This is a genomic window from Oleiphilus sp. HI0086 (assembly GCF_001635225.1).
Genome location: NZ_LWFZ01000674.1, coordinates 1 through 47,700, shown reverse-complemented (window position 1 = coordinate 47,700; position 47,700 = coordinate 1). Strand labels below are relative to the sequence as shown.

General features: G+C 44.6%; 35 protein-coding genes. 19 read left to right on the top strand and 16 right to left on the bottom strand.

Features of this window, described 5'->3' with window-relative positions:
- Positions 1-72: 72 nt before the first annotated feature.
- A complete protein-coding gene (locus tag A3756_RS10130; protein WP_068515881.1) occupies positions 73-1,095 on the bottom strand; it encodes an AraC family transcriptional regulator in 1,023 nt (340 codons plus the stop codon).
- 223 nt (positions 1,096-1,318) lie between these two features.
- Between A3756_RS10130 and A3756_RS10125 the strand changes: the two genes are divergently transcribed.
- The 3 genes from A3756_RS10125 to A3756_RS10115 are packed head-to-tail and all read left to right on the top strand — an operon-like array spanning position 1,319 to position 4,560.
- Complete coding sequence (locus A3756_RS10125; protein ID WP_068515883.1) at positions 1,319-2,881, top strand: NAD(P)/FAD-dependent oxidoreductase; 1,563 nt, start codon at positions 1,319-1,321, stop codon at positions 2,879-2,881.
- Positions 2,878-3,702, top strand: a complete 825-nt coding sequence (locus tag A3756_RS10120) for an alpha/beta hydrolase (protein WP_068515885.1) — start codon at positions 2,878-2,880, stop codon at positions 3,700-3,702. The genes A3756_RS10125 and A3756_RS10120 overlap by 4 nt, the downstream gene beginning before the upstream one ends.
- A gap of 36 nt (positions 3,703-3,738) precedes the next feature.
- A complete protein-coding gene (locus A3756_RS10115; protein WP_068515889.1) occupies positions 3,739-4,560 on the top strand; it encodes an SDR family oxidoreductase in 822 nt (273 codons plus the stop codon).
- Positions 4,561-4,666: 106 nt separating this feature from the next.
- Here the strand turns inward: A3756_RS10115 and A3756_RS10110 are convergent, their stop codons facing one another.
- From A3756_RS10110 to A3756_RS10095, 4 genes are all read right to left on the bottom strand, one after another.
- Positions 4,667-4,846: a hypothetical protein gene (locus A3756_RS10110; RefSeq protein ID WP_068512752.1), complete on the bottom strand. Its 180-nt coding sequence runs from the start codon at positions 4,844-4,846 to the stop codon at positions 4,667-4,669.
- 204 nt (positions 4,847-5,050) lie between these two features.
- On the bottom strand, positions 5,051-6,130 hold the full coding sequence (locus A3756_RS10105; protein ID WP_068515892.1) for an efflux RND transporter periplasmic adaptor subunit: 1,080 nt from the start codon (positions 6,128-6,130) through the stop codon (positions 5,051-5,053).
- Positions 6,117-9,533 carry an efflux RND transporter permease subunit gene (locus A3756_RS10100; protein ID WP_068553430.1) on the bottom strand — a complete coding sequence of 1,139 codons (3,417 nt, stop codon included), beginning with the start codon at positions 9,531-9,533 and terminating at the stop codon, positions 6,117-6,119. Before A3756_RS10100 ends, A3756_RS10105 begins: the two co-directional genes overlap by 14 nt.
- A gap of 20 nt (positions 9,534-9,553) precedes the next feature.
- Entirely contained in the window at positions 9,554-9,859 is a 306-nt protein-coding gene (locus A3756_RS10095) for a helix-turn-helix transcriptional regulator (RefSeq protein WP_197470031.1), read from the bottom strand.
- A gap of 125 nt (positions 9,860-9,984) precedes the next feature.
- Here A3756_RS10095 and A3756_RS10090 point away from each other — a divergent pair, with 125 nt between their 5' ends.
- The 3 genes from A3756_RS10090 (at position 9,985) to A3756_RS10080 (ending at position 13,106) form a co-directional block, all read left to right on the top strand.
- Entirely contained in the window at positions 9,985-10,326 is a 342-nt protein-coding gene (locus A3756_RS10090) for a rhodanese-like domain-containing protein (protein ID WP_068509654.1), read from the top strand.
- Between the two features lie 399 nt (positions 10,327-10,725).
- On the top strand, positions 10,726-11,949 hold the full coding sequence (locus tag A3756_RS10085; RefSeq protein WP_068509657.1) for a YjgN family protein: 1,224 nt from the start codon (positions 10,726-10,728) through the stop codon (positions 11,947-11,949).
- Positions 11,950-11,975: 26 nt separating this feature from the next.
- Positions 11,976-13,106: a M48 family metallopeptidase gene (locus A3756_RS10080; protein ID WP_068509659.1), complete on the top strand. Its 1,131-nt coding sequence runs from the start codon at positions 11,976-11,978 to the stop codon at positions 13,104-13,106.
- Positions 13,107-13,117: 11 nt separating this feature from the next.
- Here the strand turns inward: A3756_RS10080 and A3756_RS10075 are convergent, their stop codons facing one another.
- Positions 13,118-14,443 carry an MATE family efflux transporter gene (locus A3756_RS10075; RefSeq protein ID WP_068509662.1) on the bottom strand — a complete coding sequence of 442 codons (1,326 nt, stop codon included), beginning with the start codon at positions 14,441-14,443 and terminating at the stop codon, positions 13,118-13,120.
- A 180-nt stretch (positions 14,444-14,623) separates the two neighbouring features.
- Here A3756_RS10075 and hisC point away from each other — a divergent pair, with 180 nt between their 5' ends.
- Complete coding sequence (hisC, locus tag A3756_RS10070; protein WP_068509665.1) at positions 14,624-15,691, top strand: histidinol-phosphate transaminase; 1,068 nt, start codon at positions 14,624-14,626, stop codon at positions 15,689-15,691.
- Positions 15,692-15,923: 232 nt separating this feature from the next.
- Here hisC and orn read toward each other — a convergent pair whose 3' ends face one another.
- Entirely contained in the window at positions 15,924-16,481 is a 558-nt protein-coding gene (orn, locus tag A3756_RS10065; RefSeq protein WP_068509667.1) for an oligoribonuclease, read from the bottom strand.
- Between the two features lie 135 nt (positions 16,482-16,616).
- Between orn and rsgA the strand changes: the two genes are divergently transcribed.
- From rsgA to asd, 4 genes are all read left to right on the top strand, one after another.
- A complete protein-coding gene (rsgA, locus tag A3756_RS10060; RefSeq protein ID WP_068553429.1) occupies positions 16,617-17,666 on the top strand; it encodes a small ribosomal subunit biogenesis GTPase RsgA in 1,050 nt (349 codons plus the stop codon).
- A 115-nt stretch (positions 17,667-17,781) separates the two neighbouring features.
- Positions 17,782-19,521 (top strand): HDOD domain-containing protein, encoded by a 1,740-nt coding sequence (locus A3756_RS10055; protein WP_068509670.1) that lies wholly within the window; start codon positions 17,782-17,784, stop codon positions 19,519-19,521.
- 66 nt (positions 19,522-19,587) lie between these two features.
- Positions 19,588-20,400: a sulfurtransferase gene (locus tag A3756_RS10050; protein WP_068507602.1), complete on the top strand. Its 813-nt coding sequence runs from the start codon at positions 19,588-19,590 to the stop codon at positions 20,398-20,400.
- Positions 20,401-20,425: 25 nt separating this feature from the next.
- Positions 20,426-21,286 (top strand): archaetidylserine decarboxylase, encoded by an 861-nt coding sequence (asd, locus tag A3756_RS10045; protein WP_068507599.1) that lies wholly within the window; start codon positions 20,426-20,428, stop codon positions 21,284-21,286.
- A 5-nt stretch (positions 21,287-21,291) separates the two neighbouring features.
- On the opposite strand, the gene epmA is transcribed toward asd, so the two are convergent.
- Together epmA and efp are read right to left on the bottom strand one after the other, a co-directional pair.
- Positions 21,292-22,287, bottom strand: coding sequence for an EF-P lysine aminoacylase EpmA (gene epmA / locus A3756_RS10040; protein WP_068507597.1), 996 nt, complete (start codon positions 22,285-22,287; stop codon positions 21,292-21,294).
- Between the two features lie 44 nt (positions 22,288-22,331).
- Positions 22,332-22,904 carry an elongation factor P gene (gene efp, locus A3756_RS10035; RefSeq protein ID WP_068507556.1) on the bottom strand — a complete coding sequence of 191 codons (573 nt, stop codon included), beginning with the start codon at positions 22,902-22,904 and terminating at the stop codon, positions 22,332-22,334.
- A 224-nt stretch (positions 22,905-23,128) separates the two neighbouring features.
- Here efp and epmB point away from each other — a divergent pair, with 224 nt between their 5' ends.
- From epmB to A3756_RS10020, 3 genes are all read left to right on the top strand, one after another.
- Positions 23,129-24,157, top strand: coding sequence for an EF-P beta-lysylation protein EpmB (gene epmB, locus A3756_RS10030; RefSeq protein ID WP_068507605.1), 1,029 nt, complete (start codon positions 23,129-23,131; stop codon positions 24,155-24,157).
- A gap of 208 nt (positions 24,158-24,365) precedes the next feature.
- Positions 24,366-26,177: a hypothetical protein gene (locus A3756_RS10025; RefSeq protein WP_068509967.1), complete on the top strand. Its 1,812-nt coding sequence runs from the start codon at positions 24,366-24,368 to the stop codon at positions 26,175-26,177.
- 110 nt (positions 26,178-26,287) lie between these two features.
- Positions 26,288-28,384, top strand: coding sequence for an EAL domain-containing protein (locus tag A3756_RS10020; RefSeq protein ID WP_068509966.1), 2,097 nt, complete (start codon positions 26,288-26,290; stop codon positions 28,382-28,384).
- A 9-nt stretch (positions 28,385-28,393) separates the two neighbouring features.
- On the opposite strand, the gene A3756_RS10015 is transcribed toward A3756_RS10020, so the two are convergent.
- The 4 genes from A3756_RS10015 to cysM are packed head-to-tail and all read right to left on the bottom strand — an operon-like array spanning position 28,394 to position 33,547.
- Positions 28,394-28,858: a MazG nucleotide pyrophosphohydrolase domain-containing protein gene (locus tag A3756_RS10015; RefSeq protein WP_068509964.1), complete on the bottom strand. Its 465-nt coding sequence runs from the start codon at positions 28,856-28,858 to the stop codon at positions 28,394-28,396.
- Between the two features lie 9 nt (positions 28,859-28,867).
- Positions 28,868-31,111, bottom strand: a complete 2,244-nt coding sequence (relA, locus tag A3756_RS10010) for a GTP diphosphokinase (protein ID WP_068509962.1) — start codon at positions 31,109-31,111, stop codon at positions 28,868-28,870.
- Positions 31,112-31,137: 26 nt separating this feature from the next.
- Positions 31,138-32,619: a 23S rRNA (uracil(1939)-C(5))-methyltransferase RlmD gene (gene rlmD / locus A3756_RS10005; protein ID WP_082865187.1), complete on the bottom strand. Its 1,482-nt coding sequence runs from the start codon at positions 32,617-32,619 to the stop codon at positions 31,138-31,140.
- A 25-nt stretch (positions 32,620-32,644) separates the two neighbouring features.
- Positions 32,645-33,547 (bottom strand): cysteine synthase CysM, encoded by a 903-nt coding sequence (cysM, locus tag A3756_RS10000; RefSeq protein WP_068509959.1) that lies wholly within the window; start codon positions 33,545-33,547, stop codon positions 32,645-32,647.
- Between the two features lie 242 nt (positions 33,548-33,789).
- Between cysM and A3756_RS09995 the strand changes: the two genes are divergently transcribed.
- From A3756_RS09995 to A3756_RS09980, 4 genes are all read left to right on the top strand, one after another.
- Positions 33,790-36,732, top strand: a complete 2,943-nt coding sequence (locus A3756_RS09995) for a hybrid sensor histidine kinase/response regulator (protein WP_068509957.1) — start codon at positions 33,790-33,792, stop codon at positions 36,730-36,732.
- Positions 36,733-36,951: 219 nt separating this feature from the next.
- Entirely contained in the window at positions 36,952-39,384 is a 2,433-nt protein-coding gene (locus A3756_RS09990; RefSeq protein ID WP_156490395.1) for a hypothetical protein, read from the top strand.
- Positions 39,385-39,402: 18 nt separating this feature from the next.
- The gene (locus A3756_RS09985) at positions 39,403-39,786 is read left to right on the top strand and encodes a YkvA family protein (RefSeq protein ID WP_068507569.1); all 384 of its coding nucleotides are present in this window, start codon (positions 39,403-39,405) and stop codon (positions 39,784-39,786) included.
- A gap of 159 nt (positions 39,787-39,945) precedes the next feature.
- Positions 39,946-40,851, top strand: a complete 906-nt coding sequence (locus A3756_RS09980; RefSeq protein WP_068509953.1) for an acyltransferase — start codon at positions 39,946-39,948, stop codon at positions 40,849-40,851.
- A gap of 147 nt (positions 40,852-40,998) precedes the next feature.
- On the opposite strand, the gene nhaB is transcribed toward A3756_RS09980, so the two are convergent.
- From nhaB to A3756_RS09965, 3 genes are all read right to left on the bottom strand, one after another.
- Positions 40,999-42,501 carry a sodium/proton antiporter NhaB gene (gene nhaB, locus A3756_RS09975; RefSeq protein WP_068509951.1) on the bottom strand — a complete coding sequence of 501 codons (1,503 nt, stop codon included), beginning with the start codon at positions 42,499-42,501 and terminating at the stop codon, positions 40,999-41,001.
- A 233-nt stretch (positions 42,502-42,734) separates the two neighbouring features.
- On the bottom strand, positions 42,735-44,015 hold the full coding sequence (locus A3756_RS09970; RefSeq protein WP_068509950.1) for an Ig-like domain-containing protein: 1,281 nt from the start codon (positions 44,013-44,015) through the stop codon (positions 42,735-42,737).
- 16 nt (positions 44,016-44,031) lie between these two features.
- A complete protein-coding gene (locus tag A3756_RS09965; RefSeq protein ID WP_068509584.1) occupies positions 44,032-44,583 on the bottom strand; it encodes an outer membrane beta-barrel protein in 552 nt (183 codons plus the stop codon).
- 185 nt (positions 44,584-44,768) lie between these two features.
- On the opposite strand from A3756_RS09965, the gene A3756_RS09960 reads away from it, so the two are divergent.
- The gene (locus A3756_RS09960; RefSeq protein ID WP_068553428.1) at positions 44,769-47,486 is read left to right on the top strand and encodes a methyl-accepting chemotaxis protein; all 2,718 of its coding nucleotides are present in this window, start codon (positions 44,769-44,771) and stop codon (positions 47,484-47,486) included.
- The last annotated feature ends 214 nt before the right edge of the window (positions 47,487-47,700 follow it).

Sequence of the window (47,700 nt, the reverse complement as noted above, 5' to 3'; positions counted from 1 at the left end):
CGTTTTCACTCAGATGATATTCCAAGGCTGCAGATACGAGTAGTCTTATAGCCAGCCGGGATAAATTACTCGCTAAACTCTTCTAAGATAATCTTTAGGCGTACATCCAGTCCAACGTTTAAACGCTCTCAAAAAGCTAGCGGACTCAGCGTAACCTAACTGATCAGCCAATGCGGCCACTGACACTTTCCCTGCAGCCATCATCCCTAGACAGCGCTGTTTCTTATGCTCATCCAGGATACCTTGGTAACTCGTGTTGGCAGCGCTTAGTTTTCTGCGGAAGGTACGCTCACTCACAGAAAACATCTTTGCCACTTCAGGAACGCTTGGAAAGCGCCCTTCGTAGCCTTCAATGACTTGCTTGGTTTGTGAAACAATATCTTCATCTTGCGAATAGAACTTACGTAATAGCTCATAAGCTTGAACTCGATATAGCTGATGAGCGAGAGGGTTCCCGTGCTTCATCGCCACACTCAAAATGACGCGTGGAAGCCGAAACCAGTTATAGGGCTGATCGAAATGTAAATCAAAGTCGATATATTTCTGATACTCCGCCAAACACTTACCTTCAGGCTTAGGCCGAGCAGTACCTGCAGCAATTAGTATTTCGTTTGGTTTTTCAAGAAACTCCCTTACAAAGATATAGGTTCCCATAAGGTCTCTGTCGGCAATAAATGTCCTGAGTTTAGGTGAGGCCTCTGGTAAGGTATAACGTAGCTCTATCCAATCTTTATCAAAATGCAAAGTCATATGTGAAAAGAGCAGTGATAATGACTGAAATTGAGCGCCAACCTTCAAAGCCTGGTCAAAATTTGGTGCACTCATAAGCAACATTGCATAGGTACCGTATGAGGTAAATGTCACCTGACTGCCTACCTTGACACCAAGAATAGGGTCATTCAGTAAGTCTATTGCTTCTGACACGATATCCAGCTCCAAAGATTGCTCAATCACGGCGGCACCATTCATATTCTGCAAGGACATCCCCCTGCGCCGCAAAAGTTCTTCCGGGTCTGCCCCCAAGTCTTCAACCGCTTTAAACAGTGGAATCAAACCTAATATCGACTGCTTCTTTTTAGCACTGCCTACATACATAAACCCTACAGACCTTTCTTTGAATTAGGTGACCAAAGTAACAATTAACTAGCCTCAACTGTCATTATGGCCGTATTTATCAATTTTTGACAGGAAGCATCCTATATTATGTGACCAACAGTCACTAATCTGCATATACCCACTTTAGCTGATACGAATATTTCAGCAGAAAACTAATAAAAAAGAAGCACGATAACTTTCGCGGTAATTGCAGGAGATCATCATGAACAAAGACTATGAGCAACTCGACGTACTGATCGTTGGAGCTGGCATTTCTGGCATTGGCATGTGCTACAACCTAAAGAAAAAGCGCGCACATACCTCTTTTGCAGTGATTGAAGGTCGAAAAAACATTGGCGGCACTTGGGACTTATTCAAATACCCGGGTATTCGTTCAGACTCTGACATGTATACCTTTTCCTATTCTTTCAAACCCTGGACAGACCGTGAATATATTGGCACAGCTGACCGCATCAAGCATTATCTAGATGAACTGGTTTCTGATGAGAACCTGGACCAGTACATTCGTTTTCAACAGAAAGTCATATCAGCTGACTGGAACTCGGAACAAAACCGCTGGCTTGTCAGTATCGAGCGAGCAGATGGGTCGCAGTACCATATTGCTGCGAAATTCCTTACCTGTTGTTCAGGCTATTACAATTATGAAAAAGGTTACCTGCCAAATTTCGAAGGCTATGATGACTTCAAAGGAACCATTGCCCACCCTCAGCAATGGCCTGTTGATATGGACTACTCAGGTAAGCGCGTTATTGTCATAGGCAGTGGTGCGACGGCCGTCACCGTTGTACCCGCAATGGCAAAGAAAGCAGCTCATGTCACCATGGTTCAGCGCTCGCCAAGCTACGTCTACTCTCGCCCCGCTTCAGACATGTTATTTAGAATAATCTCTAAAATACTCCCGGCGGGCCTAACGAATAGAATCATGCGCGCCAAATACACTACCATGCAGCAAATGGTATTTATGTTATCCAAACGCTTTCCAAACTTTATTCGTAAGCTTGTCAGAGATATGAATAGGAAAGCACTGGCGGGAGCAGCTGACGTCGATACTCATTTCAAGCCCACCTACAATCCATGGGATCAGCGTATGGCCCTGGTACCTGATGCAGATTTATTCAATTCAGTTCGTTCCGGCAAAGCGAGTATCGTCACTGAGCATATAGCGCGCTTCACTGAGAAAGGAATATTGTTGAAGTCGGGCGACGAAATTGAAGCCGATATTATTGTTCCCGCCACAGGGCTCGATCTTCAGCTATGGGGAAAAATGAAACTGAGTGTCGATGGTCACGACGTCGATGCGCCTAAGCTAACCAACTATAAAGGCATGATGTTCAGCCAAATGCCAAACTTTGCTTGGGTCTTTGGATACACTAACTCTTCCTGGACGCTCAAAGCAGAGCTGACCTTTGATTATGTCTGCCGCCTATTGGAACACATGGAGCAAAATGGTTACCAAAGTGTCTACCCTTACCGTGAACCAAACGCCAAACAAAGCACCATTGTTGCACTGAAATCTGGCTACGTATTAAGAGCTCTCGACCGCTTGCCTGGCCAGGGAGAGTCCTTTCCATGGTGCAATAAGGACTTTTACTTCAAAGACATCTTTGCCATCAAACACAGCAAACTCGACGACGGTGTACTTCGTTTTGATGACAACACGCCTCTTGAAGCTTTTCATAAGGTAGAAAAAACTGAAACAAGTACGCCTTCCGTCGCCAAAGAAAAGACACAAACGACCGAAAAAGTTGAGGAGGTAGAAGTATGAAATCTCTACCTCCTGTTGTCTTGATCCACGGAATGTGGAGCACACCAGACATATTAGATGAACTGAAAGACGCCTTTGAACAACAAGGCTACCCTGTACTCGTTCCGAGACTTCCACTTCATTACCCTAAGAATAAGCTATGCGAGGACAAAAGGCGCTCTTTAGCTCGACTGGGTATCGAAGATTATGTCGCCTCTTTAAAGCAAGACATAAATAAATTCACGAGAGCCCATTCAAATCAATCACCGATATTAGTCGGCCACTCAATGGGCGGTTTACTCGCGCAGTTGCTTGCACAAGCGCTACCCTGCTCTCAGTTGATTTTAATTTCCTCAGCTGCGCCTGCGGGCATTAATGCTTCAAGTTGGTCGGTACTCAAAACCTTTGGACATAACTTGTTGAAATTTCCCTTATGGCGCTCGTATACCAATTTATTATTAAGAAATATTCAGTACGGTATCGCGAACACACAGAGCGCTGATATCCACAGGCAACTCACTCAAGCATCTACCTTTGAGTCAGGTCGAGTCACAACACAACTATCTATGTGGTTCTTATTTCGCAAGCCCCCCTCCAAGGTGGATTATCAATCTGTAAGCTGCCCGGTATTAGTGATTGGCGGCACCGAAGATAAAATCACACCGATAAAAATCCAACATAAGATCACCCGAAAATATGGCTCTTCAGCCAGCATAAAAGTTATCGAAGGAGCCTGTCACTATACCGTGGGAGGAAGCTTCTTCCCTCAAATAAGGGAGTCGATCTTTACCTGGCTGGATACAAAACTACCTAAACATAGTCAGGATGCACAAGCGGCGTAAACACCTAAATTAAAATAACAACTTAAGGGTCTTAACATGAAAAGCACTTGGACGAACAAAACAATTCTCATCACCGGCGCGGGCTCTGGTATTGGTCAGGCAATTGCTAAACTATTCGCGCAGCTGGGTGCAAATTTAGTGGTCACTGATATCAACCAAGCAGGTCTTAAAGAGACGAGTAAAGCCATCGGCTCATCAGCCATTATTTCCAAGCAGTCCGATGTCTGCTCAAAGGAGGACTGGCAAGCTCTCGCTAAAGATATTGAGCTTTCATCCGGGCATTTAGATGTACTCATTAATAATGCAGGCATGACGTCTTTTGGTTATTTTGAAGAAACTTCTGAGGCCCTATTTAACAAAGTAATGGATGTAAACCTAAATGGTGTCGTTATGGGTTGTCGAGAAATGATGCCATTACTTGAAAAGTCATCACGCGGCATGATCGTTAATGTCGCTTCAATATTCGGCTTGATCACCATGCCAATGGTAGCGCCCTACCATGCCTCTAAATTTGCCGTTCGCGGATTTACCGAAGCCTTACAACAAGACATGATTTATTCAGGTAAGAATATTGATGTTATTTGTGTGATGCCCGGCGGTATTCGATCCAACATTGCAAATTCTGCTGAAACTGAAGCAGCTAATTCCAATGAGCTTGCCAAACACTTTGAAACGGTGGCACGAACAAGCCCTGCAAAAGCGGCAGAAGTCATCGAAAAAGGCATGCGTAAGAAGACCTTCCGAGTATTAATTGGTGCCGATGCCAAGTTTGTCGATATTCTTTATAAGGTACTACCGACCAGCTACTATAAAGTATCTAACCAGCTTTTAGGCGTTAAACGGTTTTTACGTTCGTAGAACTAACAGAAATGGAAAAAAAGCGGGGATGGAGAGCTACCCCGCATAAAGGGGACTGGTAAACCAGCAAGGTAAAACAGGGACGTACTTTAACGAATTATGAACTTTAGGAAGCCTCGGACTTCATATGCTTACGTGCTGCAAATAAACCAACAAAGCCAGCCGAAAATAGCATCATGCTGCCGAACTCACTACTTGCATCCTGAGCGACACTAGCCGAAGCCTGTGCACTACAAGCAAAGACAAACAGTACAAGTATTGAGATAGAGTTTTTTATAGCTGACAATAGAATTCCTTCACATCAAAAAGATTGATAAACAAGCTTACTGCTTTGATTTAAGTGAAGACTAGCACGGAAGTTCTAACTCAACTGTCAACGAATGTTAAACGACAAGTTATTGAAATATAGTGTGATTTATTTGGCATTATTGCCAGCATAACTGTTCAATAAGCGAACAAAAGGTGCGAAAAATAGGGAGAAAGTCCCCCTTTAGCTCTGAACAGGTAAAACAAGGTCTCCGGCACGCAATCCCGAGACGACTTCGATCATCCCGTTTTCTTTCTGATCGCCAACTCTTATAAAGCGTCGAACAACTTGCTCGTTTTCCAAAACCCAAACAACGTTCAACTGACCAACATAAGCTATACGATCACTAGGCAATAGAATCTGTTGTTTCGTACCCACCGGCACACTTAATTGCGCATACATGCCAGGTAGCAAGCCTTCAGCCTCCAGACGGCTCTTAATCAAGAAGCTTCGAGATGCAGCATTACCTGCTGGCACCATTTCTTCTATTACTGAAGGCAGATTCTTATTCATCGAGGGAATCCTTACCTGCAAGGTGTCACCCAAACTGAGGCCGATCGCCAATTGTTCGCGCACATGCGCCTCGACTCGTAAAGTAGCTGGATTATATAAGGTAAGAAGCTGCATCCCTGGTTGGGCAGTATTACCGGGCTCTGCAAAGCGATCGATTATTAGACCATCAATAGGGGAATGCACCTGAGCATAACCCAGGGCCGTTTGCGCTTCTAACAAAGCCTGTTCTGCACTTTGCTTACCGGCTAACAAGCTATCGTAGTTTGCCTGAGTCTGCTCCAAAGCAGCGTTAGCAATCAAGCCTTTCTGACTCAAGTCCTCAGAACGCTTAAGATTATTCTTTGCTTCCAACAATCGTGCAGACACTGAAGACAAAGCCGCTTTTGCCTGAGACTCCCGTGATAGCAAATCTGCCTTTTCCAATTCAATCAGTAGCTGCCCTTGTTTAACCTGCTGCCCTGCTCGTACATGTACTTTCTCTATCTTGGCTAGAATACGTGATGAGATAAGTGAATTCTGTTTCGCTTCAATACCTGCTGGCACTGGCTCGAACACTTCCTTCTTCACCCGTTCGACCTCAATCGCTTGCCTTAGTAGCTCATCGAGTTTTACCAAACTTTGCTGCTCACTTTGCCCGGGCTTTACCTTGTTATTAAAGGCACCCGCCATCCAGGCAACCATAACGATAAGTAAAGCAATTGCCAGTACAGGTAAGCCCAGTTTTTTTAATACGGAGTCATTTGTTTGCATCTTCGTATCCTAATTTTGCGTGATCAGTTAATGAGTTATTTTCTGGCTTATCGAACACCAACAAGTAAACAATTGGTACCACCAGCAAGGTAAAGATGGTTGAGGCAATGATGCCGAAAATAATAGCCAGAGCCAGGCCACTAAAGACCGGGTCAAGGATAATCACCAGATTACCCAGCATGGTAGTGCCAGCAGTCAGTAGAACAGGCCTCATACGAACGGAGCCCGCCAGTATAAGCGCCTCTTTAAGCTCCACACCCCGGTCTCTGGCTTGAGTGATGAACTCTACGAGTATCAAAGAGTTGCGAACAACGATTCCAGCCAAAGCAATCATGCCGATCATCGCTGTGGCGGTAAATAATACGGGTTCAGGCGCTCCTGCAATCACTCGTTCGCCAAAAAGGTTCAGCGCTGCAAAACCAGGCATAATACCGATAATCGTCAAAGGAATAGCCGACATAATAATCAAGGAAAGACGGACAGATTGTGTCTGTATCTTCAGTACAAAGAAGATACCTGCCAAAGCAAACATAAATGCTAAACCCATATCTCTAAAGACATCTATGGTGATCTTCCACTCGCCTTCACCACCCCATTCGAGCTGGATATTTTCAGGTAGCGACCAAGTCTGTCCGGCTGACTCACCAGTGAATAGCGAAAGAAAGTTGCGAGACTGCCAATCACTAACATTCAGGTTTTCTTGTTTCGCTTCTGCCCCAAGCTGTAAATCGCCACTCACATCAGCAATCACTTCAGCAGGCGTTCTACCAGACAGCTCTGCCATCACATAAACGACCGGCTTTAGGTCTTTATGATGAATTGCACGATCCGAGACATGCTCTTCGAACGCACCTAATTCTCCCAAAGCAACGAGGGGCACCGGTGCACTGTCCAAGCCATAGCGGCTGCTCTGTTTGATCACCCCTGCTTGACCTCTTACCTGCAAACGCGCTAAATCTTCAATCGAGTTTTTATCTGCTTCCGCAAGCTCTAAATAAAGCGGAACGGGTGACGTTTCTCTTTCTTGCTGATAGAAACCCGCTGCCATGCCTTGATTAGCAATAACTAAAGCTTGATTGGCTTGAGCAGAAGAAATTCCAGATAAAGCTGCTGCTGTCTTATCCAGGGTATAGCGAAGCTTTTTCTGTTCAGCCTCGACAGTGGTATCAACCTCCACGACAAAAGGCTCTTTTTCCAGGCGCTCTTTTACACTCAATGCAGCAGCCTGTATATCCTCGTAGGGAGTCAGTTTGTCACCGTACAATTCAGCGACCAAGGTACTCAATACCGGGGGCCCTGGTGGCACTTCCACCACTCTAACCAATACACCTTCTTTATTAAAAGACTTAAGCAAGTCTCTTAAACGCAGCACCACGCCATGAGACTGATGCTCTCTTTCTGCTTTATCGAGTAAGGTCAGCCGCAAGTCTGCCTGATAAGGCATCGTGCGTTGATAGTAACGGCGAACCATACCATTAAAATCGATAGGCGAAGCCACCCCCACAAAGGCGGCTGAAGCGAGTACTTCGTTTACTTGCGTCACTTGTAAGGAGATCTGCTTAGCCAAACTCGCTGTCTGTTCCAAGGTCGCTGACTCTGGCATATCGATAATAATCTGCACTTCATTTTTATTATCAAAAGGCAGAAGTTTTAAGGGAACCCAGCGCATCATAGGTAACATGGCTGCAGCTAGGAATAAGATCAGCACAGCCCATAAGACCCATTTTGCTTTTCTCCGATCATTCAAAAAGGGAGAGAGAACACGTCGGAAAAAAGGGCTCCCGCTATCAGCACGACTGTCCTCACCCTGTTCAGCAACAATGGCCGAAGGTTTCAGAAGTTTACTCGCCAACCAAGGCGTCACTAAAAATGCCACCAGCGTACTGACGCCGACGCTCACTGGCACATTGAAAGCCATCGGCGCCATATAGGGCCCCATCATTCCGGTAATGAAGGCAAGCGGAATAAATGCCAGGACGATAGTGATGGTCGACATTATCAAAGGCACTTTGATTTCTGATATCGCTGCAACAATTTGAGAGGCCGTACCAGGGTCCTGGCTTCCATCTTTGCCACGCAGCTTCTTTTTCAAATATCGTTCAATGTTATCGACACCAGTAATCGGGTCATCGACAAGTAAACCTAGTGATAGAATCAAAGCAAATAAGGTCACACGGTTAATGGTATAACCAAAAGCCATATCCAAGGCCAAGGTCACCCCGTAACTAATGGGTACCGCAATACCAACAACTAAAGCAGGGCGCCAGCCAAGGAAAACCGCGATAAACACCACCACGGTAAAGACCGCAAAGGCCAAGCTACTCGTTAGGTTATCAACCTTCTCATTCGCCGTTGCACCGTAATCACGTAGCACTTCTATGCCGATACTTGTCGGCAATAAATCTGACTTTAGCGCTGCAATAAGCTTATGAACTTCCTGAGCCACACTGACTGCATTGCTTCCCGGCTGTTTGGCGACACTGATAACCGACATCGGTAAATCACTACGTGCGGCGATCGGGACCCCTTCAAATTCTGGATGTGTTTCAGCAAAATCCAACCAGGTATAAGTACTCGCATTGGCAGGGCCGTCAACAATTTCAGCTACATCCTGAAGCGTTACCGGAATCCCATCGACAACATTGACCACCGTCTGTTTTAGACTACTAAGGTCGCGGATAAAGTCGCCGCTTTCGAGTTGAATAGACTCATTGTCAACGAACCAGTTGCCGCTACTTTGAAGCAGATTGGACACCTGTAAAGCTTGCAAGACGTCTGCCGAAGTACTTTGACGCGCTGCCAAACTTTCGGGCTGTAAAAAAATCCTTATCGTTCGTTCTCGGCCCCCCGTTACCTTGACTTCACTGGTATCAGGAATTGCCTGTATATAAGTCGACAGCTCTTCCGCTACCCGCCTTAAGTCATAATCGCTAGCATCGCCTTTGGAATACAAAGCCAACATCATGATCGGCACATCATCCACTTCAACCGGGTTTACGCGCCAGTTTTGTACTGCCTGAGGGACTTTATGTTGATTGGAATGAAGTTTGTTATAGGTATTCAGAATTGCATCTTCACGATCTTCGCCAACATAAAATCGTAAAGTAACAGCCGCCTGACCGCTCATTGAGGTGGAATAAACATTCTCTACACCCGGGATTTGAGCCAGAAGTTTTTCCAGCGGTGTTGTCACCTGCCGTTCTACCTGCTTAGAAGACATACCTGGCGAACTGACTAACACATCGACCATCGGTACAACAATTTGAGGCTCTTCTTCACGTGGAGTGTAGTTCAGCGCGACCATGCCCAATAAAAGCGAGACAATAAGAATCGCTGAAGGTAAGCCACCCGCTAAACTGTAGGCGAGCAAACGTTCGATAAAAGATTTATCTGCTGAAGTCATGCAATTACCCTAAGGTTTAATTAATTCGGCTGGCAAAATACGTTATACAAGTTCTGAATTATCGACTCTACACGAGGGTCGTTTAGCCGGTAATAGATGGTCTGCGACTCCCTGCGCGTTGCCACAAACTCTACTGCTCTAAGCTTTGCCAAGTGTTGCGACAAGGCCGATTGAGAAAGAGGCACCCGCTTATTTAATTCGCCAACTGATAGCTCCCCTTCACTCAAAACACACAAAATCATTAAGCGCTTGCTGTTTGCCAGGTTTTTTAAGAAAGCCTCTGCTTCTGCCGAGCGCGAAGACATTTCATCCAGACTAATATCCATCACCTACACCTTAAATTACGTCTTATGCATGTCACGATAAATATGAATACTAATTAAAAATTGCTAATTTAGCAACTTCTAATATATCATACCTCCCATCACTGTAAATGTTTGAGGTAATAAATATGTTGAGATCGATACCGGACTTAATTCAAGAAATCAGACCTAAAGTACGCTGTGTAACATCATCAAGCGCCAAGCTGGAAATGAGCAATAATGGTGGTATTTTGATTGACGTAAGAGAACCCATGGAAGTGGCACAAAACCCGACACCGAACGCCCTCAACATTCCACGTGGTGTCTTGGAAATGAAGGTATCAGAACTCCACCCACATGAAGAAACACCGCTCTATATCCACTGCGCAACCGGTGCACGCGCCACTTTATCTGCAGAGCAGCTGATGAGAATCGGCTATAAGCATGTATCGGTGATCACTTGTGATATTGAGACGATATGTCAGAGCTAGAATAATTAGAAAGTAGAATGGCACTTACTTAAACTGAATTTCACTTTTTTACAGTGGAAGCCTAGAGAAACATTACTCCTCTGTGCAGCAAAGCGCTCTGTGTCCTCTGTGGTTAAGGGCCTTAGTCTTGAAGATCAAAAACCCAAAAACGAATCCACCACAGAGGACACAGAGCGGCCGATGGCCTGTACGGAGATAATCAAAAAAGGGTTCTTAAATGAATGGCTCCTATTTAATCTGAATTGCACCCTATAGATAATCATTTGTTTAGATGGAACATATGCTTAAGTAAGTGCCGTTCGGTCTAGAGTAAATTTACTCTGACCGCAGCCTCTCCTTCTAATTATGTTAGACTGCCGCTAGTTTTTAAGCGCATCAAATTGAAGGAACTCCCATTAAATGGACTTAGAAGTAAAACCCTATACTGAACAGCCTTTTAGATTCAGCGGCAAAGCACTCGAATTCTTTGGCATTTGGATCGTCAATATAGCTCTCACCATCGTTACGCTGGGCATTTATTCGGCCTGGGCGAAAGTTAGAACACACCGCTATTTTTATGGCAATACTCAGCTTGACGACAGCGCCTTTCAATATTTGGCAAAGCCTGAACAGATTCTAAAAGGGCGAATTTTTGCATCCATATTATTCGGCATTTATTACGCAATAAATTCCTATAATGGCGTTTGGGGTTTGTATGCCGCTGCAGCAGTGACAGTTTTAGTGCCTGCAATCATTGTTCTTTCTATGTCGTTCAGGCTCCGCCACACAGCTTATCGTGGTATTACCTTCCGCTTTGAACGAAACTTCAAGCAAGCTTATTTATTTTATGGCCTACCGGTATTTTTGTTCCTGGCTCTGCTTGTTAGCTCAATATATTTTTCTGTGCCCAGTGAGGTATGGGAATACTCGGAAGTCCCGATTTCTGAGGAGATGCCAGCTGATGAAACGACAGAGATACCTGCCGTAGGAGAAGAAGCAAAAATAGATATTGAGGAAGAGTTTAATATGCCTTGGGGGCTTGCTGCTTTGTTCCCATTGTTTATCTTGGGCTTTCCCTTCTGGCAATACTTAAAAGCTATTTTCCTTGTAAATAACGCTCGCTATGGCACCTCACCATTCAGCTATGGCGCTGGCGCAAAAAGCTTCTATCTTATGTATTTAAAGGCCTCCGGTGTTTTTATCTTAGCGATATCTATTGTACTTTGGACTTTATCCCAGCTAGACCTTATGAATTTTACAAGTGAAGAAACAGCACCGTCTTTTTCAAACCTCATTTTAATTCAGCTGGTATTCTTTACTGTTTATTTATGGATCTTTGCCTACCTTCAAACCAAGCGCCAAAACTTGATATTCAATCATACCCAGATCGAAGAGATGACTTTCTCAAGTACATTGAGCGTTAGCTATATGTTGTATCTATACCTCAGCAATACGATTGCCATTATCTGCTCACTAGGCTTACTCATCCCCTGGTCGATGATCCGTACTGCGCGCTACCGCGCAAGCCAACTAACACTGCTGACAAATCAATCTCTCGATAATTTCGTCGCGGATCAACAAAATCAATTGACCGCAATGGGTGAAGAGTTTGGTGAAGTCTTTGATATCGAAGTGGGAATTTAAATGCTGACGAAGCCTGGTTGCTAACAATGGAGATTTCCGGCTATTTGTACCTAGGGCAAAGCTCATCACGGCTTCCCGCTAAGCTACATTATCAGGAAGGCGGTCAGCTCTGCTTTTTTCCAGAAAGTGAATTTGTCACTGAGTCATCCAATGAACCCTTAAAAAAGGTCGCCATTAAAGATGTCGACATCTCATCACGCATTGGCAATACCCCGCGCTTCATTAGTTTTGGCGATCAATGTCAATTTGAATGTGCTGATAATTTAGCAATCGATGAACTGATTAAAACCGCCCAGCAGGATGGCTACCTCAAAACTAAAACATATTCCGGGCTCGCTCACCGCTTGGAAAGTAAGCTTCAGTTTGTTGCGTTAACCTTAGTTTTGGTAGCGGTCGCTAGCTGGGGTTTTATCGCTTATGGCATTCCTTTTTTCAGCGAAGAATTGGCCCACGCACTGCCCGCTGAAGTATCAACAAAAATTGGTCACGGAGGCTTAGAAATCCTAGATAAGAGCGTGTTTCAAAGCAGTGAATTAGCTGAAGAAGAGCGCGACTCCTTAAGGCAGGCCTTTAATCGCATCGCCGACGAGCTGACAAAGATTGAAGGCCTTGAGCTCATTCCAATGAAAATCGAGTTCCGCAAAAGCGAGTCCATCGGTGCGAATGCTTTTGCACTTCCATCAGGAACCATTATTTTTACCGATGAGATGGTCAAACTCGCAGAGAACCAAGAGCAGCTGGAAACGATCATGCTGCATGAAATTGGACATATCGCTCACCGGCATAGTCTGAGAAGACTGATACAGCAATCCAGCCTAGCCCTATTCATCGTTATCGTAACTGGCGATATTTCAACCACCAGCCAAGCAATTCTTGCCTTACCTGGTGTTCTTCTGCAAGCAGGCTATTCCCAAAAAATGGAGCTCGAGGCTGATGATTTTGCGCTGAAACATTTACAAGAGTTTGGCTTACATCCTGAGGATTTTATTACCTTAATGGAGAACTTAGAATCCCAAGAAAAAGACCAAGGTGCAAACGAGCCCGAAGAAAACATAGGTAGCGTGGAGCCAAAACAAGAATCTGAAATACAGGGCTATTTTTCAAGCCACCCAAGCACGTCAGAGCGGCTAGAACGATTTAGAAATCACCGTCATTGAAGCGCTAAACACTAAAGCTTAGCGCCTCCCCATTTCCCTCTATGCCAGTGAATACCGTAAACAAAACCTTGGCCCAGGCGAGAGAAAGAAAACAAAAGCCAAATCACCAGCAAGGGCGGCTCAAAATAAACTACTGCGATAAGACCTAAAGGAAAGAACACAGCCCATTGAGAAAGCATACTTGTCTTCAAGACTACTTTTACGTCACCACTTCCCAGCAAGGCGTTCATAAGAATCACACCGATAACATCGATAAATATTAAAGCCCCCGTCACCTGCAAAGGTAAGCGAGCCGCGTCAATGGTAGCCGTATCTGAAGTGAAAAAGCGCAAGATAAGCTCTGCATTGAAGGCTAATAACATACCGAGTATCAAGGTTATCCCTCCGCCAATTTTGGCAACATCATAGGCCCAGAGTTTAGCCTTCACCTTGTCTCGTTCACCTAAGCTTGTACCTACCAGCGTTGCAGCGGCCATACCAAAACCAAAGCCTGGCAAAATACATAACATCAGAATATTGATGAGTATATTTAAAGCGGCAACTTCACTAACGCCTATTTTACCCACCATCCAAAACAAGCTGATCATACCAATCGCAATTAACAGCTGCTGAAAACCTGCTGGAATGGTGAGTCTAAAGACGCTAGCAAGATCACTTAAGCTTGGTTTTATACGGAATAATTTTAACGACTCCAGCTTGAAGAAGCCCAAACAAAAATACAGAACAGAACCAACGCCCATGGCAATGGTACTCGCCCAAGCCGCACCATCAGTCCCCATAGCGGCGAAACCAAGGTGACCGAAAATCAATATATAGTTCAGAATAATATTTAGTACATGAATAAACACTAGCGACAACATGTAATACTTTGGCTGACTAATGCCATTAAAGTAACCGCGAAAGGCGTAATTCACCCCCATGAAAACCGTCGCGAGGACTCTGATCTCCCAATAAGAGCTACCTAATTCAGCGACTTCGGTATCGGCATTAAGATATGGAAAAATAGAAGGTATATAAGGATAAATTAAAGCTGTCAGAAGGCTGCCAAATATTACGGCGATCATCACACCTGCAAATAGCGACACCCCAGCTTGCTCGATTTTCTTCTCACCCAAACGACGAGAGGCAACAGCTTGAACACCGCTAGACAGCCCCAGAACCATGGCGCTTGAAACGAAGGCTGCAAAACTCCCTGTTCCTACTGCGGCTAAGGCACTAGCCCCCAGATGACCGACCATTGCGACATCGACGATATTCAGTATATTTTGCGAGATCATACCGCCAATAATAGGCAGAGAAAGTAAAAAAATTAGTTGAAAGCGGTCTAGGGTGATCATTATCGTTCTTATTGTATTTGCTTAATAAGCGCATAATATTTGCACCCCCCCCACACTCGAAACCAGGCTTAAAAATGATTTAGATAATTTCATTCTTGGCGATTAAGCCGGTATTCGGTAAAGTAAGCAGTAATCTAAATTCGCCCTCGCGATATCAGTTTTCAATTTAAGAGAGTTATTATGAGTCAGTTCTGGAGCCCCATCGTTCACAAGCTCACCCCTTACGTTCCAGGTGAGCAACCTAAGGTTTCCAATCTTATTAAGCTCAATACTAACGAGAACCCTTATGGCCCCTCTGACAAAGTTCTCTCGGCCCTGAAGGCTGAAGCGTCTGATTCTCTTCGTTTATATCCTGATCCAAATGCCAGTGAGTTGAAAAGTGCGATAGCCGAATATTACGACCTTGAAGTCGAGCAGGTTTTCGTCGGTAACGGCTCAGATGAGGTGCTAGCACATACCTTTATGGGCTTGCTATCAAATGGTAAGCCGCTACTCTACCCCGATATTACTTATAGTTTTTATCCGGTTTATTGCAGCTTATACGAAATTGAACCTAAGACTCTTCCACTTAGTGAACGGTTTGAAATAGAGCTTAGCGACTACCCAACAGATAATGGCGGCATCATCTTCCCTAACCCTAATGCACCAACCGGTCGTGTATTGCCATTAGACGAAATCGAAGCTCTGCTGAAAAGGAATACTGAATCAGTGGTCGTCGTGGATGAGGCTTATATCGATTTTGGTGGTGAAAGTGCCGTTGCGCTCGTCAATAAGTATCCCAATTTATTGGTTATTCAGACCTTTTCTAAATCTCGTTCTTTGGCGGGCTTACGTGTCGGTTTTGCCATTGGGCATAAAGACTTGATCGATGGCCTTGAGCGAGTGAAGAACAGCTTCAACTCCTATCCGCTTGACCGCTTTGCAATCAAAGGCGCATCGGAAGCGATTAAAGATAAAGCTTATTTTCAAGCCTGCTGCGATAAGACCATTGAAACGCGTGATTGGCTAACACTAGAGCTCGAGAACTTGGGTTTTGAAGTCATGCCTTCTGCGGCAAACTTTGTGCTCGCCAAGCACCTAGATATTGAAGCTGAAGCTCTCGCTGCTGGTTTGCGTGAACAATCGATTATCATTCGCCACTTCAAACAGCCACGCATTAAAGATTATCTTCGGATTAGTATTGGTACACCTGAAGAATGCCAGGCACTGATTGCAGGACTTAAGCGCCTAATCGTGGGATCAGAGTAAAAATAGCTTTTTTTACTCTGACCCGAATGGCACTTACTTAAGCTGAATTGCACCCATTTTACAGGGAAATATTATTCCTCTTTGCAGCGAAGCGCTCCGTGCCCTCTGTGGTTAAGAGGGCTTAATCCTAAAGATCAAAACCCCAAAAACGAACCCACCACAGAGGACACAGAGCGGCCGGAGGCCTGCACGGAGAAACCAAAAGAAGGGTTCTTAAAGGAGTGGCACTTACTTAGGCTTTAATAAAGTGCTCCCGGTAATATTTTAGCTCTTCAATCGAATCTCGAATATCATCAAGTGCCAGGTGAGTACCTTGTTTTTTTAAGCCTGATTGAATCTCTGGTTTCCAGCGCCTAACTAGCTCTTTCAATGTACTGACATCCAGGTTCCGGTAATGAAAGAAGGCTTCTAGCTCCGGCATATACTTCACCAAGAAGCGCCGATCCTGACCAATGGTATTTCCGCAAATTGGCGAGCAGCCCTTATCTACATATTGCTTCAAGAACTCTATCGTATCTTGTTCTGCTTCTCTCTCGGAAGTATTGCTGGCTTTAACCCGAGCAGTCAGACCATTTTCACCATGTGTTTTGGTACACCATTCATCCATAGAGTCCATCAATTCGTCACTTTGGTGAATCGCGATAACCGGCCCTTCCGCCAGGGTATTTAGCTGTGAGTCGGTCACAATCGTAGCGATCTCGATAATGCGCTCTTGTTCAGGATCCAAGCCGGTCATTTCTAGGTCGATCCAGATAAGGTTGTCTTTATGTTTCGCGGGGCTGTCGGTCATCAAAATAGTCCTATGATTAATGCTGGTGCTTGGCAGCTAAAGATAATCACTATATTCGATATAAACAAGCTTCTGGAATACTTTTACTGCTAGAATAGCGCCATTGGTTCTTTTCCTAGCGATTCATCGGAGCTTATGAGCAAACGTAAACTGAATAGACGGCAGCAATGGCGTATCGAAAAAATACAAGCTGAGAAAGCCGCACGTGCCGACCGCAAAGACAAAAAGCTAGGGCAAGAATATGCAGCAAGCGATTTAGGTGAAGAACAAAAAGGCCTGGTCATCGCGCACTATGGCCAACTGCTCGATATCGAACCCAGCGAAATTTGCGAAGGCGAAACAGAAAAACTTGTTCATCGCTGCCATGTCAGAGCAAATGTCGATGCTTTAGTCACCGGTGATGAAGTCGTCTGGCGCCCCGGCAAAGACCAAAGCGGTGTGATCGAAACACGCCTAGAACGCCACAGTTTACTGCAACGCCCAGACAACTATGGGCTGCTCAAACCCGTAGCCGCCAATATCGACCGTATTATTATTGTTGTCGCCACTGAACCCACACCCTACGCTAATCTAATTGATCGTTATCTGGTGGCCGCTGAAACTCTCGACATCAAGCCTGCCATACTGTTTAACAAAAGCGACTTGATTAATGATAATAACCGCGCTCAGATAGAAAAACTCTGCCAAAGCTATGAAGCACTTGGCTATGAAGTACTCAAGACCTCAGCCAATGAAGTCGAGCATTGTGAGTCCACCTTATTCGACTGGCTAAAAAACTACACCAGCGTCTTCGTTGGCCAATCCGGTGTCGGCAAGTCTTCACTGATTCGTAGTATTCTGGGTGATCAGAGCATTAAAGTCGGCGCGCTTTCGGAAGTATCCCGTAAAGGTACTCACACCACGACGACAGCCAAGCTTTTTCATATTCCGGGTGGCGGTAGAATTGTTGACTCACCGGGCATACGAGAATTCGGCTTATGGCATATCAATGAGCAAGAACTGTTGGAAGGTTTTATCGAACTCAGGCCGCATATTGGCTACTGCCGTTTTCGTGACTGCAAACATAATAATGAGCCCAAGTGCGCGATCCTTGACGCCTACGACAAAGGTGAGATTAGTGAAGAGCGCATGAATAGTTACCGCAGAATTAGAGAAACACTCGGCGACAAAGAAACCTACCAATAATACTCAGCCATTAATTGCCTGCATTATTAAAAATCCAATCTATACTCTAGTCATAGTGAGCTATTTTCAATAAATTGCTCGCAACTCCTAACTATCAATCTATTACATTAGCTTTATGACTGACTCAAAAATGCCCGATAGCGCTGAAGGCTGGGCAAACTTTCTGGTGACAAAGTCACTTCCCTCGCCATTTAAAGTGGGTCAAAAAGTCATTCGTATGCTAGAAAAAAAGGTTATTCCATACTCTCATCTGGCTGCTCACGTTAATAAAGACCCAATCTTGGCTTTTTACGTCATGTCACACGCCAATGATAGCCAGCTAGAAGATACACCGAGCAGTAAGACACTGGCACACGCCATTAGTATGATTGGCATTGAGCGCCTAACAGAGCTGATAAACGAGCAACCCTTTAAAGCTATTTCCTTAAAGAGTATTACCAGTTTCTACTACCTTCGAACACTATCAACCAGTTTATATGCAGGCCACCTCGGTCGAGCCATCGCTAAAAGAAAAGGTAAAGGAAACCCCGAAGACGTTTATTGGTCCAGCTTGTTTCTGGGTGCGCCTATCTGGTATTTATGGCGCTTTGCAACGCCTGAAATGCGTTTAGTACGCTATGCCATTCGTTCCAACTACAAGCTCCCCCATGTTGCCGAGAAAGAAGTATTAGGCGGTACAATCGTCGATGTCACGACCGCTCTGGCTAAAAAGCTAAACGTTCCTGCCCTGGCTCAGGCATGCTATCAACCAGATAAACAATTAAGCCATAAGCAATGGGTCACTATTGCCCGCTCTTTTAGCCCTGATGGGAAACCGCTCCGTGTTGAAGATCGCGACATTAATATGCTGATGCAGTCTCCACATTTTGTCGTGATGCTGGCAAACCTGATTGCTCACTATTCTTCATATTGCTGGTATTCAAGGGCAACATTAAGAGCACAACGGATTCTGGCTTGCTACTTAAACTGCTCGGTTGATGAAGCGATTCAGCTAACTCATGAAGCTGCTGCAGATATGTCACGCGCTCATCCTATGCCAGGCGTAATGCAACCGGCTGCTAAATTATTCGTGCCACCACGCAAGCGCACTAAAGCACAAAGTGAGTGCCAACTCAGTGAATTCCAGTCAGATGCCTATGCGCCATCTCAGAAGGGAAAAGCAGCGCCCCCTGCTCCAGAAGCGCCAATAGCCAGCTCTACTAAAACTAACAAGCTTGAAGACACCAGACAACACGAGAACCGGGACGTACCGAAACCTGAAAAAATTAATGCACCGACTAATAAAGAAGGCATTGCTGAAAAAGCGCAAGCAAACGGGCCGCTTTCACGGAACCCCTTATATACTGAGCTAACACATATCATGGCTCATCGCCCGCAGGAGTTTACCGACCTACATGAGCTGATGAATGCCGCGACCCAAGGCATTGCCTACGGCATTGAGTTAGAACGAGCATGCGTGGGTCTGATAAGCAAAGACCGCAGCCGCTTTAAAAACTATTATTCAGTCGGGTGCCAAGATCACCCTGAACTTAAGGATTTTGAAAGCAAAATAATCAAGAATACTATTTTTGAGAAATTATGCTCTCGCCCAGCCAGTATTTGGGTGAAACCCTCTAGTGACAAGAAGATACTCGACCTGATTCCCATGAATTTCAAGGGCGCCACCGACTCAAAAGAGTTTTTCTTAATGTCGGTATTTGTTGGCAAAAAACCGGTTGCCCTTTTCTTCGCAGATAACACTGACAACCAAACACTCACCGACGCTCACTATAAACAATTCAAATACCTATGCAGCGCAGTCACTACTTCCTTACAGCATCAAGCGAATCGTCAAGCATCAAAGGGTGAAGAATAGTTAGTCCCAAACTTTGTCATCTGGTATGATCCGCCGATCATCATTTGAAGCAATGAGAACTAACAAATGTCAGATCTGTTAATTGAAGCGCCTCAATTACTCGCACTATTAAATAATGAAGACTCCTCTGAAAAGCTGATCATCGTCGACCTTGGAAAAGAAGATCGCTACCTAAGCGCTCATATCCCCGGTGCAGTACTGGTAAGCCCTAATTTAACCCAGGCGGGTCCGCCGGTGCCCGGCCTTGCTCCGAGTAAAGAAAATTTAAACGATTTAATGCAAAGCATTGGTCTGACTCCCGATAGTCAGGTTATTGTATACGATGATGAAGGTGGCGGCTGGGCAGGACGTTTTATCTGGCTACTCGATGAAATTGGCCATAACAACTACCGCTATTTGAATGGCGGCTTGCACGCATGGGCTGCTGAAAATTTCGACATGGAAAGCGGCCCTGTGGCTAATGAAAAGTCAGATATTCAAGTGTCTTTTAGCGGTAAACATAGCCTCACTCTCGCGCAGCTAAAAGAGCTTGTAAACACTCAAGATTTGCAAATCTGGGACGCTCGTTCTCCGATGGAGCATAGTGGCGAAACTGCTTACGCAGCCAGAGGCGGCAAGATTCCCGGCGCACTAAACTACGAGTGGACTCGCGCGATGGATCAACAAAATAGCCTAAAACTAAAACCCTTTGACACCTTGTTGAGTGAGTTAGCGACTGTTGGAATAAGCCCAGAAAAGCCAACCGTCACACACTGCCAAACCCACCATCGCTCAGGCCTCACTTATCTATTAGGCAAGCTACTTAGCTTCACAGATATAAAAGCTTACCCTGGTTCTTGGGGCGAATGGGGAAACCAAGCTGACACCCCTATTGAATGAGTAAATTACTACTAACGGACTTACTATGAAACTCGATGATCTATTTATTTTCAGTCAATATATTGCACCGCAACACTTGATCTCGCGGGCAGCAGGAAAAGTCGCTGAATGTGAAATTCCGGCGTTCAAGAATAAGCTGATCGCTTGGTTTATTGATAAATACGGCGTCAATATGTCTGAAGCCTTGCTTGATTCGCCAGAGAATTTTAAGCACTTCAATGACTTCTTCACTCGTGAACTTAAACCTGGCGCACGGGAAATTGACACCCAAGAAGATGCAATCATTTCTCCGGTTGATGGCGCGATTAGCCAGCTAGGCCAGGTTGATAAAGGCCAGGTATTTCAGGCAAAAGGTCAGAGCTTTAGTGTGGTAGAGCTGCTTGGCGGCGACATTGAACGAGCCGAACCGTTTATGGGTGGCGACTTCTCAACAATCTACTTGTCGCCTAAAGATTACCATCGAATTCATATGCCCTGCACCGGCACATTAAGAGAAATGGTTTATATCCCTGGTAAGTTATTTTCGGTTAACCCGGTAACGGCAGAGAATGTCCCTCGCCTATTCGCCAGAAATGAGCGTGTTGCAGCCATATTCGATACCGAGTTTGGCCCGATGGCCATGGTCTTGGTTGGTGCAATGATTGTTGCCAGTATCGAGACCGTTTGGTCTGGTTTAGTCGCTCCGGTTAAGCGCGATGTGAACAGTACCCTTTATGGGGATGCGAGCAGTATCACTCTGGAAAAGGGGCAGGAAATGGGACGATTCAAGCTCGGTTCTACCGTTGTATTGGCGTTTCCAAAAGGCACAACACAATTCAATGAAGCAATGCAGGCAGGCTCCCCCGTTAGAATGGGTGAAAACTTCGGTAGTATCATTAAAAGCTAGATTTACTAGACCCGACTTAGAGGGAAGCTCAATACATCTTCAATGCTATTGACTCCCTCTTTGATCATCAACAAACGATCCAAACCTAGGGCAATTCCCGAACAGTCTGGCATACCAGACTCCAAAGCTGATAAGAACTTCTCATCGATTGGTATCCCATTCAAACCCATATCCTGGCGTACCAAATTATCAGATTCAAAGCGCTGGCGCTGCTCTTTAGCATCCGTTAGTTCATGATAGGCATTCGCAATCTCGAGCCCGTTTATATATAGCTCGAACCTTTCTGCGACCAATAAGCCATCCTCATCATGCTTCAAGGCGGCTAGAGATGCTTGTGATGCGGGATAATCCGAAACAAACACGGGTCTAAGCTTACTATCTTCAGAACAGCCCAAGTATGGCTCAATACAGACGCTTAGTAGCAGATCCAGGTACTCATCACGTTCCAAATTAGGCCCGGAATAGCCGGCCAACTCTATTGCTTTCTGCCTCAGTACATCAATAGCGACTATCATCGGGTCAAGATCTAAATATTTCCGAAACAAGTCGCGATAACTAACTGTCGACACTTCACATGAACCCAAAAGAGTTTCCAGTAGGTCTGCGGTTTCTTGCATCAGAGCGTTGAGATCAAAGCCTGGGCGATACCATTCAAGCATGGAAAATTCAGGATTATGTCGTACGCCGCTTTCAGCATTACGAAAAGTTTTACAGATTTGGAAAATCGAACCACTCCCCGCAGCAAGTAGACGCTTCATAGGGAATTCAGGAGAAGTATGTAGATATAAACATTCTGAACCCGCACCAGGTGCAGAATTCAAAGCGCAAGACAAACTTTCCAGATGAGGATCTGTCGCAGTTGAGCGACCAAGAATAGGCGTTTCAACTTCAAGCACATGACGTGCGACAAAAAAAGCCCGAAGCTGCGCATATAGCTCAGCCCGGGCTTTTAGTCTTTGCAAAGAACATGTTGGTTGCCATTGTTCTGAAGTTTTATTCATAACAAGCAAGCAAACCTCTAATCTCTATGCAATCAATTGCTCAATTATGACTTGGCACGACTCACGTATTCACCAGTACGAGTATCGATACGCAGCTTCTCACCAATATTGACAAATAATGGCACATTGACCGTTGCACCGGTAGAAAAGGTAGCCGGCTTTGTGCCACCTTGAGCTGTATCGCCTTTCAAACCCGGGTCAGTTTCTACCACTTCCAGCTCAACAAAGTTTGCTGCAGCAACAGCCAAGGGTGCACCATTGAATAGTGTGACCGTATAAACATCCTGTTCCTTTAACCACTTAATTGTATCACCGACAGCCTTTTCATCAGCAGCATGCTGTTCAAAAGAACCATCAGTCATCATAAAGTGCCAGAACTCACCATCGGTATAGAGGTACTCCATATCGAATTCCATTACGTCAGCCGCTTCAAGAGATTCACCTGACTTGAAGGTTCTCTCCCATTGACGCCCAGTATTGAGGTTTCTCAACTTAACGCGGTTAAAAGCCTGGCCTTTTCCTGGCTTTACAAATTCATTCTCAATCACCGCACAAGGATCACCATCCAACATTACTTTTAAGCCTGAACGGAATTCGCTGGTAGAATAACTTCCCATTTTGATCTCACCTGTTTCTGTCTCCTACATATTTATGCAGGAACTATTCAATTTACGGAATTATTTTCTCGCTATCTTGGTCCAGCCTAATCTATACAGGGCCAATGAGTGGGCGACAAACTGTTTTCTATAGCTTTACTTCGCTATATACTGCGCGGTTTACCGGCCTCTTTACATCAAGGGCTGACTCTTTTTTAGGCTCGCAGACCAAAATTAAAGCGCACATGATACATCTATCAACTATTCCTGTCGAAAATAAAGCGCAATACGGTTCATGGCAGTCTCAACTTAGCCAGTGCAAAATAAGTACTGCAGACTTGCTGAACAAGCTAGGTCTGAACGATCATCCTTTAGTAGATGAAGAGGCTGAGCGTTTGTTTGAATTAAGAGTACCACCACGTTACTTGGCAAGTATTCGTTCAAACGACCCGAATGACCCACTTCTTCTACAAGTACTTCCTCAAAATAGAGAGTTCAAGCAAGTCGATGGTTTTAACGATAGCCCTCTGAACGAGGAAGAGTACTCTCCCGTCAAAGGCTTACTGCACAAGTACAATAATCGGGTATTACTCATGAGTAGTACTGTGTGCGCTATTAACTGTCGTTACTGCTTCCGCCGGAATTTTCCTTATGACGCGCATCGCCAATCAAAAAACGAATGGCGAAAGGTCTTCAACTACATTGAAGAACACAAAGAATTAGATGAGGTAATCCTGAGCGGTGGCGAACCCTTAATACACAATAACGACCACCTTGCCTGGCTAATAAACAATATTGCTGATATCAAGCATATCCAACGCATTCGTATTCATTCTCGAATGGTCGTCAGTATCCCGGAAAGAATCGACCAAGAACTATTAAAAATATTTTCTGATTGCAACAAACAACTCATACTCGTCACACACTGCAATCACCCTAACGAGTTAGATAGTCAACTCAGACCCTGCTTCACTGCTCTCAAACAGGCTGGCGTCACCTTATTGAACCAGGCAGTCTTGCTAAAAGACGTCAATAATCATGCAGAGACACTAACAAAGCTTAGTCTAGCGCTCTTTGACCTGGGCATTCTCCCTTACTACCTATTTATGTATGACCGTGTTTCAGGCGCAGCGCATTTCGAGGTCTCTGAGCGCGAAGCATTTAAGCTCTATAAGCAACTTCTTGGCGCTCTGCCTGGTTATCTCGTTCCTCGCCTCAGTCAGGAAATCCCGGGGCAAAACTCTAAGAGCCTGGCAACATTTAGTTGGCCATAAATAATGTGCTACTGAGAACTAAATCGAGCCTGTAACGCGATTTAACAATTCAAGCCACACTTTTTCCCCCTCATTCAAGACAATACCATAATCCCTGCTATGCTAGTTATAAGCGTATTATGGCTACGGTTTCGCATAATTTTCTGACTAGATGCTGACCCGTACAAGCAAAATAAGTAGCCTCTTACTACAAATTTAGGAATCATGAATGCACGGCCAAGATATAGAATTAAATTTATCCACCCCCGAGCAAACTTTAATCAGTTTTTCTTTTGCTGAACATACTCCAGCAGCAATTAAAGCTTGGGTGAAGGATTTGCCGATGGCTAATGTGGGAGAGCTCTCACGCCAGTTATACCAGGCAATAATCGAGTTTAATAAGCTGACTCTTCCTCCTCTAACACGAATGCAAATTCTGGAACTATTGAGGCCGCCAATAGACTATGTATGTAAGGAGCTGTCTAAACACTTCCTTAATCAGTCAGTTGTACTAAGTGAAAAACAGCAAAAAATTGCTAACCTGACTCAAGCTATCCAAATACATCTCGCAACCTCGTATAAGATAATTCTTATCGATAGCGTGCCTAACATTAATAGCGAAAAAGTCAGGAAAAACTTTACTTGTGCTGCTCATAGGATGATGTCCGAGTATGGGCAAGTCCTGCTCCGATCTAATCAGCTTTATATTCACACTCCCAGAGATATCTGGGTCGAAATGCATCAGGTTTTCTACTTTGCTGAACAACACAATTTACTGAAATATACCGTTGCAGACGATCAAAGAAGAGACGGACGAGAAACTCGAATAGATCAAGTCTATAAACAGAATCTCTTACTAAGCTGCTGTCGCCCTAACCAGCTACGTCAAAACGATATACAGATTGCTTATTACGCTTTCGAATTGTGGTCAGACCTAGTTGACATCGGTGCCGATCAAATCGATGAATCAGTCTTTGTAATCAATATCGAGCAAGATCTACCACCTCGATACAAAAGCTTACTTAAAAGTACCAGTGCCAGCCATTATGGCTTTAACACGACCGAACTAGTGAGCAGACTAAATGAACACCTTAACACTGAAGTAGAGCAGGCAAAGTCAAAGAAGCGTATTGAAAAAGAGCCGATCATAGCACTGCCTAAGCATATTTCCGACGTCGTTTTGGATCATTTACATCATTCATTCGGTGTATTAACCAAGCGCAGCTTTAAACGGGTAGAAGATGAGGGTGCCCTAAACCTATGTGTTGGTTTAAGTGCAAGCCACTATTACACCTCGGGAAAAGTCGAGTTCCACACACAAATGCTTCAACATGCATCCGGTTCAACCTCAGGTGATGACAATATTTTCCTAAGTGCCACCAATCAGTCTCAGGATGGTTGGGGTGACAGCTATGATGCCGGTAGTCATTCGGCGACTACGCCCTCCGACGCGCCCATTTCCTATGACCGAGCAATCGATGACAAGCTCGACAGCGCTTACCCGAAGTACACAGTTCCTTTAGTCAATACAAGCCCTGGTGGCTATTGTCTGCAATGGGAAGGTGAAGTACCAAGCAATATTCAAGCGGGTGAAATAATTTCCTTGCGTGAAAATGCTCAGCAAGCATGGAGCATCGCGGTTATTCGCTGGATCAGACATATCAAGCAGCAAGGTACCCAGGTAGGGATCGAACTATTAGCGCCTAGCGCTAAGCCATGTGGTGTCCAATTGCTTCAGAAGACGGGAGACCCTAGCGAGTACCTAAGAGGACTCCTGTTACCAGAACTGAGTGCCATAGGTCAGCCTACGACACTTATTACACCCAGGCTTCCCTTCATGTCCGGTCATAAGGTATCGATTCGAGCCAATGGCGCCGAAGGAAAATGTAATTTAGAAACACGTGTATCAGCGACCGGTAGCTTTAGTCAATTTGAACTGTCAGAAAACAAACAAATGAAAGAGCTGACTGAAAATCGGGTTCCTGATATTGAGGTAGGCGACAACGATGATGACTTCGACTCATTGTGGCCGACACTATAAATAGAGAACTGAAAACGAAAATAGAGCACACCATAAGCGCTCTATATTAATAACTTGCCTGGTTTAACAGGTATATATTTTTTGAACATTAAGAGCAGTATCCCAAGTCAATGAGCAAAATAAACGACACAATTTATCTACTTATTCTCGACCCATCAGAGAACGACGCAGAAAAGCTAATCAGCCTGTTGCGCAATGCCGGCATACCTACCCGGGCAAAGCGTATCGAGTCTGAAGAAGAGTTCGTCGATGCGCTTGAAGAGCAGTCTTGGGATCTATTTGTTGCCCGCGAAAAAGAAGCTGACTTTGATATAAACCAAGCCCTAGTGCATATACGCCAAAAAGACCGCGATTTGCCCTTTATCGTCTTAAGTGATGCTTATGACGATGAGCAGCTGGTTAAGCACATGAAAGCCGGCGCAAAAGATGTCGTACCTTTCGAAAATGATAAACACATAGTCGTCGTACTGCGACGAGAGTTAGAGAGTCGAGCCGATCGTAAAAAGTTGCGTTTAATGGAAGCAAAAATTCGCGATGCAGAGCACCGCTGTGAATTGTTACTCGATAGCTCAAAAGATGCCATTGCTTATATCAGTGATGGTATGCACATCTATGCCAACAGCTCCTATATGCAGTTCCTTGGCTACGATGATATCGATGAAATGATCTGCATTCCTGTGCTTGATACCTTTAATTCAGAATCACAAAGCAGCTTCAAAGAGCTATCTAAGCCTTTTTCAGATAACCCGCAAGCCGAAAAGACCGAAGCAACAACCTGCATATCCATTCGTGAAGATGGTACTGAAATTAGCGCAACCATGAGCCTTTCCGCTGCAACTTACGACGGCGAAGACTGCCTACAAATTATTATCCGTCCAGAGCATGACAATGAAGAACTTGCGGAAAAGATAAAAGAACTCAGCCAACAGGATCTGCTAACAGGTTTATATAACCGCCAATACTTTATGGAACAACTGCACGATGCAAAAGAATGTGCGGTAAATAATAGTACGCATGCAGGCGTACTTTACCTGGCCATCGATAACTTTCAGAAGATAAAAACCAATTTTGGCATGGCTGATGCCGACCTGGTACTACGCGACCTGGCTCATGTTATTGATAGCAACCGAAAGAGCGACCATCACCTGGCTCGATTAAGCGACGATGTTTTTGGCCTAATATGCCCGGCACAAAATGGAGATGATGCCGTTGAAGTCGCCCAAGCTTATGGTCAGGCTGTTGAAGATCACTTATTTGAGGTCGATGGAAAAACAATTCAGATAACACTTAGTACTGGTGTCACTTTGATAACTGAGAATGCCCCCGCCATCAATGATATTCTAGGTAGAGCTCAAACGGCGTCTCAAGAACTCGCTTCTCAGGACAACGCTGAAGAGATAAATGGAGTCAAACTGTACACGATTCAAACTGATAAGCCTTTAGATGACCATGACATGGCAATGGAGCTGATTCAGGATGCAATCGACAATGACAAATTCAAGCTGCTCTTCCAACCGATTATCAGCTTGAGAGGCGAAGGGGATGAGAACTACGAAGCCTTTATTCGCATGCTGAATGAAGAGGGCGAGGAAATTTCACCCTATGACTTCCTGCCACCAAGCGGCCCAAGTAATATGGCCAGCAAAATCGACAAATGGGTTATCTTACAAACAATTAAACACTTAAGTGAACATAGATCAAAAGGTCATGACACCAAACTCTTTATTAACCTGACCAGCGAGACGCTACAAGATCAAACCTTCACCTCATGGCTGAATGTAGCGCTGAAAGCCGCTCGCCTACCTGGCGACTCTTTAATTTTCCAGATATCGGAAAACAACGCTATCACTTACATGAAACAAGCAAAAGAGTTTGCCAAAGGTATCAGCACCCTACACTGTAAAATGTCGATCAATCAGTTCGGCCATGCCTTAAAACCTTTCAACCTTCTGAAACACTTAAGCCCAGAATACATCAAGCTTGAAGGTTCCTTTACTCAAGATATGCAAAAGGGTGAAGATTCAAAAGAACAGGCTAAAGAAATGATTCAGACCTTACAGTCCATGGGTAAACTCACTATCGTGCCGCTGGTAGAGAGTGCAGCCCTGCTATCAACTTTGTGGCAAGCGGGCGTCAACTATATTCAGGGTTACTACCTGCAAGCACCCTCTACAGAAATGAACTACGACTTTAGCGAAGAAAACTAATTGGAAAGCTTATTTCTCTTTCAGTTTGGCCAACTCCCAGAGCTGGTCTAGTTGAGTTAAGGGCACCTCGCTCACAGAAGTGCCCTGATTGCCCAATTGCTCCTCGATAAATTGAAAGCGCGAAGTAAACTTATCATTGGTAAGCTGAAGCGCATCTTGAGGAAGTACACCTAGAAAGCGCGATAGATTCAAGCAGCTGAAAAGCAAGTCACCAAACTCAGCTCGAATTTCAGGCCTTTTAAAAAGGTCTTCAGCCGTGCTTGTCTTACACTGCGCTTTCGCTTTTATGACTTCCTGCTTAAGCTCGTCCAGTTCTTCAGCTATTTTATCAAAAACTGGCTCTATTTCAGGCCAATCAAAGCCGTGCTTAGCTGCGCGCGCTTGAATATCCAAAGCCTGGTTCAGTACTCCATCTTTATTGGAAGCACCTTCTAGAATACTATCCTGAGCCTTTTTAACTTTCTCTGAAGACACCAAAGCTCCTTAGTTACGTTTTCTGCGAGCATCAATAATATTGGGTAATTGCTTGATCTTGGCTAGGGCTTGCCCAAGACTCGCCAAGCTCGACACATCCATTGCAATGGTAATGGTCGCAATATTTTCTTGTGGGTCAGAGTATGAATTCACGCCCGTTACATTGACCTTCTCGTTAGCTAGTACAATCGTTATATCCCGAAGCAGGCCTTCTCGGTCATAGGCTTGAATCTCAATACCCACACCATAGGCTGCATCGGCTTCATAGCCCCAGGAAACTTCTATAATACGATTTGGCTCCAAGTCTTCAAGCTGGAGCAAATTCATACAATCCTGTCGGTGTATCGAGACGCCTCGTCCAACTGTTATATAACCCGTAATTGGGTCTCCTGGCACAGGCTGGCAACACTTCGCCATAGTTGTTAGTAAGCGCCCAACGCCCTTGATCTTGATATCATCTCGCCCAGCACTATTCGCCGCTTTCTGCTGTGGTGCACCAAGACGAAGATCCAATTGCTGTTCTTTAGGCTGCAGAATTTTCTGAGCAACATTCGCTATATGCGTTGGCTTCACGTCTCCTGCACCAATCGCCGCAAATAGGTCATCCACCTTATTGAACTGAGTTTGTTCCACAAGTTCCGAGTAATGGATATCGCCAATAGACAAGCGCTTAAGCTCATCCTCCAGAAGTATTCGGCCATCAGTGATATTCTGAGATCGATTCTGTTGCTTAAACCAATGAACCAGCTTGGCTCGTGAGCGCGAGGTCTGAATATAGCCTAAACTCGGATTTAACCAGTCACGGCTCGGCGAAGCCTGGTTAGAGGTTAGAATATGAATCTGCTCGCCAGTTCGAAGCGGGTAAGTTAACGGCACGATACGACCATTTACTTTAGCACCACGACAAGCATGGCCCACCTCAGTATGAACACGGTAAGCAAAATCTACCGGCGTTGCGCCATTTGGCAAATCAACAACATGGCCATCAGGTGTAAATACGTAAATACGGTCTTCACCAACGTCTGAGCTTAGCTGGTTTGCAATTTCCGAGGCATCACCCACCTCCTCTTGCCATTCCAGTACTTGTCTAAGCCAGTTGATCTTTTCCTCATACCCTGAAGATCGACTTTTAACATCGGTACCTTTATAGCGCCAGTGAGCACAAACTCCCAGTTCGGCTTCCTCGTGCATTTCCCTCGTACGGATCTGCACTTCCATGACCTTTCCTTCTGGCCCAATGACAGCTGTGTGCAAAGAGCGATAGCCATTTTCTTTCGGGTTAGCAATATAGTCATCAAATTCGTAAGGAATATGCTTCCACAAGGAATGCACAACACCTAGTACCGAATAACAGTCTTGTACACTGGGCACCAGAATTCTAAAAGCTCGAATATCGTAAATTTCAGAAAAATCTAGATTCTTACGGCGCATTTTTCGCCAGATGCTATAGATGTGTTTACTTCGGCCAGCGACTTCGCCGCGGATGTGGGCATTCTCTAATTCAAGCTCAAGTTTTTCAGTCATTCTTTTTACAAAAGAATCCCGGTCAACTCGGCGCTCATCCAGCAATTTCGCTATCTTTTTATAGGCTGAAGTGTGTAAGTAGCGAAAAGACAGGTCTTCGAGCTCCCACTTGATATAGCCTATACCTAAGCGATGTGCCAAAGGCGCATAAATATCAAAGACTTCTCGTGCAACACGCTGACGTTTTTCGGAGTTCGCGTCTTTAACCGCTCGAATTGCGCAAGTTCGCTCTGCCAACTTGATGAGTACGACGCGCACATCATCAATCATGGTCACAAGCATTTTCCGGACGTTATCAATCTGCCCTTGAGTCTGACCTAAAACCATACCTTTAAATGGACGATGTGTTGCAGAGATCGCTGCCATTCGCGCAACACCTTCGATCAACTTGGCAGTTTCTCCGCCAAATTTTTTCGATACTTGCTCCAGCGGCAATTTACCTTCGCGGACAGCTCGATAAAGTATTGCTGCAATGATAGCTGTCTGATCCAATTCCAACTCGATCAGAATCTGAGCCATCTCCAAACCAATTACAAAACTATTGTGCTCTTTTGCCCAGACTCGATCTTCCTGGACCGATTTCTGCTCGATTTCAAGGCTAGTTTCACAGGCCTGGCGTACTGTCTCGATATTACCCAACTCGGTAATTGAACTGATTTTATCAAGCCATTGATCAATGGCGGCTTCGCCATCGAAATCCTCAATGTAATCTTCGCGAACCTTAACCATAAAACTACCTGTTTATTATTCTTAGCCTACTTACTATCGAAAACAGCTATCGACTCTAAATGCTCAGTATGGGGAAACATATCCAAAACCCCTGCCTGCATCAGACGATACCCTTGCTGCACCAAGATCCCCGCGTCACGCGCTAATGTAGCCGGGTTGCATGATATATAAACTATTCGTTTTGCCCCAAACTGCCTAATATTGCTCACGATATCCAAAGCACCTGCTCTAGGCGGGTCGATCAAAATCTTATCATAAACTCCCTTCGTCCAAGCTTGAGCCGAGAAGTCACTGTATAGGTTACTTTCATAAAAAGTGACATTTTCGATATCATTAGCTTGTGCATTAAACAAGCCTCTTTCCACCATATCCTGACTGCCTTCAACCCCAACAACTTCCTTAGCGCACTTTGCCATTGCCAAAGTAAAATTACCCAGTCCTGAAAACAGATCCAGAGCACGCTCATCAGATTTAAGTTCAAGTAGCTGCAGCGCGAGTAGAACCATCTTCTGATTCACACCAAGGTTGATTTGCGTAAAATCTTTTGGGTGGAATTGTAAGGCTAAATTTTGCTTCAATACCCGCAAATTATAGGACAAGTTAGCTTGGCCTTCTTCTCGGCACTCATTTTCCGGCCACAACTGCTGAATACTGGAAATGTCCCCTGCTTGCAGAAACACCGTCCACTTCTGCTCCTTCGCAAGGTTTCTAAGCATTTCCAAGTCACTCTGCTCAAGAGGCTTCACATGCCGAATCAACACGCCTATTCCCTCACGACTCAAGGACAGTTCCAGGTGGCCAAGTGCTTTATGCACCGAGATTGAAGCAACAAGTTCTTTAAGTACGGGTAAGGCACTTGAAAGCTCACTAGCCATAATTGGGCAAGAATCTATATCTAATGTCTCTTTGGAGGCTTTTTTACGAAAGCCAATTCGAAGCCCTTCTCCTTTTCGGCCATAGTCGACACTGAGCCGGACACGCGAACGATAACCCCACGGCTCACTCTCGACAAGCGGCAACCATTGTTGCGGAGCCAAATCCCCAAAGTGCTTAAGCTGGTCAGCCAATACAGTTTGTTTATGCGCCAGTTGAGCTTTATGCCCCATATGTTGGAGGCTGCAGCCACCACAAGTTCCATAATATGAGCATACAGCTTCAACACGTTGATCTGAAGCTTGCATCACTTTCACCGCAGCCAGCTCATCATATTTAGCACGATGAGCCAAGACCTCAGCCAAAACAGTCTCACCGGGCAAGGCATAATGCACAAATTGCGTTTTGCCTTTATTTTTGGCGATACCTCGCCCCTCATGACTGAGAGACAGAATTTGACACTGAAGCAAGCCACTATCAGAGCTATCAACATCGTTGGCGAGGTTCTTGGACTCCAGGCTCACTTTCACCCGAGCTTCCTGCTTCGAATCTTTAAGTTCACGCTCAAGTGATTTTTTTTGCTTTTTAGACTGCTCACGCAGCTTAGTTCTATGCTTAGAAAAAATATTTGCCATAGTTACACGCTACCGAGCCACCTGCTCACGAAAAAACACCTGTTGAAAGGTAACGATCTCCACGGTCACAGATAATGGCGACGATCACCGCATTTTCAAGCTTGGCTGACAAGCGCAAAGCTGCAGCCACGGCTCCGCCTGAGGACACACCGCAAAAAATACCTTCCTGTGCGGCAAGGGCCTTCATTGTTCTTTCCGCTTCATCTTGCCCCATCTCGACCACTTCATCGACTCGTGAGCGATCAAAAATACTCGGCAGATACTCTTCAGGCCAGCGACGAATACCGGGAATTGCCGCATTTTCTGCAGGTTGCAAACCCACTATCTTGATATCTGGGTTCTTTTCTTTCAGAAACCTGGAGTTTCCCATAATGGTACCTGTCGTTCCCATGGCACTGACAAAGTGAGTAATTTTTCCATGAGTTTGCTCCCAGATTTCAGGCCCCGTCCCGCAATAATGAGCCAAGGGGTTGTCATCGTTCGCGAACTGGTCGAGGACAATGCCCTTGCCTTCGGCCGCCATTGACTGCGCCAGGTCACGAGCGCCCTCCATACCTTCTTCTTTGCTAACATAGAGCATTTGTGCACCGTAAGCTTCCATTGAGGCCTTCCGTTCCATGCTAGCGTTGTCTGGCATAATCAGGATCATCTTGTAGCCCTTGATTGCCGCAGCCATCGCTAAAGCAATCCCCGTATTGCCACTCGTTGCTTCGATTAAGGTATCACCGGGCTTTATCTGCCCTTTTTCCTCTGCCCTCTGAATCATACTTAAAGCAGGCCTATCCTTCACCGAACCTGCAGGGTTATTACCCTCAAGTTTGACTAGCAGGATATTAGTTGTCTGACCAGGTAAACGCTGTAACCTGACGAGGGGGGTATTTCCAACATAGTCTTCAATCGTAGGAAATTCGTTTTTTGCATCACTCATTGGGAGTAAAATTCCTGTTCAATATTCTGTTTACAGAGTATGTATTAATTCAATGCGCCCAGTCTAGAATGCCTAATTCACAGACAAGACAATAAAACGACACTAGATCAAATTAGCACCGTTTAATCATACTAATTTCTGTAAAGCTTGCTATGGCAGTCCATCGTACAATTGTCCATAATACATAGTTCATGATATACCACACGGCCTGACAAAGCCTTATATTATATAAGTTTAAATCCATGAAACCTATCAAGCTCAAGTCTCGCATCGCACTGATTGCCTCCTTGCCTCTAGTATTAATATTTCTTGGCTTAGGCCTAGTATTAGCCGACCACAGGCTAAATGTCGTTGAAAAACAGTTTTTCCAACAGCTAAGTCTATTAACCCAGACCAGCGCCAGCATCACAGCTCAACACTTGCGAAACAAAGCCACGCAAAAAGATGATGAAAAGCAATCAGAACTAAACGATCTGAATAAATACTTTGACACGCTACTTGCTTCCCCCCTTATCGAATCGATTACGCTACTCAATTCAAATCATAAGGTCTTAAAACACCGAGGCACTCAGCTATCCGCACGACTTAACCCAACAACCTTTCCCACAGTCAGCCCAAAAATTATCGAGACAGGCAATGAAAACATTTTCGTCATACCGCTGAATACTGAAAAGCGCTCAGCCACTCTTTCATCTTTGACTCAAAGTAGACTAAAAAAACAAGTTGGCCCAAGCACCTATCAACAGGAACAGAGTAAGGCATGGTTATTAATCAACACCAACCGGGGCTCCATGAACCAAGAAATCGGCAACACAGTCATGAAGGCTATCTGGTTAATGTTAGTCGGCGCAATCCTTTGCTATTTCTCTGTGCGTTTTTTGATTAAACAAATAATAGCGCCAATTAAAGAAATTGGGCTGCATTTAGGTAAGCTGGCTGACGGCAATTCCGACATACACATTCAAACTGTTTTCCCTAGCGAACTTAACCAGCTGGCTCACAGCGCTAATCAGTTAGGTGAGCGCTTGAGCCAAACTCAATCTGACATGACGCAAGAAATTGAACAAACTACAGAAGACTTGCGAGAAACTCTCGAAACAATTGAAATTCAGAACGTAGAGCTCGATATAGCGAGGAAGCAGGCTGTTTTGGCAAACCGAACCAAGTCAGAATTTTTAGCCAATATGAGTCATGAAATTAGAACACCACTGAACGGCATTATTGGTTTCACCAACCTCTTACTTAAAAGCAACCTGAACAAACGACAAATAGACCACCTTAGTACAATCAAAAAGTCTTCAGAAATTCTGCTACTAATCATAAATGATATTCTCGACTTCTCAAAAATAGAAGCCGGTAAGCTATTGCTAGAAAAGGGTACCATTGAATTTCGGGAGCTTATCGATGACGTGGTTGCTATGCTTGCACCGACGGCTCACGCCAAGAATCTGGAGTTGGTTCACCTACATTACCAAGACGTCCCCAGGGCCATTATTGGCGATCCTCTGCGCATCAAACAAGTTGTCACCAACCTGGTCAATAATGCAATCAAGTTTACCCAGGCTGGTGAAGTCTTAGTCAGGGTGATGTTAGCCGATGACGAAAATGACCTCAGCCGCGAGTCTGTCAAAGTGTCAGTGACCGATACAGGCGTTGGTTTGTCTCGCGCCCAACAACACTCGATTTTTAACGCCTTTTCCCAAGCTGACGCCACAACTGCGAGAAACTTTGGCGGCACAGGTTTAGGGCTCGCGATATCCAAGAACCTAATTGAGCAAATGGATGGTGAAATTGGCTTTGAGAGTGAGCTTGGCAAAGGCTCTACATTCTGGTTTACCTTACCCATAGAAAAACCAGGCAACGAGCTTGAACAGCTCCCAACCCAAGAGCAGCTAAGAGGCAGCCATATAATATGCTACGAACCCAAAGGGTCCGCCAGACTTGCAATAGAGCATATGTTCAACTCCTGGGGTGTAGACTACCAGTTTGCCGAAAGCAAATTACAACTGATAACCCTGGCAAAAGTTGCTGAGACCCAGAAAGATCATCGCCGACTAACCTTGGTGAGTCTGGATAAAAGCCAGTTAGGCGTCCCTGAATACACCTCGATCATGCAAACCCTTCAATCACTAGGTCAACGAGTTTTGCTCATTACGCCGACCCTAGAAGACTACGATACCGAAGCCATTCAAAGCGCCAGCGCACACTTGGTGAAGCCGCTCACCCGACAGCGTTTTTACAATGAGCTATGCGAACTAAGCATGGAAAACTACACTAAAAAAAGCATCTTGAAAAAGCTCACAACCCCTATTTCAACGCCTATTAAAAAAGATAGACAACCAATTCTTGTCGTGGATGATAATGATATCAACTTATCGTTAGTGGTCTCAATTCTGGAAAGCATGGGGATACAAGCAGAGTCCGCTAATGACGGCTTTGAAGCAATCAGCAAATGTCAGGAGACCTCGTACAAGCTTATTTTTATGGATATTCAGATGCCAGGAATGGATGGTGTTGAAGCGATGAAGCGCATCCGGCAGATTAATCAGCAGTATAAAACAGCAACGATCATTGCACTGACTGCCTACGCCCTTCCCGAAGAACAACAAACCTTTCTCAACCAGGGTTTTCAAACACTTATCACCAAACCAATTGATGAAGAAAAGCTCAGTAAAACAATCACAGAATATCTTCCCGAGCTAGCCAGTGACCTAGGTCAGAAGCAAGCTACTACGTCTATGCCTGCATCGCCCAAAGACAATAGCCCAGTTCACTTACCGGAAACAAATAATACCACCCCAGACCCTCGTCAATCTCAGGCTATTCATTCATCACACACGCCAATTAAAATCATCGATATAGAAGAAGGCGTGAGTTTGTGTAACGGTAACCAAGATCTTGCGGAAACTTTCTTAAAAAAGTTTTTGGAAAGCTTACCAGGTGAAAAAGAACGAATTGAGCAGCTATTCCAAAACAATCAGCTCGAACTACTTGAAGAGTCTGTCCACAAATTACATGGCGCCTGCCATTATTGTGGCGTTCCAAAGTTAAGAAAAACAGTAAAAGATACCGAACATGCTTTAAAAACTTACGAGCGACAGTTGGATACATACATAAATGAGCTTCTCGAAGACATTCAGCGAGTTCTTGATACGGCTAATGAATTGAAGCTAATCCCCTCTTGAGTCACCAGCTAAGCGCTATGCGGATCACACTCTGAAACATAGGCGCTTTTTTAAAAGCCTCGAATTAGATATATTAACTCGGTTAACTCAACCCGAAAGGATTATTAACTTTGGATGCGAGCTATGATCAAGCTCCGAATGTGTAAGTGCATCCAAGTTCAACGATATGGAATACGTTAGAGCTACTAACGTAATTTGCTAAAAAGGTTAATGCAGCTTATGTCCTCACGTCGCTCTCCGCTCCCCAAAACCATTTCGATTATGGTTTTCCTATTTTTGCTAGGCACCCTACAAGCATGCGGACTCCCCGAAGAACAAGGTGGCACTGATGGTAGTTCCAGCGATTTAGATTCTGATAGCGATACCGCACGAGACCCAGATTTAACCCTCGGAAAAACTCTGATAATCAACGCAGAACGACTAGACGGTTCAACAGACCTAAGCCTAGGTCAAATATCCTTAGTTTCACTAAATGCCGACTTCAACGAAACCTCTGACGGCAACCTCCCCACCTGGGACGTAACGAGACTTGAGGACTCCAGCAACATCCAAATGTTTATCGAGTCCGATTACATTGAACAAATTAACCACGTAATAAAAATCCGCTATAGTGACGATGAAATTTATTACGCAGCCATCCCTTACATCCCAATCGCGGTTAATTCTACTGCACAAGTTACCACTAATATTTTTACTCATTACCTACTCAAAAAGGTATTTGATCAAATTCCCGACTCTAGCGCTTTGTTAACTCACCAACCTTGTCTTACCGATAACCCTGTGATTGGCTGTGATAACCAACCTAGAGCTAAGCAAGACTACTTATCAATGATAAATAATGCTGTTGGCGAGTTTAACTTCGAACTTTCCAACAACAATAATATTTCACAGGCAATAGAAACCTTGGAACAACAAGACGAAATTCGTCACTATGTGGAAGCTGCTGCGACAGAGTTAACCAGAGCAACGAGCCCTTTCGCAAAAGGTACAATGCGCGAAGTGACTGGCCTGGGTTTCGATGAAAATGGCGACGTTTTCTCTACACCTCCACCTTTGCCAAAAACTTATAACAGTGCATTTCTTGCCCTCTCTTTAAGCGATATCAACGCAACTAATAGGAGCGTAGAATCCATTGGCTTTGCTGCATCCAATTCAACCATCGTCGAAAACAGGGAGCTAGCCAATGAACTGCCCGCTTACCCCAAATATCAAAGCACCACCTATTTAACGGACTTACGCCGCGAGTCAGCGCTATTTATCGATATCCCTTATGAACGCACAAGCCTAACCGTGAGAGATATTAACGACAGCGATATTGACCGATCTGAGCCAATCAACGCTTATGCTTCAGCCTCTACGCCCGACTCTTTCTTAAGTAGGGAAGGCAACATATTGGAAGCACGTACATTAAGCCCATCTCAACCGGGTGATGTGACTGATACAAAAGATGTCGCGTGGCAATACGAACCTATTTTCGCCAAGCTCTACCAAGTAAACGAATATGAACCAGACTCGGTTTACTCACCTGTCGAGGAAGAGGAAGATATTGATTATGGAAACGAACCAACTTGGCTAACTGGTGGCAACTTTAGCAAAGCCGCGAACTACATTGTCAAAAATCCAAATACTGAAGATGAAGAATTAGGAGACCAGATCGAAGATATCAATCTTTTTTCATGGGAAGTACACGCTCAGCAAACACCTAGCACTTTTTCCACCAGCTTACTTAATGGCAAAAGCTACGGAGTAATATCCTTCTCTCAGAAGCTCAATGATACAGATAAAATAATAGAAATCTTTGGCGAAACAATGATTTGGAATGCATCTGGTAGTTTTTTCAGCCTGGAGCAGCCTATTAATAACCCCCACTATAGAAGCCATACCCTAGCTCGTCTCGCCAACAACAACTCACAGTCATTGACAACGCAAAGAGGAATTATTGAGGACTCACGCAGATTCTTTAGTGAACTGAGCGAAGTATCAGACCCAAGCAGCGAGACAGGCATTTCAGAGGTAAATAGAGGTATATTGAAGCTCGATGGTGGTCTCGAAGCACCTATTGGTCACGCGACAGAAAGCGGAAGTCATTTTGCGTTTTCCTTCAACACCTCTGATACAACTGTGACTACTGATCGTGGGACAGGAATTATTCTCGGCGTTGAGCTAGAGGAAGTAAGCAGCCCAATCTTTCCCGATACCGACGATGTAATACAGTTTACCTATCATATACAAGGTAATAGCATGACTATTTTGGACGAAACAAACAGTCTACAAAATCTGAACGGATCAACTCTGCATATTACCGATAGACTAAATGCAGGTTCAAGCAATGACTGTCATGCCACACTGCAATTATCGAGAATCTACGTTACTCATACCCTGACCAGCAACCCAGAGACGAACTCCCTCAGCTCTCCGAATCAAGACTCTCAAGCGTCGGTAGAAAGTGACACTTGCCGTGTTACCTTTAACGAGATTGAAATTAGCTTTGCTGATGTGTTGGGGCAAGCTTTAACATTAAAGGGATTTATATCAAAATCTGACGACAGCGCGACTCCAGGGAATCTCCTAACTTTATTATGGCTACAGGAAAACAGCATTGGTTTAGTACTTGCTGGCAAAGATCAGATATTAAAACCAGGCTTCGAATAAAGCCTGGTCGAGAGTAAAATGAAAGACGATATAAACGAAAAAAAGCTAACTAGTAAAATCAAATCTGCCTTCAGCTCCCTTTCTCAGGAAGCTATTACTCACGCACTAATTTTGTATTACACCCTACGCGAACCAAACACTCCAGCATGGGTAAAAACGGTTATTCTCGGAACGCTCGGCTACTTCATTAGCCTTATTGACGGGATTCCTGACTTAACCCCCGTTCTTGGCTACACCGATGACATATCTGTAATGGCTGCGGCAATCGCCACGCTGTCTCGATACATCACACCTGAAATCAAAGCGAAAGCTAAACATAAAACTGATGCTTTCTTTCCAGCTAAAAAAACTGATCAAAAGAAGACTTCAACTGAAGCGCCACCCGATAAACCAGAACAGTAAGCATGAGCACTATCCTCCCACCTATTGCCACCACCTTATTTGCACTATACAGCCAGATTAAATAGATAATGCAGCACCATATTTACATGCGTACGCTGTAATCTTGTACTTGTAGGTGTCTCTCGATAAAATTTTACTAAAATACTATGAGGGGTATATATGCTCAGCTTTCTTCCTGGCCCAGTTAAAGGGGCTATTATTCTGATTTTAGTTATTCTGAACACTTTGCTCTGGATGCCTATTTTAGTCGTTGGCGCTCTGCTTAAGATCATCATTCCCATCAATATCGTCAAAAAAATTGTGACTAAAACCCTTATTGCCTGTGCAACAAACTGGGTTTCTATGAACAACTTTTTTATGGCAATGTTTCTGAAGGTTGAGTGGGATTTTACCAGTGTTGAAGGGCTAACAAAAAATGATTGGTACTTTGTAAATTGTAATCATCAATCTTGGTCAGATATTCCAATCACTCAAAAAATCTTGAACCGCAAAATCCCTATGCTTAAGTTCTTCCTTAAAAAAGAACTTATCTGGGTACCGATTATTGGCATCTGCTGGTGGGCTTTGGACTTCCCTTTCATGAAGCGCTCCACTCCAGCACAAATAAAGAAAGATCCATCACTTGCCGGTAAAGATCTGGAAACCACACAAAAGGCTTGTGAGAAGTTTAAAACAACGCCAGTATCAGTATTTAACTTCCTCGAAGGTACTCGTTTCACACCGGAAAAGCATGCGCGCCAAGAGTCCCCATTCACAAACCTGCTAAAGCCTAAAGCGGGTGGAGCAGCTTTTGTTCTAGGCAGTATGGGCTCTCAAATGAATACCATGCTGGATCTTACAATTGTTTACCACGATAAAGATATCGGACCGTGGGATCTCTTCTGTGGTCGTATTTCGAAAGTAACCGTCCATATTAACAAAATAGAAATACCTAAAGAGTTCTTAGGTAAAGACTATAGTAGCGACCCTGAGTTTAAAGCAGCTTTTCAAGCTTGGTTAAATACACTTTGGGAAAATAAAGATCAGCTAATTACGGATATTAAAACACGTAATAATATCAACTAACGGTAGGAATAAATCCGAACTCATATCAGCCCGAAACAATCATCTTGCTTCGGGCTTTTTTGTGCCTCTTAGCCTGACCGGCAGCCCGGCATTTAAAGCATCCATAATTAAGCCCGGACAGGCCGGGCTATATCAAGCATTCATAGCCTAGAGTGTGAGATAAACACCTAGATAGCCAACAACACCTAATACCACAGTATATGGCAAGGCCATAACCACCATCTTGCCATATGATAAACGCACCAATGGCGCTATCGCAGAGGTCAACAAGAACAAGAAGGCCGCCTGACCATTTGGCGTTGCAACACTAGGTAGGTTTGTTCCGGTATTAATCGCTATGGCAAGCTTTTCAAAATGCTCGCGACTAATAGAACCGGCATCAAAGGCACTCTTCACTTCATCGATATAAACAGTCGCAACAAAGACATTATCACTAATCATCGACAGTACTCCATTCGCAATGAAGAACATGCCAGGCTGGGCACTTTCATCAAGCGACAGAACATAGTTAATCACACCCGAAAATAAGTGCAGCTCATGAATTACACCGACAATCGTGAAAAAGACAACGAGTAAAGCTGTAAACGGTAATGCCTCTTCAAACGCTTTACCAATTTGATGCTCTTCATTGATCCCAGTAAAGACAGTTGCAAGAATAATGACTGTTAAACCAATTAGCCCTACCGCAGCCAAATGCAAAGCTAGTGATACGCATAACAGTACTGCCACTGCACCTTGAGCAATCAACTTAGCTTTAAATTCCGGGGTCATTTTAGCCTTCTCTTCCTGATCAAAGTTTTCTAGAATCTTCCGAACCGAGCCTGGAATCTTAGCCCCGTAGTCAAATTTTTTGGTTTTCTCTAACAGAATACAAGTAAGCAAGCCAAAAAACAGAACCGGCATTGTAATCGGTGCCATTTGCAAGAAAAACTCTACGAAGTCCCAACCCAGTTTTTCAGAAATTAGTAGATTCTGAGGCTCACCCACCTGTGTACAGACACCACCCAAGGCAGTCCCTACAGCACCATGCATCATCAAGCTACGTAAGAATGCTCGAAACTGGGCAAGGGCCTGACGATGATCCTCATGAACGTCATCATCATCTCCATGGTCATGATCAATATGATGAAACTTCTTGCCCGACGCGACTTTGTGGTAGACAGAGTAAAAACCGACACAGACACTGATAATGACTGCGGTAACAGTTAAAGCATCGAGAAAAGCTGACAAAACAGCTGAAGCAACACAAAAGACTAAGGACAATTGCGTCTTCGATCGAATACCAAGAATGATTTTGGTAAATACGAAGAGCAGCATACTCTTCATAAAATAAATCCCCGCCACCATGAAGATCAGCAACAGAATAACCTGCAAGTTATTCTCAAGTTCATGATAAACCGTCTCGGGCGACACCATACCTATCAGCACGGCTTCCAGCGCTAGCAAGCCACCCGGCTGCAATGGATAACACTTTAATGCCATCGCCAAGGTAAAAATGAACTGCACTATCAATAGCCATCCCGCAACATAAGGCGCAAGGGTAAACAAGATAGGATTAAAGACTAAAAATGCAATAATTGCGTTCTTGTACCAACTGGGCGTGTTGCCCAAAAAGTTTTTATAAAAAGCCTGCGATAAACTTCTGGCCATTCTAACTTCCTAAATCTCAGGGCTACAAGATTGGTATTTCATAGGGTGCTGAAATACGTCCTAATACGTAGCGAACTGCAACTCACTGAGTCAATGCGGATAATTAACTACTTGATGTAACAGACATAAAAAAGAGGGGTTTCCGCAATAAACACTGTGTCGTGCTTACTGCGGTAACTTTCAGTGCCCGTTTCCGGGGCGGCGGGGATTGTACGCTAAAAAACTAGCAAGTCCTATTCAACTTTAATGAAAAAATAAATATCTACATTGATATCGTTATCATCATCTTTATAACGAACCTGGTATTCAGACTCCCCCACGGCATCAAAGGTCACTAAGCCCGAACTAGAGATGTCAGCAGCCTCACCTGAAAGCGCAGTTCCGATCACCGACCAACTAGTTTCTTCCTCATCAGCCAGATCAACAATCCCTTCATCCCCTTTAGTATCAACGGTATAGAGTTTTAGCTGCGCCTCGCCGTCTTCCAGATCCAGTTCAATAGTGTCATCATCGTTATAGCTGTCATTCCCATACTTTACACGAAGCGATACCACCTCAACCGCTGCCTCTACATCTACCGCAAGTAAGGCTGACTGCAGCTCTCCTGAGCCTCCGGGGTCACAAGTAGCACTCACATTGCTAGACCCTTCAAGCAGTAGTTCAGCCAAGCCAGTGTCGGTATCAGAGAATGCCAGAATTGTTATATCAGAAGACCCCCATTGGACGTTTTCAGTTATATCAACGGGGTCTGAGCCATAATCACCCAGCGCTGAAAATTGACTACTTTCTTCCGCATAGAGCATTTCATCAGCAGAGCTGACGGAAATACTAGTCAGACCTCCCGCCACGACTGAAACTGTCACCCCTTCACTATCAATATCATCCTGGCTTGCTATGATTTGCGCATCATCAATAGACAAACCAGAGAGGACTCCTTTATCTTCTCTCGAGCCATCAGACAGCGCTACATCACCAACATAAATAACCGAGCTATCACTGACACTCCAGCTTACTTTATCCGAAATGTCTGCCTCATCACCGTCACTATATGTTCCCCTTGCAAGCAGTTGTTGCGAGGATGTTTGACATACTGGAAGGCTCGCAGGTTGATTACTGACGGCTATCGAGACCAAGGGTGCATCGGAAGAGCGCAATGCCTTAGTCGCCGAAAGGTCGGCAAGCCGTGCTATTACATCCGCCGTACCGTTAGATTTACCTGTCGCCACACCATTACTATTCACCGATATAATCGAAGAGTCTGAACTCGACCAGCTTACCGAACTTGTAATATCAATCTGGCTGGCACCGCCATCAACATTTCCCAAGGCTGTGAATGTCTCGGTCTCCCCTTCACGCACGCGATCATTCGAGGAAACAATAGAAATAGAGGTCAAATTCTTAGTGTTGACTTCAACGGCTTGAATATAAGTTTGCTCATTACCCACACCACAAGCTGTTAAGACAAAGCTAACTAAAAGTAAAACAGCCCGTGTCATCTTTTTTACTGAACACATATTAAGTCCTTTTTAACTAGAAACTTTGGCGTAAGCCCAAGCTCACACCATCCAGAGAGAGGTGATCCTCATCATAATAACGAAGGCCCTGAATATTGATAAAGGTCTCACTCGAACCCAAACGAAATTCAGCACCACCACCGTAGACAACGCCATGATACAACTCTCTATCTACGGGGCTGGAGGCGCTGCGGGTCATTTCCAGTTCAGACATGCCATAGCCAAGCAAGATAAACAATTTCCCACCGTTCTCAGCCTCTGGAGACTCGAAACGACCCAATATCCCAACCGAAGATACGAGACTCATATCAATACCAATATCGTCTCCCTCAGTGACACCTTGTGCGGCATAAACTTCAAGCCCTACTTGAGGCTCCAAATATAATCCCGCTCTCAGACCAGCTCCAGAGATATCGAACTCCGCTTCGCCACTTTGTTCATTACCAATAGTATTTATCAGGTAGTGGGCATCCAGCCCGGCATAATATTTAGGTTTATCTTCTGCAAAAGCGATACTGCTTAGAGCAAGTAAACATATACTCCCCCCAATGCATTTCTTTAAATTCATTCTCGTCTTCCCTTATCCATACCTTAAATAATGGTTTCCTAGCTTATCAAACTAGCGAGCAATCTTATCCTAATTTTTCGTTAAGCCAGAACAATAAAAATTTATCTACCACTAAGGTGATATTGTTTTTTTGAACTACATTGATACAGGCCCCAATCCTTATCAACTAATGGACGGTAATAAACATGAACCATCAAGAACAAATACAACCTCAATGGAAGCTAATTATCGGCTTCGCGCTAGCTTTGCTGATCACAGTTGGCTCGCTATTATCTGGTAGTGGGGCTATCGGCATATCCGGTAGTATTATCGCGCTTATCCTGGTGACCGCCATCGCATTCATTAACATCCATAACACACAGAACAATCTGGGCGCCCCAATCTCTCAGGTGAAGCATTTAGTCGATGAAATTTCCATGGGGAACTTTTCGAACGCTTCAGAAAATACTGGTGCGAAGAACAATAGCCTAGCCTCCAAGCTACAGGCTTTAGCTTATAGCCAACAGGAAAAACAAAACGAAATAGAGGCTTCTCAAGCCTCCACTCAGCGGATTATCTCTGCCTTAAACGTCTGCAACACCAATGTCATGATGGCCGATGATGACTACAACATTGTCTATATGAATGACTCCGTAAAGGAAATGATGCAAAGTGCTGAAGCAGACTTAAAAGTGGTACTTCCCAACTTTAATGCTCAAGCACTTATGGGAGAGAGTATTGATGTCTTCCATAAAAATCCGGCTCACCAACGGAGTATGCTAGAAGGCTTGCAAACTCAATATAACGGAAAAATCCAAGTTGGCACTCGAACATTCAGTTTGATAGCCACACCAATCTTTGATGATGAACACCAACGACTCGGCACCGTCGTCGAGTGGGATGATCAAACCGCGCAGCTAGCCAAGGAACAGGCTGAAGCTCAGTTGGCAGCAGACAATACGCGAATCAAACTAGCGCTAGATGTGTGTAGCACCAACGTCATGATGGCCGACGCTGAGTTCAATATCATTTATATGAATGAATCAGTACAAGAAATGATGAAAACTGCGGAAAGCGACTTGAAAGCAGAGCTTTCTCGCTTCGACGCCGATAACCTGATTGGCAACAATATCGACATCTTCCATAAGAATCCAGCGCATCAACGCAGCATGCTTGAGAAGCTCACCAGCACTTACCAAACCAACATTACGGTTGGGCCACGCACATTTAACTTAATCGCGACCCCTATTTTTGCTGAAAACAAAGAACGAATCGGTACTGTCGTTGAATGGAATGACCGAACAGAAGCGCTTGCTCAAGAAACAAAAGCCAAACAACTCGCCGAGGAAAATGCAGGCGTTAGACTGGCTCTCGATGTTTGTAATACCAATGTGATGATGGCCGATGCAAATTACAACATCAATTATATGAACAAAGCAGTACAGAATATGATGCGCGTAGCTGAGGCAGACTTACGCAAAGTGCTGCCAAACTTTGATGCCAATAACCTTGTTGGCAACAACATCGATGTTTTCCACAAAAACCCTGCACACCAACGCAGTATGCTTGAGCGTCTGACCAGTACATATCAAACTGAAATTAAGGTCGGTGTACGTACCTTTGGCCTAACTGCGACACCTATATATGGCGAAGACCAAACTCGCTTGGGTACCGTCGTTGAATGGTCAGATAGAACTGATGAGGTTGCGCTAGAAGGTGAAATTAACAGTTTGATAAATGCCGCCAACGATGGAGACCTTCGACAACGAATTGACCTAACAGGTAAAAGCGGCTTCTTCGAAAACCTCAGTAATGGCTTAAACTCACTAATGGACAAGACATCCGAGTTTGTCAGTGAAGTCGGTGTTATTTTTGAAGCAATGTCTGAAGGTGACCTCACAAAGAGCATCGAAAACAATTACAAGGGCGAGTTACTTGCTATCAAAAACAATGCAAATAACAGCGTTACCAAGCTAAGTGAAGTGCTAACACGCATTCAAATCGCATCAGAAACTGTTCGTACCTCATCACAAGAAGTCGCCGAGGGCTCCGATGACTTAAGTCGACGTACCGAGTCGCAAGCCAGCTCACTGGAAGAAACAGCTTCCAGCATGGAGCAGATAACAGCTACCGTAAAACAAACCTCAGAAAACGCCTCCGAATCAAATGCTATGGCAAGCGATGCGAAGCGTAAAGCGGAACAAGGGGGTGAAGTGGTTCAAGGTGCCGTGGGTGCGATGCGTGAGATCATGGAATCTAGCAACAAAATCAACGACATTATTGGCGTGATCGATGAAATTGCCTTCCAAACCAATCTACTCGCTTTGAATGCTGCGGTTGAAGCAGCAAGAGCCGGTGAGCAAGGGCGTGGTTTTGCCGTCGTAGCGGGAGAGGTTCGAACCTTGTCGCAACGTTCTGCTGCCGCGGCGAAGGAAATCAAAGACTTGATTCGTGACAGTGTAAACAAGGTAGAATCTGGCTCAGCCATGGTTAACCAGTCTGGGCAAATGCTCAATGACATCGTCCAGTCAGTTGATCGCGTTGCCAAGATGATCAATGACGTCAACACTGCAGCAATCGAACAAAATAGCGGTATCAGTCAAATCAATCAGGCCGTTGCGCAAATGGACGAAATGACTCAGCAGAACGCGGCTTTGGTTGAGCAAACCTCTGCTGCAAGCCGTTCAATGTCTGAAGAAGCGAGCAACATGAATCGCCTGATTGCCTTCTTCCGCTTAGATGCTTCGCAGAGCTCGCATAGTTCTTCTCCCTCCTTCGCTTCAGCTCCGTCAACACCTGCAGCAAGTTACAGTGCACCAGAGCCCACAGAAGAACCTGTCATCACCTACCAGGCAAGCAGTGCTGCGCAAGAGGATAACGGTGCAGCTTCGTTTTCAGAAGACGATGAGTGGGAAGACTTCTAAAAACACTTGATATCGCTCATACTCAAAAAAGACCGGTATATTTCCGGTCTTTTTTTTCGACTTTAGTAAACTGGATTTACAATTGTAAATATATAGCAATATGGATATTCAACTGCCACTCGAATTACTTCCCAGCTTTTCTGTCTACACACTACTAATCAGCTTATTGCTCAAACCCGGCAAGCCGCCTAGCCTAGGCCTAAGTTTACCCTTA

Bases quoted from the DNA above. Each gene is read 5' to 3' on its own strand.
- cysM (WP_068509959.1), bottom strand. From the start codon at position 33,547: ATGAGTGATGCAAAAAACGAATTTCCTACGATTGAAGACTATGTTGGA.
- A3756_RS10020 (WP_068509966.1), top strand. From the start codon at position 26,288: ATGAGCAAAATAAACGACACAATTTATCTACTTATTCTCGACCCATCA.
- A3756_RS10080 (WP_068509659.1), top strand. From the start codon at position 11,976: ATGGAGATTTCCGGCTATTTGTACCTAGGGCAAAGCTCATCACGGCTT.
- asd (WP_068507599.1), top strand. From the start codon at position 20,426: ATGAAACTCGATGATCTATTTATTTTCAGTCAATATATTGCACCGCAA.
- A3756_RS10085 (WP_068509657.1), top strand. From the start codon at position 10,726: ATGGACTTAGAAGTAAAACCCTATACTGAACAGCCTTTTAGATTCAGC.
- A3756_RS09960 (WP_068553428.1), top strand. From the start codon at position 44,769: ATGAACCATCAAGAACAAATACAACCTCAATGGAAGCTAATTATCGGC.
- A3756_RS10105 (WP_068515892.1), bottom strand. From the start codon at position 6,130: ATGCAAACAAATGACTCCGTATTAAAAAAACTGGGCTTACCTGTACTG.
- A3756_RS09965 (WP_068509584.1), bottom strand. From the start codon at position 44,583: ATGAATTTAAAGAAATGCATTGGGGGGAGTATATGTTTACTTGCTCTA.
- rlmD (WP_082865187.1), bottom strand. From the start codon at position 32,619: ATGGCAAATATTTTTTCTAAGCATAGAACTAAGCTGCGTGAGCAGTCT.
- A3756_RS09985 (WP_068507569.1), top strand. From the start codon at position 39,403: ATGAAAGACGATATAAACGAAAAAAAGCTAACTAGTAAAATCAAATCT.
- A3756_RS09970 (WP_068509950.1), bottom strand. From the start codon at position 44,015: ATGTGTTCAGTAAAAAAGATGACACGGGCTGTTTTACTTTTAGTTAGC.
- A3756_RS10090 (WP_068509654.1), top strand. From the start codon at position 9,985: ATGTTGAGATCGATACCGGACTTAATTCAAGAAATCAGACCTAAAGTA.
- efp (WP_068507556.1), bottom strand. From the start codon at position 22,904: ATGGGAAGTTATTCTACCAGCGAATTCCGTTCAGGCTTAAAAGTAATG.
- A3756_RS09990 (WP_156490395.1), top strand. From the start codon at position 36,952: ATGTCCTCACGTCGCTCTCCGCTCCCCAAAACCATTTCGATTATGGTT.
- rsgA (WP_068553429.1), top strand. From the start codon at position 16,617: ATGAGCAAACGTAAACTGAATAGACGGCAGCAATGGCGTATCGAAAAA.
- A3756_RS10095 (WP_197470031.1), bottom strand. From the start codon at position 9,859: ATGGATATTAGTCTGGATGAAATGTCTTCGCGCTCGGCAGAAGCAGAG.
- A3756_RS09980 (WP_068509953.1), top strand. From the start codon at position 39,946: ATGCTCAGCTTTCTTCCTGGCCCAGTTAAAGGGGCTATTATTCTGATT.
- A3756_RS10025 (WP_068509967.1), top strand. From the start codon at position 24,366: ATGCACGGCCAAGATATAGAATTAAATTTATCCACCCCCGAGCAAACT.
- A3756_RS10055 (WP_068509670.1), top strand. From the start codon at position 17,782: ATGACTGACTCAAAAATGCCCGATAGCGCTGAAGGCTGGGCAAACTTT.
- A3756_RS10100 (WP_068553430.1), bottom strand. From the start codon at position 9,533: ATGACTTCAGCAGATAAATCTTTTATCGAACGTTTGCTCGCCTACAGT.
- A3756_RS10075 (WP_068509662.1), bottom strand. From the start codon at position 14,443: ATGATCACCCTAGACCGCTTTCAACTAATTTTTTTACTTTCTCTGCCT.
- A3756_RS10050 (WP_068507602.1), top strand. From the start codon at position 19,588: ATGTCAGATCTGTTAATTGAAGCGCCTCAATTACTCGCACTATTAAAT.
- A3756_RS10130 (WP_068515881.1), bottom strand. From the start codon at position 1,095: ATGTATGTAGGCAGTGCTAAAAAGAAGCAGTCGATATTAGGTTTGATT.
- hisC (WP_068509665.1), top strand. From the start codon at position 14,624: ATGAGTCAGTTCTGGAGCCCCATCGTTCACAAGCTCACCCCTTACGTT.
- relA (WP_068509962.1), bottom strand. From the start codon at position 31,111: ATGGTTAAGGTTCGCGAAGATTACATTGAGGATTTCGATGGCGAAGCC.
- A3756_RS09995 (WP_068509957.1), top strand. From the start codon at position 33,790: ATGAAACCTATCAAGCTCAAGTCTCGCATCGCACTGATTGCCTCCTTG.
- nhaB (WP_068509951.1), bottom strand. From the start codon at position 42,501: ATGGCCAGAAGTTTATCGCAGGCTTTTTATAAAAACTTTTTGGGCAAC.
- orn (WP_068509667.1), bottom strand. From the start codon at position 16,481: ATGACCGACAGCCCCGCGAAACATAAAGACAACCTTATCTGGATCGAC.
- A3756_RS10115 (WP_068515889.1), top strand. From the start codon at position 3,739: ATGAAAAGCACTTGGACGAACAAAACAATTCTCATCACCGGCGCGGGC.
- A3756_RS10125 (WP_068515883.1), top strand. From the start codon at position 1,319: ATGAACAAAGACTATGAGCAACTCGACGTACTGATCGTTGGAGCTGGC.
- A3756_RS10120 (WP_068515885.1), top strand. From the start codon at position 2,878: ATGAAATCTCTACCTCCTGTTGTCTTGATCCACGGAATGTGGAGCACA.
- epmA (WP_068507597.1), bottom strand. From the start codon at position 22,287: ATGAATAAAACTTCAGAACAATGGCAACCAACATGTTCTTTGCAAAGA.
- epmB (WP_068507605.1), top strand. From the start codon at position 23,129: ATGATACATCTATCAACTATTCCTGTCGAAAATAAAGCGCAATACGGT.